The following is a 56,089-nucleotide window of genomic DNA, read 5'->3' as shown; positions in this document are numbered from 1 at the left end:
TCGACGCTCCGAGGAACGCCGCGAAGGTGAATAGGGGACCGGGGACTGCCTGTGCGGCACCGTAGCCGGCGAGGAACGTGTCGTGGTCGACCAGCCCGGTGGGCACGAGTTCGGCCTCGAGCAGGGGCAGGACGACATGACCTCCGCCGAAGACCAGGGCCCCTGCCCGATAGAAGATATCGATGAGGCGAATGGTCGCATCCCCGGTCGCCGCGGTGAGTGCGGGCAGTCCGAGGAGCAGAGCGGCGAAGGCGATGAGGGAGGCGATGCCCAGCCGTCTGGCGCCGCGGGAGCCGACCTTACTCCCGGGGGATTCCTTCTCTTTCCGACTTTTGTCGGGCCGTTTCAGCCACACGAGGCCGAGGACTCCACCGAGGACGATCGCAGCGATCTGGACGAGCGCCGTCGGCACCATCGAATTCGGGATGACGAGCATGAGGATGAGGGCGGCAGCGGCGATGCTCGCCCGGCGGGCATCCGGGGTCAGCGTTTTCGCCATCGACTGCACGGCACCGGCGACGACAGCCACCGCGGCGGCCTTGAGTCCGAGCAGCCACCCGGCATCGCCGAGGTCACCGAAGGCCGAGAGCCCCAACGCGAAGAGGGTGAGCAGAATCGCCGACGGCAGAGTGAAGCTCACCCACGCGGCCGCGAGCCCGGGCAGGCCCGCACGGCGCAGCCCGAGTCCCATGCCGACCTGGCTCGACGCAGGGCCGGGCAGCATCTGGCACAGGGCCACGAGGTCGGCGTATTCGCGGTCGTCGAGCCAGGAACGGCGGCCGACGAAGGTCTCGCGGAAATACCCGAGGTGGGCGACGGGGCCGCCGAACGACGTCAGGCCGAGGCGCAGGAACGATCCGGCCACCTCGGCGAGGGGTGCCGCACCAGGCTGATGTGTGGCCGCCGCATCACTGTTCATCGGTCCTCCGCTTCGCTTAAGTGAACACCTCAGTGAACACGGATCAGGTGACGCCGAGGTGAACGGGGCAGCTGCCGGCAGCGCGAACAGACCCGCCGCGCCGGGCGAACGGGCAGCGAAGGTGAACTCTCAGGGATGGTGGAGGAGGTAGGTGCCGCCCTTGAGGCAGGTGTCGACGACCCAGCCGTCGCCGACGAGGCCGGTCAGCGCCGTGCGCAGCGCCAGTCGCCAGCGGCTGGCGAGATCGGCATCCTGGCCGCGCAGATCCTCGATATCGGAGGGGAAATCCAGCGAGACGAACTCGGTCTCCTTCGGCACCTCGCTCAGCAGCGGTTCGCCGTCGTCATCGGCGCGCAGGCAGGGGAAGGCCGATCCGGGGTCGACGACCGAGGCCCGTGCCGGACGGTCGAGCGGCCAGGACACCATCATCCGGTCGCTGGCCTGGCCGGAGTTCACTCCGTCGCGCATCTGCCCGTAGAAATCCTCGAGGTATTCGACCATGCCGACACCCAGACGCTGGAAGTTGAAGTACGCATTGCGGGCGATGAGCGGGTCGAAAGTCCAGGTCATCTCGGTGATGCCGAGGTTGAGGCACCACAGACGCTGGTGCAGCTTCATCGCGGATCCGGCACCGCGGCCGATGATCTGATGGCGGACTCCGGCGATGTGCGAATGCATGACCGAACCCAAAGGCTGACCGAAGAAGCCGATGGTCACACCGATCATCTCGTCGGGTTCGTCGACGCTGTACGCAGCGGAGACATAGTTGCCGGCGTGGGCGAAGGCGATGATGAGACTGGGTTCGAACACGTTCGTGCCGGTCTCGTCGACGTTCCAGACTTCGTCGAGCAGCAGTGAGGCCTTGGCCGCCTCGTCGGCGGTGTGGATCTCGCGCACCTCGATGCGCGCGGTTTCCGCCGCGGCGGCGTATTCGTCCTCCGCCAGGGCGATGATCTCCGAGTCCACTGTTCTCAGTTCTGGGTTCGCGCTCATGGTGACATTGTGCCACCAGGTCGTGGCCCGGGCGGGAAGCGCACGGCAACGATTCGACTACGGTCAACGCGTCGATGCCGGCCGGCGCATGCTTGGGTGAATGCCCTGGCACATCCCAGTGAACTTCGCCGCCCGAGCAGGTGGGGCAGGTATAGCCTGGTCGCATGAGCTCAACAGTCGCCGTCATCGGCGCCGGAACCATCGGCCGATCGTTCGCCTTCCTCTTCGCCCGCAGCGGGTACACGGTGCGGGTCTTCGACCCGCGTCGCGACCTCGCCGAGGTGGTCGCGGGACTGCAGGCGGACGTCACCGCCGATGCCTCCGCCAGAGATGAGCTGGCCTCGCAGGTCGGCACCGTTGAACTCGCCGAATCCGTCGAGGCTGCGGTGGCAGGTGTCGTCTTCGTCCAGGAATCCGGTCCTGAGGACCCCGAATCGAAGCCGGTGCTGTTCTCTCAGATCGCCGAGGCGGCTCCGGCCGGAGCCGTGTTCGCCACGTCATCGTCGACGATCCCGGCCTCAATGATCGCGGCCGCACTGCCGGAGTCCGCGGCAGCTCGCGTCATCGTCGGCCACCCGTTCAATCCGCCGCACCTCATGCCGCTCGTCGAGGTCGTGCCGTCGCCGCAGACCTCCCAGGAGACCGTGGAGGCCGCGGTCGAGTTCTACCGCAGCTGCGGGCGCGAACCGGTGGTGCTCGGGCGTGAGATCCGCGGATTCGTCGGCAACCGGCTCCAGAACGCGCTGATGAAGGAGGCGATCTCGCTCGTGCAGAACGGAGTCGTCACCGCCGAGGGACTCGACACCGTGATGAAGAATTCGCTGGGTCTGCGCTGGTCGGCCATCGGTCAGTTCGAAGGCATGCACTTCGGCGGGGGAGAGGCCGGGATCCGCGGGTTCATGGACCATATCGGCCCGGCCTTCGCCGCCATCGAGGATCTGCCCGTCGACGTCGACCCCGCAGGCATGGAAGACGTCTTCGAGCAGGTCGAAGAAGCCTATGGCCCGACGCCGACTCCACAGGCCGCGGCCGTCCGCGATCGGATCCAGAAGGCGGTGCTCGACGCCCGCGGTCAGGGGCGCTGAGGCCGGGGCTCAGACCGCTGCTTGGTAGAAGTACGTGGTGCGTTCGGCGATGAGGCCCTCGGTGTCGAAGAGGAAGAAGTCCGCGAAGCCCACCGAGGTCTCAGAGCCGTCCTTGAGGCGGCCGCTGAAGACGCCGCGACTGGATGCGCGATCACCGTCGACGAGGATCTCCTGCAGCGAATGCGCACCGGATTCGATGACGCGTTCGCCGTGGTAGAAGTCGGTGATCTGCTGGCCGACCATCGTCGGATAGCCCGGCCGATCATAGCTGGCATCGGCGGCGAACAGCGCCGAGGTGGCGTCCGCGTCTCCGGCATCGACGGTGGTGTAGTAGCGCTTCACGAGTTCAGTCACACTGGCCATAGCACCACCGTAACAGTGACTCAAGCCATAGTCGGGACCGGCCGTCGGCCCCACACCGGCCCGTGAGTCTCCCTTCGTCACCGACGGCGACCTCATTTCGCATATCTGCCTCACATCGGGTTAGTATCGACCTACTAATGATAACGAGTCTCACTAACTAGAGAGTGCGAATGATGAAACGACACCACACGATGCTCGGATCTGCGGTGGTCGCCTCGGCGCTGCTGCTCACCGGCTGCCAAGCCGGCGACGACGCCACCGACTACGACGCGGGCAGTGCGGACAAGAAGACCGCAGGCACCGCAGACGACAAGGACGACACAGGGCACGCCCAGGAGCTCGCCGCCGCCCAGCCGCGGATCGTGACCACCTACGACGGAGGGATCCTCACCCTCGACGCGACGACGCTCGAGGTCATCGACGACACGAAGATTGAGGGCTTCAACCGCCTCAACCCCGTCGGCGACGGCCGCCACCTCATGGTCTCCGTCGCCGAAGGCTTCCGCCTCTTCGACGCCGGAGTCTGGACCCAGCCGCACGGCGACCACACCCACAGCTATGCGGCCGACCCGCAGCTCACCGACACCGTCTTCGACACCGAACTGCCCGGACACGTCGTCAACCACGGCGAGACCAACGTGCTCTTCGGCGACGGCGACGGCAAGATCCAGACCTTCGACACCGAAGACTTCTCCGACGGTGCCCCGAAGCCCCAGGTCGCCGAGGCCGATGAACCCCACCACGGTGTCGCCGTGAAACTCGCCGACGGGTCGATGCTGCACACCGTCGGAACCGAGGACGAACGCTCGGGTGCGAAGGTCGTCGACAGCTCCGGCAAAGAGATCGCGAGCAGCGACGAATGCCCCGGAGTCCACGGCGAAGCCGCTGCGAAGGACGAGGTCATCGCGCTCGGCTGCGAGGACGGAATCCTGCTGTACAAAGAAGGGAAGTTCGAGAAGATCGACGCTCCCGACTCCTTCGGTCGCATCGGCAACCAGTCCGGAAGCGACGAATCGCAGTACATCCTCGGCGATTACAAAGTCGACGACGATGCCGAACTCGAACGTCCCGAACGGGTGAGCGTCACGGATACGAAGACCGGCAGGCTCTCGCTCGTCGACCTCGGTGCCTCCTACAGCTTCCGGTCACTGGGCCGCGGACCCGACGGGGAGGGCGTCGTCCTGACCACGGACGGAAAGCTGAAGATCATCGACCCCGCGACCGCCTCGGTGACGGAGGAGTACCCGGTCATCGACGAATGGGAAGAGCCCGCCGAATGGCAGAAGGCCCGCCCGACGCTCTTCGTCCAGGGCGAGGTCGCCTATGTCAGCGATCCGGCGGAGAAGACGATCCACATCGTCGACCTCGAATCCGGTGAGGTGATGGCCGAGAAATCGCTGCCGCACGCACCGAACGAACTCACCGGCGTCACCGGCTGAGGGATCGGGACGAACCCGACCGGCGGACCAGGCCCGACCGGCGGAACGGCCTCGACGGACTCGGCCGGCGGCGTTGCTGAGCGCACCGCCGGTCGGGTCGGCCGCCTCGGTGATGGCTGGGAATCTGCTCAGGAGGTGAGACCACCGTTGCCGACGCCGGGGTTCCGCCATAGCGTGGGGGATGGACCTGCGATCACACCATCGGTGATCGCCTCAACCCCGTCGAAGTGAAAGAGGACAGCCATGACCACCATGTATCGCGTCACCGACCCGGCGACCGGCCAGGTCGCCGAAGAATTCCCCACCGCCACCGATGCCGAGATCCTCGCCGCCCTCGATCGTTCGGCGACGACATTCGACGAGTGGAGCCGGACCACGGTAGCCGAGCGCGCCGCACTGCTGACCCGCGTGTCCGAGATCTACGCCGAACGCGCCGAAGAGCTCGCCGAAGTCATCAAGCTCGAAATGGGCAAATCCGTGCCCGAAGGCAAGGGCGAAGTCCAGCTGTGCTCGATGATCTACAAGTACTTCGCTGACAACGCCGAAGCCTTCATGGCCGACGAACCACTGCGCGGACCCAAGGACGCCACCGCCATGATCCGCCGCAAGCCCGTCGGCTCGCTGCTGGGCATCATGCCGTGGAACTTCCCCTACTACCAGGTCGCCCGCTTCGCCGCCCCGAACCTGGCCCTGGGCAACACCATCCTGCTCAAGCACGCCCCGCAGTGCCCCCGCTCGGCACAGATCATGGAAGAGATCTTCATCGAGGCAGGCCTGCCCGAAGGCGCGTACATCAACATCTACGCCAGCAACGAGCAGGTCGCCGACATCATCCTGCCCGACCCGCGCAACCACGGAGTGTCCCTGACCGGTTCCGAACGCGCCGGTGCCGCCGTCGCTGCCGAGGCCGGAAAGAACCTCAAGAAGGTCGTACTCGAACTCGGCGGATCCGACCCCTATATTCTGCTCGACACGGACGACGTCCAGAAGTCCGCGAAGACGTTCTTCGACACCCGCATGGGCAACACCGGCCAGGCCTGCAACTCGCCCAAGCGGATGATCGTCATGGACGACATCTATGACGACTTCGTTTCCTCCATCACCGAGGCGGCCGCGAAGGTCACCCCGGTGACGCCGGGTGAGGAAGGCTCTCGCCTGTCCCCGCTGTCGTCGGTGGCCGCCGCCGACCGATTCGTCGAGCAGGTCCAGGACACCGTCAGCCAGGGTGCGACCCTGCTCGCCGGCGGCAAGAAATACGACGGCGGCGGCGCCTATGTCGAACCCGTCGTCCTCACCGATGTGCAGAAGGGCATGCGCGGATACTACGAAGAGCTCTTCGGCCCCGCCGTCATCGTCTACAAGGTCAGCAGCGAAGAGGAGGCCGTCGAACTCGCCAACGACACCCCGTTCGGACTGGGGGCCGCCGTGTTCTCGACCGATATCGCCCGTGCCGAACGCGTCGGAGACCAGATCGATTCCGGAATGGTCTTCCTCAACGCTCCCGAAGGAAGCCGCGAATACCTGCCCTTCGGCGGAGTCAAGCGCTCCGGCGTCGGCCGGGAACTCGGGCCGCTGGCGATGGACGAATTCGTCAACAAGCAGCTCGTGTACAAACAGGACTGACCGATACGATCGGAGCCTGAGGATTCGAACGCCGATCGTGACCGGGTTGTGATCGCGATCAGGGCGCTGTCTCTTACAGGGACAGCGCCCTGATTGTATGCTGAGACCACGCACAGCCAATTCTCATAATTCTCAGCGGGAGGTCTTCCCATGTCGGCACCGAAGCCGTCGACCCAGGTCAACGCCGCAGCCTCAAAAGGGATCATGCGGCCGGTCAACCGATTCCTCGAACAGTGGATTCCCTCGGCCCTGACCTTCGCTATCGTCCTCACCCTCATCGTCGCCGTCCTTGCGTTCATCTTCACCGACGCCGGACCGACGGACGTCGTCACCGGCTGGGGTGAGGGACTGGCCGGTCTGCTCGAGTTCATGACGCAGATGTGCCTGATCCTCCTGCTCGGGCACATCCTCGCCAACACCGGACCCGTGCGGAGGCTGCTGACCTGGCTCGCTCGCGTTCCCGGCAACGCCACCTTCGCCTATGTCTTCGTCTTCGTCGTCGCCGCGCTCGCCAGCCTCATCACCTGGGGCCTCGGTCTCGTCGTCGGCGCCCTGCTCGCCCGTGAGATCGCCGTGCAGTCACGCGAACGCGGCATCAAGGTCCACTTCCCGCTGCTCGTCGCCGCCGGCTACTCCGGATTCGTCGTCTGGCATATGGGCTATTCGGGATCGGGTCCGCTGACCGCGGCCACACCGGACTCCTTCCTCTCCGAATCGCTCGGCGGACAGACGATCCCGGTGTCGGAGACGATCTTCGCCGGCTGGAACCTGCTGGCGATCGCCGGAGTCATCATCGTCTGTGCTCTCCTCTTCTTCCTTGTCGCACCCAAGGCCGGCGCCACCGTCTACGAACTCCCCGCCTCGGTGAGCTCGGAGAAGCAGTCCGAGGTTGATGAAGAAGTCGTCACCCCCGCCGACCGCATCGACGCCTCACGAGTGCTCACCCTCATCGTCGGTCTCGCTCTTGTCGCCTACCTCATCATCCACTTCGCCCAGGGCGGGGGACTGACCCTCGACATCGTCAACTGGTCGTTCCTCGCGCTCATCCTCCTGCTTGTGCGCAACCCGTTCGAGCTCATCCACCTGACGAAGGAGGCGGCGTCGAACGTCGGCGAGATCCTCCTGCAGTTCCCGCTCTACGCCGGAATCCTCGGCATCATGTCGAGCACCGGACTCATCGCCGTGTTCTCCGATGCCTTCGTCTCGATCTCGAACACCACGACCTTCGGTGTCCTCGCCCTGCTCTCGGCCGGACTCGTCAACTTCTTCGTCCCTTCCGGCGGAGGCCAGTTCGCCGTGCAGGGGCCGATCATGCTCGACGCGGCCAATCAGCTCGGCGTCGATCCGTCGATCGCGATCATGGCCGTGTCCTACGGCGACCAGTGGACGAACATGCTCCAGCCCTTCTGGGCGCTGCCGGTGCTCGCGATCGCCGGACTGAAGATGCGCGACATCCTCGGCTACACCGTCATCACGTTCCTCGGCTCCGGGGTGGTGATGGCTGCCGCGCTGCTCTTCGTCTCCCTGTGAAACCCGGTGATCCTTCTCACTGAGGTGGGCGGAAAGGAATCGTCGATACGACGGCCGGGAGATACCCCCTCGGCGAGGGTGAGTCGCTGATCTGAAGATTCGCTTGGCATAACAGGATAAGTGACCCTAAGTGTCTATGTGGTAACCTCCGTTGTTGGCCGTCCCCGGGGAGCCGGGGATCGGCGAGGACGGAATCTCATTCAGCAACAGCCGTTGATCATGCTCGGTTGAGCACCCTGTTCGACCGGGTCCGATGCCACGACGCAGCAGCGTCCGGATAAGGAGCACAATCATGTCAGCATCAGTCGACACCCCGCCGGGTGAACCGAAGGGAGAAGCGAAGGCCGAGGTGAAGCCGTCGCTGCCACCCGTGAATAAGCGGGTGTTCATCGCGACGGCCCTGGTGGCAATCGCCATCACCGCATGGGCCCTCATCTCACCGACCAACGCCGAGGCGGTCCTCGGTGCCGTCGTCGGCTGGACCTCCGATTGGTTCGGTTGGTTCTACGTCCTCCTCGTCCTCGCCGTCCTCGTCTTCGTCATCTACCTGGCGGCTTCCCGCTACGGCAATACGAAGCTCGGCCCCGAACACTCGAAACCCGAATTCGGGCTCGTCGCCTGGGCGTCGATGCTCTTCGCCGCCGGCATCAGCACCGATCTCATGTTCTTCGCCGTGGCCGAACCGGTCACGATGTACCTCACCCCGCCGAGCACCGAGGCCGAAACGGTCGACGCCGCTCGCGAATCCACCGTGTGGGCGCTCTTCCACTACGGTTTGAGCGGCTGGGGACTCTACGCCCTGATGGGCATGGCCCTGGCCTACTTCGCCTACCGGATGAACATGCCGCTGGCGATCCGTTCGGCGCTGGCCCCGATCTTCGGCAAACGCGTCCACGGTGTTCTGGGCGAGACGGTCGACTTCGCCGCCCTGCTCGGCACGATCTTCGGTGTGGCCACCTCGTTGGGCATCGGCGTCGTCATGGTCAACGTCGGCCTCAACACGGTTCTCGGGATCCCGATCGGCACCGCCACTCAGGTCGGCATCGTCGTCGTCGGAGTCGGTGTCGCCACGCTCTCGGCAGTCTCCGGTGTCGACAAGGGAATCAAGTTCCTCTCCATCCTCAACGTCGTCCTCGCGATCGCTTTGAGCCTGTGGGTGCTCGTGGCCGGAAACACAAAGTTCCTGCTCAACGCCCTCGTCCTCAACGTCACCGACTTCGTTCGACTGTTCCCGAACATGGCCGGGCAGACCTTCGCCTTCGAAGACACCGGGACCTGGATGACCGACTGGACCCTGTTCTTCTGGGCCTGGTGGATCGCCTTCGCCTCGTTCGTCGGCCTCTTCCTCGCCCGCATCTCTCGCGGACGCACCATCCGCCAGTTCGTGCTGGGCACCCTGACGATCCCGTTCATCTACATCTTCATGTGGATCTCGATCTACGGAAACTCGGCGCTGGACATCATCCGCAGCGGTGACAAGAAGTTCGGTGAGGCGGTGATGGCCAGCCCCGAAGGCGGCTTCTACGACCTGCTCTCCCGCTACCCGGCGTTCGCCTTCATCGCCGGTCTGGCTACGCTCACCGCACTGCTGTTCTACGTCACCACCGCGGACTCCGCTGCCCTGGTCATGGCGAATCTGTCGTCGAACCTGCGCAACCCCTCCGAGGACGGCCGCGGCGGACTGCGCATCTTCTGGGCGCTGTTGACCGGCGCCCTGACGGTGGCGATGCTGCTCGTCGGGGGAATCGGCGCGCTGCAGAACGCGACGGTGATCATGGGCCTGCCCTTCGCCTTCGTCGTCATCCTCGTCATGATCGGTCTGTACAAGGCATTGCGAGTCGAGGCGAACCGCGTCGACAGCGTCGATACGACCCTGCCCGGCTCGCTGGCTCGTCGCTCTCGGGGCCCCGGTCACGAGACCTGGCAGCGGCAGCTCGGACGGGTGCTGTCCTTCCCGAACCAGGCACGCGCGAAGGAATTCGAGCAGAAGGTCCTCATCCCCACCCTCAACGAGGTGGCTGAAGAGATGGAAGGCCGCGGAATCTCGTCGCGGTGCGGTCGCGTTGATTCCGAAGGCGTGTTCGTCGACGACGGCGAACTCTTCCAGTTCGAGGTCGACGGAGACGGGGAGTATCCGTTCCGCTATCAGGTGTGGCCGCACAAGGTCAGCGTGCCGTCATTCGGTGGAATGGTCCCACGCGGAACCGGCGAGGACTACTACCGGATGGAGGTCTACCTCGACGGCGGCACCGGTCAGGGCTACGACATCATGGGCTTCTCGAAGGAGCAGATCATCGATGACGTGCTCGACCAGTACCAGCGCCACGTCGAATTCCTCCAACTGCAGGAGAACATCATCCACGGCGATGACTGAATCGCGATGTCCGGATGACTGAAACCGGCGGGTGAGAGCAGCGCCCGGGATCTCTGGCCTGACGGCCGGCGGTCCCGGGCGTCGTCGTTTCACTCACCGAGGATGCGTCGATCGCCGGCGCCGAGGCCGGCGGACGCTGCGTGGTGGGCTCGGGGGCGGCCAGGCGATCACCCCGCCATCACGGTGCGCAGGGTGCGGGCGACGGACAGGGCCGGGAGCCCGCTGGTGTCAGAGTTCTCCGGGCTCGGCGTCGATCGGATGTCGAAGGCGAATTCCCCTGCGGCCCCGGACGCCCGGATTCGGTGGGCGGACTGGGTCTGCCCGGCGATCGCCTGGAGCACGACCCGCACCCTCTCCAAAGAGTCACCGAGCAAGTCGGCATCGGTGCGTTCAGGCCCAGTGTCGGTCGACGCCGCTCTGACTCCTGAGTCTGAGGCCGATGGAACAGAACTCAGTCCGCGGGTGGCCCAAGCGAGGGCGACGGCGATGTTGACGTTGGCGGGGAACTTCTCGATCGCCTCGGCGGGATTGCCCTCAAACACCGTCAGAGGGCCGTCCTCGGGGCGGAGACCGCGCAGACGCTCGGCTTCGTTCTCGGACATCCACGGTCGGATGAGTCCGCTCGCCTCCTTCGCAGTGGTGATTTCGACGCTGTCGAGGCCATCGGACTGAGCCGCCGCCTCGAGCACATCGACTCCGCCGATCGCCCCATTGGTCACATGCAGGTGGCCGGGTCCGCCGAGCAGACCCGCGCGGGTGTCGGGACCGGCCATGGCTCCGACACTGGTGAGCACGAGAGGGCGACCGGCCGCGATGACGGCGGGGCCGAATCGGGCAGCAGCGGGAACCCCAGCGCATTCGACGATGACATCGAAGCGGTCGAACATCCTCGGCCACGGTGATTGCGTCGACGACGGAACAGGCAACGACGGGGCCGGTTCGTGAACCGGGGTGGTGAGCGTGGGGAGGTCGACCACCTCGGCGCCGTGATTCGGGCGACCTCTGTGCTTGGTCCGATCCGAGACCAGGGCGGTCAGGTTGAACGCCCCGGCTTCGAGCTCGGGAGAGAGCAGCCGAGCGACGTGGCGGCCGATGGCACCGAAGCCGAGGAGGAGCACTGAAGGCATGGCCGCACCCTATCGGAGACGGCTGACACTAGGCTCACAACGGTGAGATCACAGCTGCGGGTGGCCGGAGTGTTGGGGGTGCGCGGGCAATGTCAGTGCGACGCGATACGGTTGCAGGATGGACGACGAATCACAGCCGAGCGCATCAGGGGGAGCCGTCACCGGTGACGATGGACTTGCCCGCACCCCGTGGGCATACGGTGACCCGATGCTGCTGGACTACTACGACAGCGAGTGGGGTCTGCCCGTCCACGACGAGGCGGGGCTGTTCGAGCGGATGAGCCTCGAAGGGTTCCAGGCCGGACTGTCGTGGCTGACGATTCTGAAGAAGCGCGAGCGGTTCCGCGAGGTCTTCGCCGGATTCGATCCCGATGCCGTGGCCCGCTTCGGCGAAGGCGAGATCGAACAGCTGCTGACCGATTCCGGGATCATCCGCCATCGCGGCAAGATCGAAGCCTGCATCAACAATGCCGCGCGCGTGATCGAACTGCGTGAAGACGGCGGACTCGATGCGTTCCTGTGGTCGTTCCAGCCTGCGCAGACCCCGCGACCGCGTACCATTGCCGAGATCCCGACGACCGGACCGGAATCCGTGGCACTGTCGAAGGCGCTGAAGAAGAAGGGGTTCCGCTTCGTCGGGCCGACGACGATGTATGCGCTGATGGAGGCCATCGGCATGGTCGATACGCACCTGCTCGATTCCCACCGCCGAGGCGCGTCCGGAGTGTGGTCGGAATGAATGACATCCGCGTCTCCGCGCTCGTCCTTCTCCACCCGCAGCGCCGGGAACTGCTCATGGTGCGCAAGGCAGGGACCAGTTCCTTCATGCTGCCCGGCGGCAAACCCGAAGACGGGGAGACCGCTGAGGACACCATCGTCCGTGAGATCGCCGAGGAGCTCGGACTCGATCTGGACCGTCACCGACTGCACGCCTTGGGCACTTTCGCTGCCGCGGCGGCGAACGAAGCCGATCACCGTGTCATCGGTGACGTGTTCTGCTATGACGGTCTGCCGGAAGCACTCGATGTGGAGAACATCACGCATCTGGCCGAGATCGCCGAAGCCGGATGGTTTCCCATAGACCCGCTGCCCGCGGACACCGATATCCGCCAATTCGCGCCGCTGACCCGCAACGAGGTCATCCCGACACTGCAGGCCGCGGGGAGATCGGTCGGCTGATCGGGTGAAAGGCTGTCGTCCTACCCGGTGCGACGCTGCTTTCAGGCTGGACGGGGTGCACTTTGGCAATCCGGCGCTGGTTTCATGCGGTGCGACGCTGGAACCCGAGGTCGAGTGCGAACAGGTGCAGGGAGTGCACCAAGGTGATCGCGGCGATGAGGAAGCTCAGCGAGATGTCGATGATGCCGAAGATCGTCAGCGCCGGTGGACTGACGTAGCCGGGTGCCTGCAGGAGGGTGCAGCCGATGACGATCGCGCCGGTGAGGATCGCGATCAGGACGGCGATTGTCGTGCGGCCCACCGCTGCCAGGCACAGCAGCCCGGTGGTGAACAGCAGAGCGAAGAGCGCGAAGACATCGACGCCGCGACCGATGATGAGAACTTCCTGCCACAGGTTCCCGTACGTGACCGAACTGTCCGGTTCGGGGGAGTAGTAGGGGAAGAACGATGCGGCGATGACCAGCATGACCAGCGGCCCATAGAGGCGGGCATAGATGATGTTCGTACGGCGGATGCGCTTCGCGAGGTCCTCAGCGCGGCGGAGATGCCCGGTCGTCATCGAGCGTCCGTCGTCTGTTGCTGTCACTGCGGCCTGCCGTCGGAATCGAGTGTGATGGCACGAGGACTCGTTGCTGTGCCGAAGCACGGCAGAAGCATCTCATTTCTCCGATCAGAGGATTAGGGATTGTGGCTGACAACGGCCCGAATGGATTAGTCGCCATCAAGCGAGCCGATACCTGAAACGTATCCAGGAAAGTTACCGTCCGGTGTTCTCAGCCGACAAGGAATGGTCATGACTCACCTGTCATGCCCGCGAAATTTCACATATTCGCACAAAGGCTTTTATGCGGGGTTGTGACTTTATCCCTATTTCGCTGCTCGGCGAACCGCATTCTTCGCTCGGGAAGGTGCGCTGTCGGGTACCGCCTGGTCATCGGCCGCGCGGCCGAGTTGGACCGAGAGCCGGTGGAGGCACTCGCGGAGGTCGGGACTGTCGACGACGGTGAAGTCGGTGTCCAAACGCGCCAGCGCCAGGGCCATCGTGGTCAGGCTCTGGCCGCCGACAGTGACGAGACACCGGTCGCCCTCGAGCGCCTCGACCGTGCCTTCGGCGGACGCGAGCTTCTTCATCACCGAGGCCGCCGGGGCATCGACGACGACTTGGGCCGAATGCCGCCACCTGGGTTCCGTGGCGTGTCGTTCGACGAAGTCACCGATGTCCACGGCCGGCAGCGGACGTGGAGTGAAGCTGGGGCCGCTCGGGGTCTTCGGCACGATGCGTTCTGCGCTGAAGACTCGCCAGTCCCCGGCCCTGGGATCGAAGGCCAGCAGGTGCCAACGGTGCTGACGATTGACGAGTCGGTAGGCCTCGACTTCCAGGTGGACCTCGTGTGCCGAGGCGCTGCTCGGGTCGTCCCGCTGTGGGCAGTCACCTGTGTCTGGGTCCGCTGCGCCTGGGCTTGTGGCGCATGAGTCGCCTGTGTTGCCGGGCGAGTGGTCGGACGGTTCACCGAGATACGCGAAGCGCAGGCGTTCGCGCCGGCGACAGTGATCGATGAGAGTGACGATGAGGTTGGGGTCGACAATCGGCATCGGCTGATTGCCGACGACCGGAACAGTGAAGTGCGCGAGACTCTGCACCCGTGCTCGGACTGCGGCGGGGAGAATCGTCTCGAGCTTCGCCAGCGCCAGTGCCGAGGTCTCTTCCATTCCGCCGATGATGCAGCTCAGCCCCGAGTGGAGGCCGACGGCGACCGCCACCGCTTCATCTGCGTCGAACATGAGCGGCGGGATGCCCACGCCGTTCGAGGTGAGACGGTATCCGCCTTCGGTTCCGCGTGTGCCGTCGATCGAATAGCCGATATCGCGGAGCGTGCCGATATCGTTCCGGACGGTCCGCGGACTCACTTCCAGACGATCTGCCAATTCGGTTCCCGACCAGGTTCGGGGCACCATCAACAGTGACAATAACCCGAGCAGTCGTGCTGCAGTCTGTGACATCTCTGCGTCTTCTGTCGTTTAGGAAGACCTCCTGCCTGAACTCAGAATAGCATTATGCAAATCGTTCCGGGGCAGAGCGAAAACAAAGAAGTGGCTTCCCCGAAATCGGAGGAACTAACAAAATTGATGCACGATCAGAAGAATATTCAGAGCATTCCTTCCCCAGAGACAACTGAAACAGAATTCGATGTCGATGACTATCTCGAGTTGTATTCGTCGGCACGGAAGAAGGACAAAGGGTGGATCCTCGACGAGGTCATGATCCTCACCGGTTGGTCACGTGACCATGCGCGGCGCCGCCTGGCGGCCTTCCGCGTCGGAGAAGACGATGCCTACGATGATCCGCCCGCCGACCAACCGTTGTCGAGGTGCTGCAAATACTCACCCGAATCGCGTGCACTCCTCGTCCGGATCTGGGAATGGTCCGGGTTCCAGAGCGGTAAGTACCTGGCCGCAGTGATGCCGCAGCTGCTCGATGCGGCCGAACGCCATGGCGCTCTGGTGCCCGACCGCGACGGCTACAGCCTCGAGGTCCGGGCCGAGCTGCTCGCCGTCAGTCCGGCATCGATCGACCGGTACCTGCGCACCGCGCGAGCCGAGGACTTCCGCGACCGTCGGGTGTCGACGAAACGGTTCACCAGTCCCAGCGAAGACTTCCTCGACTTCGCTTCGGGACCGAACGAGTACGAACCCGGATTCTTCCTCGTCGACACCATCGCCCACGCAGGACCGACCCGAGCCTCGAACTGCGTCTTCACGATCAGCGCCTCCTGCCTGCACACCGGTTGGGTCTTCACCCGCAGTCTTGCCGACAATGGTCCGGACACTATGGTGGACGTGCTGCAATGGTCACTCGATGAGGTGCAGGGGATTCCCTTCTGGGTCAATGCCATCGAGCTGAGCAATGCCGATGACACCGTCCACGAGGCGACCGACAAGTGGGCGCGGGGACTGGACATCCACTTCAGTCCGGTGCTCAAAGATCTCCGCCGCGATCGACTTCCGGAAGCGTCGCGGCATCAGCATCTCGTCCATGAGTACGCAAATATCCGCCGCTATGACACCGACGAGGCCCGGTCTGCACTCAACGGACTCTGGCGCGCGGTCGATGACCGGCTCAATTACTTTACTCCCACGCGCAAACCGGCTGGCTGGTCCGATGGCGGTCATGGCGAGCAGCGGCGAATCTACGACGAACCGCGCACACCGTTCGAACGTCTGCGGGCAGCGGGAGTCATGTCACCGACGCAGGAGGACGAGCTCACCCAGTACGCGGATGGTCTCGACCCGGCCCGACTGACCGAGGAGATCGTGTTCTGGCAGAGGCGTCTGCAGGAGCTTGCCGCCTGAGTGCGGTCCGTTCCCACGCTGTCGGCAGAGCCGCACGGTCGTCGGCTGACGGCTGAACCAGACGTTCCCTGACCGTCGGCAGAGCCGAGCCCGGGAACTGCAGCCTCAGTCCCGTTCCCGTCGCGAATAGGCGATGAGAGCCCGATACAGGTCGATCGGCGCGCAGTTGGCGCCCTTGGCCAGGGACTTCATGAGTTTGCGGTAGGTCTGATAGTCCATCTGCGCCGGATTGTCCGTGGACACGAGATTGAAATCGTGCAGAACGGTCAGCGCCCGGGAATCCATGATGGAGAACTTCTTGAGATTGGCGACGGTGAGCAGCGTGCTGGCCATCGGGATTCCCACTCCGGGCAGCATCTGCAGCAACGGCAGACGGAAGCGGTTGGGTGTGTCGTCGTCGAGGGCAACGCCGGTGACGAAATCGATGTCATCGGACGAGATCTCTTCGAGGCTCGGCAGAACTCCTAGGGCCTTCCACTCGGCGACCTTGAGGAAATGCTTGCGTTTGAACGATTCGCGGACCTTCGTCTTCGGACCGATGTCATTGAAGATCTCTGACTCGAGATCAGTGAGGACATAGAGCGGTTCGAACTTGAGGACGAAGGCGGTGTCGATGGTGCCGCTGGGAGCGTCGCGCTTGAGGTCCGAGCTGAGTTCCGATGAGTTCATGAACCGATGATAGGCGACGTTTCTGACGCGCAGGTGAACACTTCTCCGCTGCAGGAGAGGCAGACGATTCTGATACGGCAGATGCAGTGCCGATGTCGTAACCTCGGACTATGAACCCCGAACAGCCGTCTCAGGCGACGTACACCCCGGCCCTGCTGGGCTTGGTGTGGACGGCGATGTTCGGGTTCTCCGCCTTCTTCTTCAGCTATTCGACGATGGTGACGATTGCGTCGACGGACGGACTGTCGACCGTCACCGGCGGGACCGTGCTGACGACGATGATGATCGGCGTCATCGTCGCTCAGCCCTTCGCTCCGTGGGCCGGTCGGGTCTTCGGTTTCAAGGCTTCGCTCATGCTGGCTCTCCTGTTGCAATTCATCGGCCAACTCCTCGGCCTCTTCGTCACCCCGCCCCTGTTGGCTCTCGTCCTCGCCGGACTCTGCGGAGGCGTCGGGTTCGGCCTCTTCGTCGTCCTCGCCAACGCAGCGGTCCCGGGGACGACCTCGCCGGGGCGGATCGGCAAGGCGCTGGGCTGCTTCGGTGGGATCACCTCCCTGGCAGCGGCAGTCGGAGCTCCGCTGGGACTGTGGCTGGTCGAGTCGATCCCGATCTGGATCTTCCGCGTCATCGTCTGCGCCTGTCTCCTCTTGGCCATCCCCACTGTGCTCAAATACGTACCCGGTCGGCGGCCTCGGCGAGGAAAAGGCGATCCGGGAGAACCGGTCAACGGCAGCTATACTGTCGGGGTTCGGCCCGGTCGCAATGAGAGCCGGAGCCTGCGGAAGGTGGGACGCCGGGCGGGGGAGGCCCTCGGGCTCGTTCTCATGCTCTCTCCGTTCCTCGTCGGCATGATCGTCTTCGGGATCATCGTCGGCTTCGGTCCGGGCGAGGACGTCGCCGTGGCGGCACTGTTCATCGCCGGGATGCAGATATCGGCGGTCATCGGACGCTTCGTCGTCGGGGCCGTTTCGGACAGCTTCCCGCCGTTCGCCCTCAACATCTTGGGACTCGTCCTGACGTCGATCGGGTTGGTCTGCGCCGTCGTCTCCTACGGTGGGACACTGTTCGTCTCGATGCTCATCATCGGACTGGGTCTGGGTGCCATGCAGTCGGCAAGTCTCGTCATGGCCTTCGCCTCGGTCAGTTCGCCGAGCCGGGCCAGCGTCGCCTGGAATATGAACTTCGACATCGGTCTGGCTGTCGCCGGTGTGGTCGGCGGACTCGGTTTCACCTATCTCGGTTCGTCGTCGACCTTCCTGGTGTGTGCTCTGCTTCTGCTGTTCACCGGTGCCCTGTCGTGGATCGCGCGGACTCTGCAGATGCGGAACAACGGGCACGGCTGAGCTGTCAGTGTGGGCGCTGCTGACCCGGAGACTGCGGGGTGCGACTGAGCCTGTGGTTGAAGGGTAGGGCTGAATCGTCAGCGCTGGGAATCCTCATCGAGCTGCGCGAGCAGTCCGACGGCCGCACGTGTGTACTCACCGATCCAGCGATCGTGGATCCGTTTGATCGGGAGCGGTGCCAGAGCCAGCAGTCGTGTGCGTCCGTCCTTGCGCCCCGTGACCAGATCGGCGCCTTCGAGCACCCGAATATGCTGCAGCACCGTCGTGCGATCGAGGTCGGGAAACGCTTCGCAGACATCGCCCGTCGTGCGCGGACGAGCCTTCAGCAGATCGAGGACACGTCGGCGGGTGGAGTTGGCCAGTGCTTTGAACACTGCGTCATCGGATTCGTCCGAACCTGTTCCCTCCAACTGCGACATGTGGTAAAAATATCACATGACCGATGAGCAGAGCACCCAGAACACACCCGCCGAGCAGACTGAACAGTCCCGCCCGCTGGAGGAGCTGTCCTTCACCGTCACCGGGTATATCTCGAAGACTCCGCACGAAACCTACGAGGCGGTTGCCGATCCCGAACAGCTCTCGCACTACTTCACGACCGGCGGCGCCCGCGGCCGTCTGGAAGCCGGAGCCGAAGTCACGTGGGATTTCGCCGACTTCCCGGGCAGATTCCCCGTCGAGGTCGTCGAGAACATTCAGGACGAGAAGATCGTCATCCGCTGGGAGGGGTCCGACGACTCTGTGGATACGGACACGACGACGACCTTCGAGTTCACTCCCGTCGATGACGGGGCGCGGACTCTCGTGACGATCACGGAGAAGTCCTGGAAGCTCACCGAGGGAGGAGCCCAGGGCGCCTTCGGCAACTGCATGGGCTGGACCGGAATGCTCTCGGCGCTGAAGGTCTGGATCGAGCACGGAATCAACCTCCGCGAGGGCTACTACAAGTGAGCTGATCCGAACTCTTGCCAAGTTCCTTAACGCAATCAGGTCGAAGCCGAGGCTGAACCTCCAAGGCGCATTCTTGGATTCTTCGAACTTATACCTTAGTTGGAGTGAGAAGGCGAAGTTCGGCATTGCGAAGGTGGGGAAGCGAGCGATGCTGTGACGGGTCGAGTCCCTTCAGCCAGGCTTCCATGATTTGCAGTACGTCGCCATGAGCCACGAGGACGATTTCAGAAGCTTCATCTTCGGGATCGTCAATGAGTGACTCGATAAGTGCACGAGTCCGCGCGGCGACATGTCGCGGAGTCTCAACGCCGTCGGGCCAGCCTCGATTTTCGGAATCTGCTGCCCACACCTCGTCATATCGAGCTGCCGGGCCATCTTCGAGGGAACCGAAATCCCTCTCTCGTAAGCGCGTATCGATCCTTACGGGACGGGTTCCCCAGGCCGTGGCTGCTATCTGAGCGGTTTCGTGGGCGCGCGCAAAATCACTGGTGATCAGAAGCGAGCCCGAGGGCATTCGATTGTTTCGGGCGGTCTCTTCTGCTTGTTGCCTTCCCCGGTCGGTCAGCGAGGCCCACTCGAAGGCAAGTCGGCCTGGGCGGCTGACAACAATCTGCTCGACGTTTGCTCGGCTCTCTCCGTGCCGCAGTCCCCACAGTCGATTGCAGCGGTTGTTGAGGATGTCGTCCACAGCAGCCTCCGGTCCTTCCATGACTTGAACGTGAACATTATGTGTCCTCATCTGACCCCAGAATGAAGGGCAGGAGTCGATTGGATTTCAGGCAAAAGTTCTATTGTGCATCGCGCAACAGCCAGTGTAGCGTTTAAATCGATTTAGACCCCGAGATTACGAGACTTCAGACGAACACCTATTTGGTGGTTTTCCATCCCCGAGAGAGGGCGGATCATGAACTTTGACGGCTTCGAGAGTCCACAGACGAAACGGTTTCAACGGAAGGTGACTGTCCTATCTGCAGGCGGCACATTCCTTGACGGCTTCGATTTGACGGTCATCGCTGTGGCTCTGCCGATGATTGCAAATGAATGGGATGTCAGTGCGGGCGAGAAGTCCCTCATCACCAGTTCGGCGATCATAGGCTCTTTCATCGGCGCCGCCGTACTCGGCAATCTCACTGATCGTTTCGGCCGCAAGGCGATGTATGTCATCGATCTGCTCGCCTTCGTCGTGTTTGCGGCCCTGACAGCATTCTCACAAGATGTCTGGCAGCTCATCATCTTCCGATTCCTGCTCGGCATCGGAATCGGTGCCGACTACCCCATCTCGGCGACCATTGTCTCTGAATTCGCCTCTAAGAAGGGGCGAGGGAAGCTCTCCACGTCGCTCGGTGCGATGTGGTTCGTCGGAGCGGTCGCCGCATATCTGGTCGGGTTGGTTGTGCTGCCGCTGGGAGATTACGCCTGGCGCGCGCTCTTGCTGGTGGGAGCAGTCTTCGCGCTCATCGTCTTCATCTTCCGCGTGCAGCTCCCCGAATCGCCTCGCTGGCTCCTCGCCCACGGCCGAACAGAGGACGCGAAGAATGTCGTCGAAAAGGTCACCGGTGTACGACCGACCGATGCCGAGCTCACTGAAAGCGACCAGCCGAAGCCGGGCGAGTCGGCAAAGCTCTTCGTCGGTGTCCAGTGTCGACGGACCTTGTTCGTCTGCGGATTCTGGTTTTGCTACGCCACTGCCTATTACGGCATCTCGATGTACACGCCGACCATCCTGGAACCGTTCACCAACGGCTCTCACGTCAGTGTGATTATCGGGTCCGGAGTTGTTGCCCTCCTCGGACTGGCCGGTTCCATCATCGGCATGAATCTCGTCGACAACTGGGGACGACGTCCACTCATCATCACCTCTTTTGCCGGCCTCACCGTGGCACTCATCGTCTTGGCCTCTGTCATCGGACCGAGCTTCGGATTCCTCGTTGTCCTCTTCAGCATCGCCGTACTCTTCGCCAACTCCGGTGGCGGCATCCTCAACTTCGTCTACCCCACAGAACTGTTCCCGACATCACTGCGTGCAACGGGCTCGGGACTGGCGACCTCGGTAAGCCGCATCGGATCGATCCTGGGCGTGCTGGCTTTCCCCAACCTCGTGGCGGCATGGGGGAACAATGCGGCACTCTGGGTGTTTGCCGCCGTCGGTGCCGCGGGCTTGCTGATCTGCCTGTTTATGGCACCGGAGACGAAGAACCGCAGCCTGGAAGAGATCAACTTCGAGGAGCCTGCTCATGCCTGAGCGCGATGACATTAAGGTGATCACCACCGTCGAAACGACTCTGGTTCCCGACCAGGCCGAGCCGTATCGTCGGCTCCACCTCCACTCCGGTGAACAGCATACTGTGCGCAATGACCTGGTGCCTGCGACGCCAGACGGAGAGCCTGCCCGCGATGAAGTCCGGCTTGCCGGGCTGGTTCACTTCACTGACTTTCAGATCGCAGACCTTGCCTCGCCGAGTCGAGTGGAGTTCCTCCAACGACGCGAAGGGCAACCAGACTGGGCGCGCATGCTTCCCGCCTACCGGCCACAAGAGTTTCTTCTGGCGCACGCGATTGAAATGACGGTGCGCACCATCAACGGACTAGTCGCCAGGGAACCGGGACGATGGGACATCGCTCTGACAACCGGGGATAACACAGACTCGGCGCAGTCGAATGAGCTCGATGCGTTCCTCACATACCTCGCGGGCGGCACAATCGAGCCAGCAGCTGGCACACGCGGTTTCAGCGATGCGCCAGTGGGCCTGGACGACGAGAATTACTACAACCCCGAGCCTTCGTCGCACGACCAGTGGAAGAAGACGAAAGGGCTGCCGACGCATGCGGGAGCCTTGACGGCATCTGCCAAACCGTTTGACGGCGAGGGCCTGAAGCTTCCCTGGCTGAGCTGCTTCGGCAATCATGACTGCCTGGTACAGGGGCGTTCCGCCGAGCCGCGCGGATACGACGACTTTCTCACTGGCCGAGCCAAGCCCATTGGAGTAGCGGAGGATGCCGGTCCCCGCGGAGATAAGCTGTCCGCATACGTCGAGGACCCGACGTGGGTCTCTCAAGGGGCGAGCCATCCTATCGAAAGCGACTCGGGGCGGCGGATGGTGACGAAGGCTGAGTATGTCAATAGACATCTCTGCGCCCTCGGCTCTCCGCAGGGGCACGGATTCACCGAGGACAACAGAGCATCCGGTCGCGCGTATTACGTCTACGACGAACTTCCCGGAGTGAGAATGATCGTTCTGGACACCACCAACATCGCCGGGCACGTCGATGGGTGCGTGGACCAGCGACAGTTCGAATGGCTGGAGGAGAAACTCGTCGAGGTCCATACCTCGTATCTCTCCGAGAGCGGGGAGGCCGTTAGCGGAGGCGGGGACGACCGGTTGGTCGTCATCGCGTCGCACCATGGTCTCTCTACGATGACCAACGGCTTCGGGGCAGGCTCTGGGGCAGGAGAGGACCGACGTGGGAAGCTGTATCTTGCTGACGAGGTCGAAAAGCTTCTGCACCGCTTTGCGAATGTGGCACTGTGGCTGTCGGGGCATACCCATGTCAACAAAATCACCCCTCGACCTGGCGAAGGCGGCGGTTTCTGGGAGGCTTCGACTGGCTCCATCGCCGAATGGCCCGTGCAATTCCGTGGCATAGAGATCTCTGCAGGCCCGTCGATGGTCAGGCTGCGGACGACGATGGTTGATTCCCAGGCACCGGCGACACCGGACGGAACCCTGAGCCTTGAGGATCTCGCGTCTCTTCACCGGGAGATCGCGGCCAACGACGAAGGTTCTGTCGGTGGACTATACGCTGAAGGGGCCGTTGCCGATCGTAATCAGGACCTTCTGGTTTCAGTCTCGAATGAGCTTCTTACAGCATTGGGGGTCTCTTGAAGCTGGCTGCCGAAGCCGGCCACTGGAGTGCACGTGTAGAAAGCGGTGCCGAGTCTAAGTGATCAGACTGAGTTCGTATCTGTCTGCCGACCGAGAAGTCGGCAGGCAGATTTCCGGGATAATGGAGCTCGGTGAAAGTCACCGATCCGAATTTGAGCCGCCGGCGAACCGCGACGGACCGACAGATTGAGCGAGGCAGACGACGGATGGTTCCGAACAATGAGCGAGGAACGTCAAACCGTCGACCCACGGTTCGGACAGTAGCTGAAGCGGCAGGCGTATCTCCCTCCCTTGTCAGCTTCGTCTTCAACGAACGTCCTGGAGTCTCTGAGCCGACTCGACAACACGTCCGCAATGTTGCTGCTGAGCTCGGCTACCAGCCAGACCCGCGTGCTCGCGAGCTGCGGACTGGAAAAGCAACGATTATGGGCCTCGTTGTCAGAAACGTCGCCAATCCGTTCTTCAACGAAATCCTCATGGGGATGCAGGAGAGAGCGGAAGGCGATGGCGTATCGGTTCTCGCGATGGACAGTCAATTTGATGCCGCGCGCGAAGAGGCGCACGTTCGTTCGCTGGCTTCCCGCCGTACGGCTGGACTGGCCATCGTGCCCGTCGGCGATGCGTCCACCGTCCGGTTATGGCAACAGCTGCAGCCGACGGCGCCGCTTGCCATCGTCAATGCGCGACTCACAGCGGCACCTGAGATCCCTCATGTGACGCCGGACGATGAGACAGCAGTGGATCTCGCCTTCCACCATCTTTACGAAATGGGGCACAGAAAAATTGCACTCTTGTCTGCTCCGCCCCAGCTCATGCCCGATGGAGACCGGACGGCACGGTATCTGCAGCTGTGTTCAGAGCATCATGTTCTGCCTAGTCCCATCTACGCTTCGCTGAGAGGCGACGGCCTTACAGAGCATTTGTCCGAAGTGTTCGGAATGCCGACTGCAGAACGTCCGACGGCAATTATTACGAACTCGGATCACACAGCTGCCTATGTCTATCATGCGATTCGTCACCAGGGTCTCATTGTCGGTCGAGATATCTCCGTAATCGGTCATGACGATCTCGCCACCTCGTCGCTGCTGTCACCTGGACTGACTACGGTCCGACTGGACCTTCGCGAAATGGGACGCCAGGCATATCGGCGACTCACCGAACCCGGACTCGGGAACCATCGGGAACCCGTTGAGCTCATCGTTCGCGGCTCGACCGGCCCACTTCGGGAAGCGTGAGTGCGGCCCTTGCCCGCCGACTTCGAACAGCTCTCGCGCTACTTCACCCCGTCGACGACGGGGCCAGGACTCTCGTGACGATCACGGAGAAGTCCTGGAAGCTCACCGAGGGTGGAGCCCAGGGGGCCTTCGGCAACTGCATGGGCTGGACCGGAATGCTCTCGGCGCTCAAGGTCTGGATCGAGCACGGAATCAACCTCCGCGAGGGCTACTACAAATAGGCCCGGAGCGTCAGAGTGCGGACGGCTTCAACGTCGCGCCCGGCGCGTACTGCCTTTGCGTTCCCCGTTGTGCCCGGATCTCCGGAATGAGAACTGCGAGGACCGCGGCAAGGAAGACGGCCTGCATTGCTGTGCGCGGCACCAGCTGGTCGTCCCACGGCAGATTCTCGCCGGTCAGCGCCAGGTGCACATTCGCCGGGAACATGAGGATGAGCATCAGCCCCAGCCCGCCGGCCGCCCATGGGCGAGTCGGGCTTAGCAGCAGGCCGATGGCTCCGAACAGTTCGAGCACCCCGGTCACGGTGACGAGCGCGGCTGCTGCCGGAAGCCATGGCGGCACCATGTCGATGAGAGCCTCGCGCATGCCGACGAAATGGGAGATGCCGGTGACGATGAACATCACGGCCAGTCCGAACCTGAGCGCCACCGGCCACGTGCCGAGGCCATGTTCGGCCGCTGCCGAGTTGAAGTGCCCGACGGCGTTGACGACGAGAGTTGTGATGAGGAGAAAGAGCAAGGGTGCCATGAGAGGCTCCTTCGATGAGCGAAGCCTTGCGGCCCCAGCGAATCTTTACACTGAAAAGATAGACCGCTGACGAGTATCTTGTCAATGAAAAGTTTGCTCCGGTACGATCGAAGTGTGACTTATCATCATGGGGATCTGCGTCGGACTCTGTTGGCGGAGACCGCCTCGGCGATTGCCGAGGACGGCGTGGCCAAACTGAGCATGCGTGCGCTGGCGAAGCGGGCCGGAGTCTCCAACGCCGCTCCGACGTATCATTTCGGCGATAAATCCGGTCTGCTCACGGCGCTCGCGGCCGAAGGGTACGACCGTCTCGCAGAGGCGCTGGTCGGAGTCGACGACGGCGGACTCATCGACCGCGGAGTCGCCTATGTCGAATTCGCGCTCGCCTGCCCATCCCACTTCACGGTGATGTTCCAGCCCCGGCTGCTCGACGATGACGACTCCGAACTGACTGCGGCACGTCAGCGGGCGTGGGCTGCGCTCTCGGTCGGAGTGGCGAAGACCAGATCAGGGCCGGACTCCGATTTCGGGGTGGCGGCATGGTCACTCGTCCACGGATACGCCACGCTGGTGCTCAGCGGAGCAGTGGAGCCCGAAGACGCACTCGAACAGGCGCGCATTGTGGCGGGCCACCTCGTTGAGGGTGCTGACAAGAGCGGCTGAGGGGCCGGTCCGGATCCGCTGAGAGGTCGAGGCTGATCCGCCTGTATGGCGGTCGGGCGTCTGCGGCGCCCCGGAATCACTTGCCGGCGACCTTCTTCTGCCCCGGTTCGAGTCCGTGGGAGTTCTTGATGAAGAACGCGCCGATGACGCCGAGGATGCCGACGCAGGCGGCGACGAAGAACGCGACGTTCGCGCCGTGCACCAGGCCCGCCATGCCGTAGGTCTCCGGGTTCCGCGCGGCCGAGACCATGATCGTCACGAGCGCCGCGGTGCCGACGGACGCGGCGATCTGGCGCAGCGTGTTGTTCAGGGCAGTGCCGTGGGGGATGAGGTGCGAGGGCAGCTGGTTGAGCGCGGCCGTGGTCACCGGCATCATCACCATGGCGACACCGAACATGCGGATCGTGTTGACCACGGCGAGGTAGACGAACGACGTGTCCGGTTCCAGCCGAGCGAAGAGGAACGTGGTTCCGGTGAGCAGGACGAAGCCGGCGATCGCGAGCCATTTGGCGCCCACGGCATCGAACACGCGACCGGTCACCGGCGACATCAGTCCCATCACCGCGGCGCCGGGAAGCAGGACCAGACCCGACTCCATGGCCGAGAAGTCATTCATGTTCTGCATGTACAGCGGCAGGACCATCATGCCGCCGACCATGACGATGAACACGCACATGCCCAGCAGGGTGTTGAGCGTGAACATGCGGTAGCGGAGGATGCGGAACTCGAGGATCGGCTGTTCGAGCTTGAACTGGCGGGTGATGAAGAACGTCAGAGTGATCGCGCCGATGACCAGCGGGATGAGCACCTCGGCGCTGAGCCAGCCGGCGTCACCGGCGGTGCCGAAGCCGAACAGCAGTCCGCCGAAGCCGAAGGTGGAGAGGATGATCGAGAGGACGTCGAGGCGGGGGAAGGTGCGTTCGGTGACGTTCGTGAGCAGGAAATAGGCGACGATGAGGTCGATGATCGCGATCGGCAGCATCATGTCGAACAGCGTCTGCCACGGCAGGTGGTCGACGATCCAGCCAGAGAGGCTGGGGCCGATAGCCGGGGCGAAGGCGATGACGAGTCCGAAGGTCCCCATGGCCGAACCGCGTTTCTCGACGGGGAAGATCGCGAAGAGGATCGTCTGCATGAGCGGCATGATGATGCCGCCGGCCGAGGCCTGGATGACGCGGCCGATGAGCATCACCGGATAGACCGGGGCGATCGCGCAAATGAGAGTGCCGAGGATGAATAGGCCCATGGCGGTGAAGAACAGGCCTCGCGTCGTGAATTTCTCGATGAGGAAGGCGGTCACCGGAATCATGATGCCGTTGACGAGCATGAAGCTGGTCGTCACCCACTGTGCGGCGCCGGAGGTGATGTCGAAGTAGTGCATGAACGCCGGTAGGGCGGTGTTGAGCAGCGTCTGGTTGAGGATGATGACGAACGCGCCTGAGACGAGAACCGCAAGCACGAGGTTTCGGTTGACCGGGGTGCCTTCTGACGGGTCCTTCTGAATATCGTCTCCGTTCGCCAATGGCATCCCCTCACCTGTTCGTCGTCTGCGTCTCTTCTCGTCTTCCAGCGACAGCCCGCCCGAGGCGGTGTGCTGAATGGGCCCCTCTTCGCGCCCGGAATTAAATTCCTTGGTTATATAACCGTTTTATGCAGTTTAACGCACGACCCTCGCCGAGACGGCCCCGGGTCGGTGTGAGATTCGTCGAGTTCATCTCCCGGTTGGGTGACAGACACCCGTCGCCGGTGCGGACGATCCTGATCGTGGCCCGATACGGGGCCGCGGTCGGAATCGCAACGGTCGGCCGCCTCGGTGAGGGGCCGGTCGGACGGTCGGCCGCCTCGGTGAGGGATCAGGTCAGGCGGGTGGCCGGCGACTGGGTCTTGTTGGGGTCGGTCTCCGGCAGGTCGCCGAGGATGTCGTCGATGCGCGTGAGGACGTCCGCGTCGAGGGTGACCCCGGCGGCCTCGGCGTTCGAGGCGATCTGCTCGGGGCGGGAGGCGCCGACGAGGGCGGTGGCGACGTTGTCGTTGGCCAGCACCCAGGCGATCGCGAGCTGCGCCATAGGGATTCCGAGCTCGTCGGCGATCGGTTCGAGCTTCGCCACTGCCGTCAGTTTGTCGTCGTGAAGATAGCGGCTCCTGATCGATTCAGCGCCGCCGCCGTCCTCGTCGGTTGCCCGGGATCCGGCGGGGACCGGCTGGCCGGGTTTGTACTTGCCGGTCAGCGCGCCCTGCGCGATCGGGGACCAGACGATCTGCGAGATGCCGAGTTCCTTCGACGTCGGGACGACCCGTTCCTCGATGACGCGCCAGAGCATGTTGTACTGCGGTTGGTTCGACACGAGCTGGATGCCGAGGTCGCGGGCCAGGTGGTGGGCGGCGCGCAGCTGGTCGGCGTTCCATTCGCTCACGCCGATGTAGAGAGCTTTGCCGGAGCGGACGATGTCGGCGAAGGCCTGCATCGTCTCTTCCAGTGGGGTTTCGTAGTCGTAGCGGTGGGCTTGGTAGAGGTCGACGTAGTCGGTGCCGAGTCGGCGCAGCGAGCCGTTGATCGACTCCATCATGTGCTTGCGCGACAGCCCGGTGTCATTGTGTCCCTTGGGTCCGGTGGGGAAGTAGACCTTCGTGAAGATCTCGAGCGATTCGCGTCGTTGGCCCTTGAGCGCATCGCCGAGGACCTGTTCGGCGACGGTGTTCGCGTAGACGTCGGCGGTGTCGAAGGTGGAGATGCCCGCGTCGAGGGCGGCGTGCACGCACTTCGTGGCGGTGTCGTTCTCCACCTGCGAACCGTGCGTGAGCCAGTTGCCGTAGGTGATCTCGGAGATCTTGAGTCCGCTGTTTCCCAGATATCTGTGCTCCATGACCTCAGCCTACGACCGGGTGGGGGAGTGCGGAACCCCTCGCCGAAGCTGGGGGTCAGAATCCCGCGGGCCCTGTCACTTGGTCAGGGTCGGGAAAATGGAATCAGGCTGGGCTAGGTCCACGATGACATGTCCAATGGCGCTGGACTCGACCTTGGCAGCCACGATCTCCCCGTTGTCGGGATTGACGACGACCGTGGCAGGAACAGCTGATTCTTCTATCTCTTTGATCTTAACTGGATCGGTTGTCGCCCCTGGGACGAGGTCGAGAGGGTGGGCCTCCGCGCCGTCTTCGAGCAGCGAATCGATGCGGTCTTTCTCGCTGGCCGGGGAAGCGGCTACGTGTGCAGCACCCTCATCGGCCATAGCCATCGCGGGGTGGGCAGAGACCACGGTGCCGGCGGCCACAGCCAATCCGCTGACAGACAGCGCAAGCTTCTTCATGATCATCCGATCTGTAGGGGGAAGTCCGGAACCAGGCCATCGTACCCAGCTCCACGCTCGGCTCACCTGACCGACACGAGAGCCGGACGATCGCCTGGTTCCGGCTGTCAGTCCTTATGCGGGCGCAGCCGCCCGGCTTTGACCGCGTCTGTACAGAGCTGAGACGAGAGCACCCACCAGCGCTCCAGCCGTGATTCCGGTCCAACCGATGATCACCGTCGCCGAATTGAATTGCGCTCGGCCGAGTGGAATCAGCAGATACTGGACGACTTCGACCGCGAGTGAACTCAATAGGGCCAGCGAACCGAAAAGCATGACATTCCGTCGCCTGGAGTACAAGCCGCTCGCGAAGCCTGCCGGTGCAAAGAGCAGCAGGTTCATCGACTGCCAATTCACATGGGTCAGCGCACCCGGGGATGGCAGAGACCAGATCCACACCCGTGTGGTTCGAAGCCCCTCGTGAGCCTCGAACGCTTGGCTTGAAGGAGTGAGAGTCGCGGCAAGGATCAGCGACAGACTTGCTAACCACAGGAAGACGACGGCGGGATGTTCGTGGATCTGTCTCCCAAGGCGTTTCGAGAAGATTCCGGCGATAGTGGCACCGAGGGTGAACGCAGGCAGCGCGAATGGCAGAGCAGCCAGATACCTGAGCATTCACATCCTCGCGCAGTTCGAATTGCCGGTCGGCATAGTCGTCCTGAATCGTATCGCCAATCTGTCCGACTGTTAGCCAGCGCTTCCGTGTTGACCCCTTCGCCGAGGCGGAGTTCAGTCCACGGGCGAGACGCGGATGAGATTCCCGTCGGGATCGGCGACGACGAAGGTGCGCCCGAAGACTGCGTCGTAGGGCTCGGAAACGACAACAACTTCCTTTGCGGTCCAGTCGGCGAAAACAGCATCGACTGCTTCTGCGGTTCCGGGCACCATGAGTCCGACTTCTGACGTGCGCACTGATGTTTTTGTGACTGACTCACTTGCGCCGCTCCAGAGGGAGAACAGAACTCCCGGTGCGATTTCGAATGAGACGTAGTGGGGTGTGACCATCTCGGGTTCCATCTCGAAGAGGTTGCTGTAGAAGGCCGTCGAGGCGGCGGTGTCGGTGACGTAGATGAGGAACAGGTTCGGTGCAGGCATGAGGTGCTCCTTCTGTTTGCTGGTTTTCGATGATTTCGACGTTCGGTGACCTTCAGTTCGGTCGCCGTGGTTCTACACTGACAGCAATAGATGACAGCCCATGTCATGTTTGGAAACGAGCTCGGAAAAATTCTCTGCAGGGGGGGGGGAGGAGGAACGAAGTGAAACGTCCGCAGCGATTGCTGTCGATCATCGTGGCGCTCCAGTCCGCTGCTCAGACGACGGCTGCTCGTCTGTCCGAACAGTTCGGTGTTTCGGTGCGAACGATCCTGCGTGACATCGACGCATTGATCGAAGCGGATGTGCCGGTCGTTGCAGCGCCCGGCCGCTACGGCGGGATCTCCCTGCAGACGAGAACGCAGATCGACGTGAACCGGCTATCCGCAACCGAAGCGGAGGCGCTGGCGCTGGTCGGTTTGGATTTCAGAAGTGCGCGCCATCTCGGCCTCGAAGAGGGAATGCTGCGGGCCTTCCAACGCTTAGACGCGCGGCGGCCAAAGCCGTTCGAGCGGACAGATCAGCAACCTATTCCTCTCCGTGAAGTGGTCGAGATCGATAGCTCGGCATGGTTCGCCGACGAAGCGGCATTCGACTTCGCTGACCTCGTCGATTGCCTCCGGTCGGCCCGGCGATTGCAGATCGAATATCGGTCAAGCGGGAAAGCTGAAACGCGAATCTATCAGGTCGACCCGTATGGTCTCTATCTGCGAGGCGGGCGGTGGTACCTCATTGCCGATGTCGATGGGAATCCGCGCATGTTCGCCATGACCCGAATGCGGAAGTGGACTGTTCTTGAATCTGTACGGACGCTCCGGCCGGAGACGACGCTGCAGGGTGTTGCGCAATTTTTGGTCGAGCGTCTGGAGAGCCGAGAGGACGTATTTGTGACGGCTCTTCTCGAGGTCGGAGGAGAGGATATTGCGCGCAGGATCCTCGGCAGTCGACTGCGTTCCGTCGAACAAGTGCCGACTGATGATGCGAAAGTACGGATCATCGTCGCTTACGACCAACTCGACGGAGTCAGGCAGCTCATGCAATTCACCGACCACATCGAAGTCATCGATCCACCGGCGGCGCGGGAGCTGGTCAGGAAGCTGGCCGCCGACATGGCGGCACGACATTGAGGTATCGCTGGTGCGACGTGCGGCGACCATAGCCAGGACGAATCAGGCGATCTGGATTCGAGTTTCTCCGAAGACGAAGTCGAGTGTCAGGTTTCCGCCAACTGCTTCCAGGCAGCGCCGAGCAGTGCCGATCCTGGTGTTCTCAAGGTCTCCGTGCTCAATCTTGGAGACTTGGCGTTGTGAAACGCCGATTCTGTCGGCGAGTTCCTGCTGAGTGAGCCCGGCGGTTGATCGGAGTTCCTTCAGACGGTGGGCGCGGACTTCCGCGAGCATTCGCTGCTTGTGGCGTTCAACGTTCTCACGGTCCACTGGATGGTGGTCGAGGAAATCGCTCAGAGTCTCAGCCATTCTTCTCACTTCCCTCTCAATCGCACTAGGTGTTGAGTGTCCTGAGGCCAGATGAACGTCCACCTCCCACCTCTTCCAATATAGAACCTCTAGGTTCTGAACTCATTAATGTGAAGATCGCGATTTCCGAGGAGCATGCCGGGACGTCCGGAATCACGCCATAGGCGCTCGCCGCCGCATATCCGCGAGGGCGAGGTCGTATCGGAGCGGATGCACCGCGGTACTTGCCAGTTCGGTACACCTTCCTCTGGATTGCCCACTGAAGAAAGTGATCAATTCAGAGCGGGGCGTACCGAACTCTTGTTGCCAGCAAGGACAGCGTCCGTGCCTCAGCGCGCCGGACCGGCGTTCTCCGCAATATGTCCCCGCAGGGTCGCCGCGAACGCCGCGGAATCGCCGGAGCGCAGATGTGCGACGAGCGCCTCGTGTTCGGCGATGAGGTCGTCCGACCGATCGAGCAGGTGTCGGCTGTTCATGAATAGGGTGAATCTGTGCCGGTCCGAGAGCAGCGAATACATCTCGAGCATGACCCGGTTGTCCCCTGCCTCGACGAAGCCGCGGTGGAACTCCAGGGTGAGTTCGATGAAACGCGCGACATCCCCCTCGGCGAAAGCGGCTCGATGCTGCGTGATGAGATCACCGAGCTTCTCCGCCAATCGCTGCCGCATGGGTTCGGTGGCCCGCTCGACAGCGGTCGTCTCGAGCACAAAGCGGGCATCGGCGAGCTCGGCGACAGTGCGTTCGTCGATGCCTTGGACGATCGCCCCGCGCTTGGGATAGATGTGGATCCATCCCTCGTCCTGCAGCCTGGCCAGAGCCACGCGCACTGGCGTGCGGCTGACGCCGATCTCGGTGGCCAGCGCCGCCTCGCCGAGCATCGTGCCGGGCGTGTGAGAGCCGTTGAGGATCTGCCCGCGGATGACCGAATAGGCGCGCTCGGCCGCGCTCATTGATTCGGTCGCCGTTCTCGAGGATCCTGTCTTCTTACTCATTTCCCCACCCCGTCCTGTCTCGCGGCGGCAGCGGGCCGGTCGGCCGCCTCGGCGAGGGCGGGTGCGCGGCGTCCGGGCCAGCTCATCAGCGGGATCGCGCGGATCGAGAATCCAACGGCGACGAGCAGGACGAACGTGGCCATGAGGTTGATCCACAGGAATCCGCCGGCGCCGAGCACGGACCCGGCCATCGCCGCCATGAGCGCCCCGCCGAGGTTCATCGCCGAATCCGAAGCGCCCTGCAGCGGCACCTTCGCATGCGCCGGCACCGAGGCGGTGAGCAGGGACGAGCCGCCGATGAGGAACATCGACCACCCGATTCCGAGCAGCGACAGCGCAGTCGACAGCAGCACCATCGACGACTCCGGGGCCACCGCATCGATGACCCCGAGGACGATAGTGAGAACGAAGATACCGGCCCCACCTGCGATGACGACGCCCGAACCCCACCGGTCGGCCATCCAGCCGAATACAGGGGACAGGGCGTACATGCCGGCGATGTGGATGCTCACGACGATGCCGATCGCGCCGAGGCTGAACTCCTGGTGATCCATGTGCACCGGGGTCATGACCATGACGTTGGTCATCATCATCTGCCCCGCGATGATCGTGATCATCGCGAACAGCGGCACCGGGCGGGCCAGGGCGAAGCGCAGCGCTTCGCCGAGTTTCATCGGGGGAGGGGCGGTCGCCTCGGTGGTGGTGGACTTGTCGGTCGGGGCGGATTCCTTCGCCGAGGCGGCGCTGCCGTTGACCTCGGCCGTGCCCTCACCGTCGTGGCCGGGATCGTCGACCCTGGGTTCGCCGGGGTGGGCGGTGCCGGCGGCCACCGACTTCGTCAGCGTCGAGGCCGACAGCGTCGCCAGGGCGAACGCGACCATCGAGATGAGGTAGGGCCCGGCCAATCCGTTCATGCCCAGCGTTTCGCCGAGGTGGGCACCCGGGGCGGTGAAGCTGGGGCCGAGGACGGAGCCGACGGTCGTCGCCCACACCACCAGGGACATCGCGCGACCAGCGGCGGCCGGGTCGGCGAGGTCGACGGCGGCGTAACGGGCCTGCAAGCCCGAGGCGGTCGAGGACCCGCACATCATCATCCCGAGCATGAACAAGGGCAGGAACTGGAGAGCCACACCGATGAGGACGACCACCGCGCCGAGCGTGCCGATGCCGAAGCCCAAGGTCAACGCCTTGCGACGACCGGAGCGACCGGCGAGCACGGCGAGGGGATAGGCGATGAGACCGGCGCCGAGGATGACGCTCATCTGCGCGAATCCGGCCATCGAGGTCTGCCCGGTGATCTCTTCGGCGAGCAGTCCGCCGACGGCATACCCGGAGGCGATGCCGGCTCCCGAGAGGAGCTGGGCAGTGATGAGTTTGGCCTGTTCGCGGATGTGGCTGGTCATGGTGGTCTCACGTCGTTGTAGTGGTCAAGACCCACTCACATTAACTTGCATCCATCTTGGATACAAGAGTGAGGCTGGCCGCAGGTGGGACAGACAGGGACGACCGAGGTGGTGGCCGGCCGATGCCCTTGGCCTGACCGCGCGAACCTCAGACTCTTGCGACGGTGAAGTGCCGGTCGCCCTCTGGTGATTCGAGTTCGTCGATGACGGCAGCGGCGAGGTCCTCGGCGCTGATGCGAGCCTGGCCGTCCGCCCCGATGAGCAGGACTGTCGTTCCGCGCTGGTACTCGCCGAGGCGGTTGCCGGGTTCGAGCACCGCCGGCGGGCTGAGATAGGTCCAGTGGTCTCCGCCCTGGTTGCGGCAGACGTCGAGCTGGGCGACGCTGGCGGCAGCGAGCTCCTTCCACTCGGCGGCGACGAACTCCGGGTCGTCGACTACGAGGATGTCGGCCCGGTTCGGGGAGCGCAGCGGCCCGGCACCGCCGACGATGAGCAGCGGCACCCTCGCGTGAGCGGTCGCTTGCAGCACTTCCTCCGTGATGGAGAGGAACTGCTGTGTCTGACCGGGTGTCGCGCGCACAGTGAGAACGGCTGCGTCGGCAACGCGCAGGGCACGGTCGAGGTCCTGCGAACGACTGGCGTCAATCGCCAGCGGATGCACCTCGGGGCGAGGTGTGTGTTCGGGGTGGCGGGAGGCGGCGATGATGTCATGGCCGCGGTCGGCGGCCTCGGCGACGATGCGGGACCCGACCATGCCGGTAGCTCCGATGACGGTGATCTTCATGCTGTGGGCTCCTTCTCTGTGCGATCCAGGGTGCGTGCACGGGTGAAAACGGTCGGGGAGAGCTGACCGCAGGCCAGCGCGGCCAGAGCGAGGACGAAGCCGGAGACCTGTGCGAGATTGAGGCTCTCACCGGCGAAGACGATGCCGAGTCCGGCGGCCACGAGCGGGGAGAGCAGCCCGAGCAGGGCGGTGGCAGTGACCGGCAGGCGTCCGAGGCCGCGGAACCACAGGGTGTACGCGAGCAGTCCGCCGATCCCGCCCAGCCACAGATAGCCGGCGATGCCGGGGGCGTCGACCTGTGCGGGGACGCCTTCGACGAGCAGGGTGGGCAGGAGGAGGACGAGTCCGCCGGCGCTCAGCTGCCAGCTCGCGAAGCCGACCGGTCCGATGCCGGGCGGCAGTCCCCACTTCTTGACGAGGATGACGCCGGTCCCCATCGAGGCGGCGCCGAGGATGCCCGCTGCGATGCCGATTGGATCGAAACCGGCGCCGGGGCCGAGCACGACGAGACCGACTCCGGCAACGCCGACGAACCCCCAGCCCAATCGCCACACCGACAGGCGCTCACCGAGGACGATGACTGCGAGGACGGTGACGAGGATCGGCTGCGCGGCACCCAGAGTCGCAGCGACCCCGCCGGGCAGGCGAGCGGCTGCGACGAACAGGAGCGGAAAGAAGATCCCGATGTTGAGCGTCCCGAGCACCAGTGCTTTCCACCACCAGGACCCGGTGGGCAGGCGGCGGGCGATGAGGAGGCCGATGAGGCCGGCCGGCAGGGCGCGCATGAGGGCGGCGAAGAGCGGATGGCCCGCGGGCAGGAATTCCGTGGTCACGAGGTAGGTCGTGCCCCAAACTGCAGGGGCGAGCGCGGTGAGGACGGTGGCTCCGACTCGTGAGTGCGTCGGTGACGGGGCGGATGGGGTGGGCGTGGTCGTCGTTGTCATGACACCAGCGTCAGCCCGCGCACTGCCATGAGTCCAACACATTGTTTTCATCCGATCAATGAACTGAGATCATTGATGGATGGAGTTGCAGCAGCTGCGCTATGTCCTCGCCGTCGCCGAGGAGCGGAATTTCACCCGAGCGGCGACGAAGACTCATGTCGTCCAGTCGGCGTTGAGCCATCAGATCAAGGCCCTCGAACGCGAGCTCGGCGTCCGACTCTTCGCCCGGACCAGCCGAAGAGTCGAACTGACCGAAGCCGGGCACGCCTTCGTAGCCGGTGCCCGAGCCACCCTCGACGCTGCGGATCGGACCGTCACTGAGGCGGTCGCGGCGACCGGACAGATGCGCGGAAGTCTGAGCGTCGGAGCGATCCCGACGGTGACCCGACTCGACCTCACTGCGGTCCTCGGCCGGTTCCACCGCACGTATCCGCAGGTGAGTATCGGCATGAGCGTGGGAGGCAGTCTCGACTTCATCGAACGGATCCGGACGGGAAGCCTCGATGCGGCGGTCCTCGGACTGCCGGAGGACGTCGAGCCGAAGGGCGTGGCGAGCACCGTCATCGCACAGGAGAGGCTCGTGGCCGTGCTCGGCCCGGGCCATCGGTTCGCCGAACGCCGACGGCTGCGGCTGGCCGATCTCGCCGATGAGGCATTCGTCGACTTCCCCTCCGACAGTCCCGGTCGTTCACAGTCCGATCGGGCCTTCGCCGAGGCGGGACTGACCCGAACGGTTGCGTTCGAATCGATGCTCGTGGACATGATGCTCGACCTCGTCGGGCAGGGGCTTTGTATTGCGCTGCTCGCCCCGGCGGTTGTGCCGGACGGGCGAGAGCTGGCCACTGTGCCCGTGACCGACGGACCTAAGCGCGCGGAATACCTCGCCTGGAGCGAATTCAATCCGAGCCCGGCGGCGTCGGCCTTTGTTGAGTCGGCGTTGGCGAGCCTTGGGGCGGAATAAGGTTGAGGAAGCGACACACTCACAGGCAGGAGCCCGCATGATCAGGCAAGACCGCACCGACGACATTCTCACCGTCACCATCGACAATCCGGGGCAGGCGAATGCGCTCACCGAGGACATGCTCGGACAGCTCAGCGACGCCTTCACCGAGGCGGTTGCTGACGAGAGCTTGCGCGCGGTCCTGCTTACCTCGGCCGGCGGACGCGGATTCTCAGCCGGAATGGACACCGCACAGTTCGCGCACACGAGTGCCTCGCAGGCACACGAGACGATCAGCCGCCTCGGCGAGGTCTGCGAAGCCATCAAGAACTGCGCCCTTCCGATCGCAGTGGCGATCGACGGCTACTGCATCGGCGGGGCCGCCGAGATCGCCGCGGCCGCAGATTTCCGCATCGGCAGCAGCGAGTCCTGGTACTCGATGCCCGAAGTGCGCATCGGCATCCCATCGGTGCTCGAATCGGTCAATCTCCACCGCCTCATGGGCTGGACCAAAGCGACCGAATTCGTCCTCACCGGCAACCGATTCACTGCGGAGGACATGCTGCGGTGCGGATTCCTCAACGACATCGTCGCCGAGGAGGCTACCCCGGCAGGTGGGGGAACCGCGGTTGCCGCCTCGGGGAGTGGAAGGACCGCACTCGAAGAGCGCGCGCTCGCCCTCCTGCGCGACACCACGCAGGCCAGCCGGGCCGTCATCGCGCAGCAGAAGCGACTGCTGCGGTCGTGGAAGAACACCTTCGAGGCGCAGGCGATTGCCGACAGCAAGAAGGAATTCGCGCTCGCCTTCGCCGCGAAAGCCGAGAGACAGTAGCCTGAGAACTTAACGAACGATTGAGGAGGATGCGTGACAGACAACGAGGTCACACCACTGCCCGAGGCTTTCTACCTCCCTCGCGGTGAGAACGAATTCGACTCGACCCGGGCCACGACGAGCCCCTGGGACGAACGGATGCAGCACGGCGGGCCGCCCGCAGCACTGCTCGCCCGGGCCGTCGAACGCGTCCGCGAGGACGAGGCGATGAGCATCGGGCGGCTGACGATCGACATGCTCGGCCCCATCCCGCAGGGCCGCATCCGCACCGAGGCGACGATCGTGAGACCAGGAAGGCGCATCGAACTCGTCGAAGCCAAACTCTGGGCCGAGGACCGTCTCGCCGTCACCGCAACCGCGTGGAGGATGCGATCGACACCGGACTCCAGCGCCGAGGTGGCCTCGACCTTCGACACCTCGGCGGTGCCGGAACCGCAGGAGCAGAAGTACTTCCCCGGCATCAGCCCCGACTGGGGCTACGGACGTGCTATCGAGTGGCGCTTCGTCTCCGGCGGTCTCCAGGAACTTGGGGCGGCCGACGTCTGGGTACGCCCGCGCATCCCGCTCGTCGCGGGTGAACAAACCAGCCCGATTCAGCGCTTCGTCATCGTGGCGGACTCGGCGAACGGTGTCTCGGCGGCTGTGCCGTACGGGGAGTGGACGTTCATCCCTCCGTCGCTGTCGCTGACGTTCGCACGGGAACCGAAGTCCGAATGGCTGAATATGAATGTCCGCACCCATGTCGGCCCCGACGGTCGCGGCGTCGCCGACGGCAACCTGGCTGATGAGATCGGCTACGTCGGAGCTGTGACCCAACCGCTGCTCATTGCCCGACTCTGAGATCCTGAGAGCATGGAGTTCCTCGGGCTCGTCCTCATCGGCTGCCTCGTCGGCCTGACCACCGTGCTCTTCGGGTTCGGCGGCGGCTTCGTCACGGTCCCGATCATCACCCTGGTCGATTCGGATCTCGGACATGACACGGCACGGGTGGCGGCGGCCACCTCGGCGCTGGTGATGCTCGTCAATGCGATCGTCGCGACGGTGTCGACGAAGCGATCCACGCTCGCCCACCTCAAAGGGCGGTGGTGGCTGCTCGGACTGCTCGCGCTGGGCGGGGGATTGGGCGCGTTCGCGGGGCGGTTCGCTCCGGACGCGCTGCTGCAGTGGGGGTTCGTCGCGTACATCGCGGCCACGGCCATCGATCTGCTCGCCCGGCCGGGATTCTTCCGGCGCAAGCCCGCGGTCGTCGACAACGTTGGCGAAGTCAGCGAGGGAGGCCGTGGAATCGCCGCGGTCTGGGGAGTGCCGATCGGTGGGCTGGCGTCGTTCCTCGGCGTCGGCGGGTCGGTGATGACGGTGCCGATGATGCGCCGGTCCGGGGCGACGATGACCGTGGCCACGACCCTGGCCAACCCGCTGACCTTGGTGATCATGAGTCCGGCTGTGCTCGTGACGATACTGACCCCGGCGGCGATCGATGCCCCGGGCATCGTGGGATCACTCGACCTGGTGGCGGCCGCGGCGCTGCTCATCGGTGGACTGCCGATCATCGTGTTCCTGCGCCGCCGGGTGCCGAAGATCCCCGAGATCCTCCACGCCTGGGGCTATTTCGTGCTGCTCGTGGCGGCCGGGGTAGTCGTCGCGGTGGCGTGAGGAGGCCGGTGCCCTCAGGCGTCGACTGACGCCCTGCGATACCGGCTGGGGCGGATCCCGTACTCGCGATAGAAGGCAGTGCTCAGTGAGTATCCGCTGGAGTAGCCGACTTCGCGTGCCACAGATTCGACTGTCGAGTCGCTCTGCTCAAGGAGGTCGGCGGCCAAGCACAGACGCCAGCTCGTCAGGTATGTCAGAGGGGGCTCTCCCAACAGTTCGGTGAAGCGTCTCGCCAGCGTCGCTCGCGAGACGTTCGACTGTTCGGCCAGCGTCGCGATGGTCCATGGGTGCTCCGGGAAGGCATGGATGGCGCTGAGCGCGGCGCCCACGGTAGGGTCGGAGCTCGCGCGGTACCAGCCTGGGGCCTGAACTTCGGGCATTGCGAACCAGTCCCGCAGCGCCGCAGCCAGCACGACGTCGAGCAGCCGATCGAGGATGACCTGCTGCCCGGGCTCTTCGCGCATGATCTCCGCCTCAAGAAGACCCAGCGTCTTCGTGCGCTGTGACTCGTGCGGCACGACGAATACCCGGGGGAGTGTCGTCAGCAGGCGGTCGGCTACGCGACCGTTCACAGTGAATGATCCGGTCAGCATAGTGTCATCGGCATCCAACTGTGTGCCGCAGGTTCGGGTCCCCAGCGCAATGCTGTCAGCCACACCTCCGTCTGCGGCGAGGCAGACTCCCGCCTCCGTCTGGACATACATGGGATCAGGTGACATCCCGGGGTCACTGGTGACCTCGAAACGGGCCGGTCCGACGACGACGGCGATGTCATGGGGCCTGAGTCGGTGAGACTGTCCACCTTCGACGATCCACGCATCACCCCGGATCATGGCGACGAGAGTAAGAGAGGACTTCTCCGCGAACACTGCAGACCATGGCGGGTTCGCCAAAGTCCTACCCAGCAGCGCGCCGGACGACCGGATATGCGTGAGCACATTTGTCAGAGCATCCACGTTGTCATTTTAGATGATGGAGCATCTTTCTGATCGTATCGCCTATTCTCCGTCTCGTGCGCCTCGTATGTAATTGAGTCATGAACACATTTCATGAACCGATCTCCGGTCGCGCCCACTGGGTCTACACACATCCGCAGGCAGAGTCGCTCAACAGGCACCTGCTCCAGGTCGGCCGAGCCGCCCTGGCCGAAGAATACGAGCTCACAGTGTCGGACCTCTACGCCGAACGCTTCAACCCGACGCTCGGTGAACATGATCTCGGAAGTCTGTCCGGTGCCGGTGGGAACCTGGCGGAACTGACTGGCGAAGCCTATGCCCGGGGTGAGGTCGAGCCTGAGGTGAGACGCGAACAGGAGCGGCTGGCGGCGTCCGAACTCCTGGTTCTCCAGTTTCCGCTGTGGTGGTACGGGCCTCCCGCGATGCTCAAAGGATGGATCGACCGCGTGCTGCAGACCGGTTTCGCGCAAGGCGACGTCGATGACTCAACCGGTCTGCCGAGACGATACGGCGACGGCCGGCTCATGGGCAGGAAAGCACTGATCATCGTCACAGCAGGAGACGACAGTCGAACACTGGGCCCGCGTGGAATCAGCGGCGACCTCGAATCACTGCTCTTTCCGCTGACGCACGGTGCACTGTGGTACGTCGGGATCGAAACCCTCGACCTCCACGTCGTCTATGACGCGGACGGGCTCGGTGCCGACGGCAGAGAACAGGAAGCAGCGCGACTGACCTCTCGGATCGCGGGACTGCGCGAGGAATGTGCGCGTCCCTACCGCCGAATGCTGGGAGGAGACTACGACCGGTCCACTCGGGCACTGATCGACAGTGTCCATCCCGGACGCACGGATCTGACGATCCACCGGGTCAGTTGACCGAGGCTGCTCGACCGCTCGCCTCAGCCACGATCCTGCCCACCGACCGCTCGCATGAGCGCCGAGCGCTCGCCGCACAGTTTGTGCGCTCGAGGCTGAATCGAGCGGTCGACGAGGATGGGCTAGAGAATATGCTCAGCCATCCCAGCGGCGCTGGCGCAAGATGGGCGGTAGGCCGAAATAGATCGGCGGGCGGGCCGGGGCGGTCGGCAGTGAAGTCTCCGAAGTGCCAGAGCCTGCGTCCGTCCCGTTCGCCCCCAGCGCCCAGGCGCTTTCCCAGCTGATGAGCTCACCGGCGTGGCAGACGGGGTCGCCTCCGCTTGACGGTGGTTCGGCCCACATCCACAGGTTGATCCCGTACTCCATGAGGACGAGCTTGTCGGGCGCCTCCCGTGACGAGTTCTCCTTCACGAGATCCCGGCGCATCCTCGCCGAGGCGTCCTCGAGGTCCGTCCACCCGTCCTGCCGATGCGGCAGAAACACCCACGTCCCCGCGGGGACGTGATTGGGAACAAGCTCGTCGACGGCGGCGATTTCAACCGAGTCCCCGAACGCATCGAGCATTTCTCCAAAGCACGCACGGGCCACCTCGGGGGAGGGCGTGACGATGAGGAGGTGGGCCGCCTCGGCGCGCACCTCATCCAATGACAGATGCGTGAACGGATTCGCCCGCATCGACCCGAGCACCTGCGTCCAGTGCCCCGGAACCGTACCGTCGGACAGGAACCCGCTGGTACGCGGGCGCTCCTCATCGTGTCGCATCGAAAATCCTCCTCGCCGAGGCTGCCCACCCTTCCCTCCCATCATGCACCCACCCGCCGGTGCAGTCAGATGGGACGATGAGCGGGAGGTCCGCTGGCAAGTTTTCCGCGTATCTAACGAATGGGATACGTTCCGGCCGACCGAGTGCCACCGACGCTCTGCCCGTCCTACACTGATCGGAGTGGATCGAGCAGCGGCATTCGTGCCGGCTCGGTCCACGACCACGTCTGAACCATCTCGCCCTACCGGCGAGCCTGCACGCCCGAAAGCCCATGCCCTTGCTCTCTTCCTCACGCCGCACACTCGCGGCACTTGCAGCTGTCCTGTCCCTCGGCCTTCTTTCCGGATGCGCCGAGGATGCCCAGCCGACCGTCGACACCGCCGCCTCCAGCACCGCCGACCCCACGCCGACTCGTGAGGCCCCGGAGCCGAGCTCCGGTCCTGCGGCATCGGCGACGAGCGATGACACCGACGGGGCCGGGGAAGAGGATGAAGGCCGTGCGGGCAGCGCGGCGACGGGGACCGCCTCGGCGATGTTGGACGAACTCACGGTCAAAGGCCGGGCACCGAAGACCGGCTACGACGGCGACCTGTTCAAATGGCGTTCGGACACCGACCACAACGGCTGCGACACCCGCAACGACGTGCTCCGCCGCGACCTCACGACCATCACCCTCAAGGCCGGAAACCAAGGATGCATCGTGCTGGCCGGAACGCTTGACGACCCCTATGCCGGCGAGACCTCCGACTTCGACCGGAGCGCGAACGCCGTCGATATCGACCACGTCGTCGCCCGGTCGAACGCCTGGCAGACCGGGGCCTTCAAGTTCGACGAGGAGACGTTGAAGGAGTTCGGCAACGACCCGCTCAACCTGCTCGCCGTCAGCTCGAGCCTCAACCGGCAGAAGGGCGACGGCGACGCCGCGACTTGGCTTCCGCCGAACAAGAGCTTTCGCTGCGAATACGTCGCCCGACAGATTGCCGTGAAACACAAATACGAGTTGTGGGTGGTCCCCGCCGAGAAGGCCGCCATGGAACGCGTGCTGGCGAAGTGCGACGATCAGCCCGCCTTCGCCGATGATGTCGACTGGCCGGGTCCAGGCGAGGGCGACAACGTCACCACGAAAGAAGAGACCCGCCCGGCTGGTCAGAAGTCTTCGAGTTCGTCCAGCTCCGGATCGACAGGGTCGGGCTCGTCGTCGAGCGGAACAACGAGCGGATCGTCCAGCAGCTCGTCGGGCTCGTCGACGTTCTTCGAGAACTGCACGGCCGCTCGCGAAGCCGGTGCCGCACCCGTTCGCAGCGGTGACCCCGGATACGGGTCCCACCTCGACCGCGACGGCGATGGAATCGCCTGCGAATAGCCGAAAAGCCGCACCATACAGGGGCGTGGAACCGCAACCGAAAGGGAGCGGTCGCACTGACGTTCGGCCACCTCGGCGAGGGGCGGTGTGCACGCGATCACACTCGCTCGGTAATCTGAAGTCGAACACCGTCGCAGCTGCGCCTGCCGACGGTCGCCACGATCATCGACGATGAGGAGATTCCCATGTCCGGACTCGATACTGCCCTGACTCCGCTGCGCTTCCTCGAGCGCTCGCTCGAGGCTCACCCGGATCGGGAGGCGATCGTCGACGGGCCCCGCCGCTTCACCTACCGGCAGATGGCCGAGACCGTCCAGAACCTCGCCGAAGGACTCGTCCGCCGTGGACTGCAGCCCGGGGACACGGTCGCCGTGCTCGCCCCCAACAGCGCCGAGGCGCTCATCGCCCACTACGCGGTCCCGCTGGCAGGCGGCGTGCTCGTCATGCTCAACACCCGACTGGCTCCGCCCGAGGTCGAGTACATCCTCGGCCACAGCGAGGCGAAATTCCTCTTCGGCGATGCCGGACTCCTCCAGCCGGTCATCGATGCCGGGGCTGCGAACGCCGTCGACACGATCGTCGTCCACCCCGACGAAGACGGCACCCCAGGTGAGGTGGCCGCCGCGGATCTGCGCGTGGAAGCGTATGCCGACTGGACCGCCTCGGCGCCGGAATCACCCCGCGCTTATGAAGTCGAAGACGAGACCGCGACGATCACCGTCAACTACACCTCGGGCACGACGGGTCGGCCGAAAGGCGTCATGTACACCCATCGCGGGGCGTACCTGAACTCCCTCGGCGAGGTCGTCACGCAGGGCTTCGCGCCACTGACGAAATACTTGTGGACGCTCCCGATGTTCCACTGCAACGGCTGGTGCACGACCTGGGCGCTGACCGCGGTTTCGGGCACGCACGTGTGCATCCGAGCCGTGCGCGGGCCCGAGGCCTGGCGGCTCATCGACGAAGAGAAGGTCACGCGGATGGCCGGTGCTCCCGTCGTGCTCAACACGATCGCCGGGGCCGAGGAAGCCCACGACCTGGGTGGATCGCTGTCGATCACCACGGCCGGCGCCCCGCCGTCACCGACGACGATCGCCCTCCTTGAAGGCCTCGGCATCGAGGTCATCCACGTCTACGGACTCACCGAATCCTACGGCCCGTACTCCTCATGCGAACCGCAGCCCGAATGGACCGGTCTGCCGGTCGAGGAGCGCGCGAAGCTGAAGTCCCGACAGGGGATCGGCATGATCAGCGCCGAGCGCATGCGCGTGGTCGAGCTGCGCGACGACGATGTCCTCACCGACGTGCCCCGCGACGGGGTGACGATGGGAGAGATCGTCATGCGCGGCAACAACGTCATGAAGGGCTACCTGAACGCGCCTGAGGCCACCGCCGAGGCGTTCCGCGGCGGCTGGTTCCACACCGGTGACCTCGCCGTCATGCACGAGGACGGATACGTCCAGATCCTCGACCGCGCCAAGGACATCGTCATCTCCGGCGGAGAGAACATCTCCACGATCGAGGTCGAGCAGGCCCTCGTCGCCCATGAATCCGTCGCCGAGGCGGCCGTGGTCGGAATGCCCGACGAGAAGTGGGGACAGCGACCGTTGGCCTACGTCGTCCTTGCGCCCGGCACCGAGGTGGCCGAAGCCGATCTCATCGCATTCGTCAAGACCCGAATCGCCTCCTACAAGGCCCCGGCCGGGGTCGAATTCGTCGACGAGCTGCCGACGACGTCGACCGGCAAGATCCGCAAGAACGCCCTGCGGGAGATGGCGGGGAGCTGAGTGTCCTGGGCGAGGCTGGGGAGGGTCATTGATCAGATCCCTTGCAAAGGCGCACTCCAAGAGTGACTAACTTGTTCCATGGTGAGGCGCAACCAGCAAAAGAAGCGTGATGAGGCGCGAGCGAAGAAGAAGGCCGAAGAGCAGGTCGTCGAAGCGGCCGGAAACTATGTGCCGCTATCACGGGACGAGTGCCAAGAGCGGTCGTATACGGCTGAGCTGGGAAGCGGAGGGTTGCTTTGACTGAACTCACGTGCAGCCACCGCCGTGTGTGCTGTGCCTGTTAATGACAACGACAGGGGAGAGTCGGACGCGTGTCGGCAATCGTCTATTCGACCGGTTTGTTGGCGTGCGGCGACCATCTTTTCCACAACCGAGACGTCTGAATACGGCTAAGCAAAACTCTCGCCATCGGCAATCCGGCAGAGCCAGCACGCGGATTTTCCGGTCGGCGTGCCTTAGCTTTCTTCAACTGCCGAGGAAGTCTACAGAAGCGCGTGCCGAGCGCCCGCCAACGTCATCAGATTTCTGTGAAATCTACTCCATTTGGGGGATGTCAAATGGGGTGCCGGAAGCATACGATCCTCGAGGCCATCTAATGAAACACGAAAATAAGGCAACTGAATACATGGTAGAAACGAGAGCAGGGCGATTGAACTTCGCTATTGCGACAGTGATTGGACTTCTGACGTTGGCATCTGGCCTTCTCGGCCCAGCACAGAGCAGCACTGCTGCCGAGAAGCCCTCAGAGGGGCAAGCACCAGCCCAGGAGCGAATTGTCATCGATCGGGACTGCTGAAGGCTTGCCCGTCACGGCTCAAGCGACCGTCCGGCTACTCATGCGATGAATACCCGTTCGCCTCGAAGAGAGGCGCCGTCGCTCTTTCAATCGGTTTGAGATCTGTCTTCCCACGGCCCCGGCGTTGCCGCAGGCTGGCGGTGACGACGGTCGCAGATCCATACGCTTAATCTGTTGTCGTTCACCAAGGCACGTCCACTTCTTCCGGCAGCTCGTACCGACAGGCATCTCGCACCTCGCGGAGGAACTGCGTGGCAGTCTCGACGGTGCCCCAGCCATGTGTGTGGGGGGGGGGGGGGCTTTGTTTGGTCCAGTGCGCACCTACTTCGCGTCGGTCGGCAGCGGCACGTTCTGCAGGCGCAGCTGACCACGGGCGAGTACCTTCTCTGCCGCGGAATCGGCGATGACGACATCCCGCAGCTGCTGGCTGCGGACCTGGTGGAGCGCCTCGGCGGTGACCGTGACCCGGGCCGCCGAGGTCGGGCGAAGGAAGTCCGTGGCGTTGTGGACTCCGACAGCGAACTCACCGCGCTCTGCCACGGCATGGCTCGCTCCGATGCTGCCGGCGCTTTCGACGATGGAGGTGTAGACGCCGCCGTGGACGACGCCCCACGGAGTGTGGTGGTGCTCGTCGAGGTCGGCGTGACCGCGCACCGAGGTGGTGCTGACCTCTTCGACGATAAGTCCGGTCGCCGCGACAAACCGGCTCGAGCCCTCCAGGGAGACATCGGGCAGTGCCGACTTCTGCAGCGTGGATTCCTGCTGTGCGGACGGGGCCCGGTCGGTCATCGTATCTCCTGAGGTCGGTGATGTGTTGTCCTCGCCAGACTACATTTCCCGAACCGCAGTCGGGTGTCCGCCCTCCGGGCAGCTCAAACCTTGACGCAGATCGCGTCCGCTCGGTCAGTCCGCTCTTACGCGAAGAGCGCGAGACCGAACACGACGAAGATGATGAGATGAGCGGCCCCCTGGACAGCCGTGACCTTCTTGGCGGAAAAACCGATGACAGAGACCAGCAGGGTGATCGCCAGCAGCGCCAGGTTGATCGGTGACTCGGCGAGCACGATCGGCTGATCGGTGAGCATGCCGATGACCAGCACCGTCGGAATCGTCAGCCCCACCGTGGAGACCTGTGCTCCATGGCAGAGGTTGCTCACGCGCTGGATCTCCCCGTTCCACGCCGCGCGCAGAGACGTGAGCGTCTCCGGCAGGAACACGATCATCGCAATGACCACCCCTGACAAAGCAACAGGAGCGCCGAGGCGGCCCAGGCCGTCATCGAGCAACGAGGCCATGTCATGGGAGAGCAGCACGATCGGCAGCACCGTGGCGACGAGGAGGACCAGCCGAACGACGATCTCCACTCGGTGGGTTGAGAGGATCTCGACGATTCCCTGAGGTGCGTCGTCGGCCTGGTCGGCTGCCTCGGTGGAGGCGGACTGCGTCGTTTCGGCAGTCGATGAGGCGCCCGCCGAAGCAGCCCCGACGGGGACCGCCTCGGTGAACTCGTGGGCCTGCGGTCCCATCTGTCGGTAGAGGAAGAAGGCGTAGGCACCGACGGTGACCACGATGATCGGGATCTCCTGCCAGATCTCGTAGGCGCCATCGGGGGTGCCGATGAGGGCGGGCACGGCGAAAGCGAGGGCGGCGAACACGACGATCATGACGAGGTAGTTCGAGACGCCCGTGCGATTGTGGGTGAGCGCCCCATTCCGCAGCCCGCCGACGAGCAGACACAGGCCGACGACCGCGCCGAGGATGATCATCGACACCGCCATCACCGAATCACGGGCGATCGTCGCGTGATCGCCCGGGCCCAGCAGCACCGCGGCGATGAGGATGACCTCGATGAGGCAGATCGAGATCGTCAGCACGAGCGAACCGTAGGGATCGCCGAGGCGGTTTGCTAAGTGCTCGGCCTCGGTGACGACGCCGAAGGCGCAGATGAGGATGACCGCGATGATGACGATGAGCGCGGTCACGAGAAGCGGCAGGGGGACCGGCGGGGCAAGCAGAGAGCCCATGAACTGCAGGGCGATGAAGACGCCCCAGCCGAGGACGAGTCGCAGGATTGCGGTCGGCGTGATGATTGAACGGAGGGCGGCGGTCATGAAAGGTCTTCCTGTCTCTGAGGCCGTCCTTATTGTGAATCTCACTCAGCCGGGTCGTCCCGGCCGGTTCCTTCCACTTTCAGGTTATCCAGGCTCGCCTGGCCCGGCAAATCGGGTGATCTGGGGCGCCGGATTTGCCGGGCGCTGGTGTGGCTCGAGCGCGTCGTCGGCCAAATTGGGGTGCGCGTTGGTGGGCGCGAGCCTTTCGTCGGAGCGCACGTTCTGGTTCTGTATAGGTTCCTCTGAAATGACCACCTTCCTCGCTGTGCAATTCAGAGCAGGGTGTACCGATTTGCTGGATCGAGCAGCCGCTACGGCACTAGTGAAGTTGAGCGGCCCATGTTTGAAACCGTGCTGCTCGTCCTCAATCGTGCCACTAGCTCCCACGTTGCCGTTCACTTCTGTCGAACGCGGTGGACGAGGCCGCTCAGTGCTGACGCGTCGGAGCCGTTCCGCATCGCGTCGCGATTGCTGAAGGGAATGCCCGACTGCAGGCCCCGCCCGCCGCAGGTGATCGCTTCGCCGAGCAGGCTCAATCCGATGCTCAGTGTCATGGGGCGAACGGCTTCTTCGGCGCCGATGAGCTGAGCTCCGAAATGAAGGCCCAGCCCCGCGAGCAGGCTGCATGCCCAGATGATCATCGTCTTCACCGTGTATTTCTGGTGGAGAGTCCCGTCTCGTTCGAAGAGGACCGTAGAAGCTCCGCGCAGCATTCCGAAGCTGACGCCGACCACCACCGAGGCGGTCAGGAAGGTGACGTTCGCCGGTGTCCAATGGCTGAATCCCCACAGTTCCTTGATGGCCAGTCCCAGCAGGATCAACGGTGGAACTGCGAGATCTTTGGCGTCGACGGGCTCTCCGCGGAAGCGTCGAACGATGACGACGACGATGACGGCTATGACTCCGAGGGCGATGAGGAGGGGTGGCATCGGCGATCTCCTTTGATGTATTAGCAGGTGCGTGCTAAAACGATAGCACGTTGTGACATGGATGTGCTATAAAAGATCTATGCCGAAATTCGTCGACCCTGTTCAGCGCCGAGAGCTCATCGCCGATGCGCTCTTCTCCATTGTCCTCAGGCAGGGACTCTCCAAGGTCTCGCTGCGGACGATTGCCGATGAAACCGGCTTGGCCATCGGCTCCATCAGGCACTACTTCTCCGGCGCCGACGGGATAGTACGTTTCGCGCTCGATACTCTCGTCGAGCGTGTCGGGGCTCGGCTGGAAACACGATTGGCTGACATGCTTCCCAAACTTGATTCCGGGAGCATCGATCACGATCAGGCCAAAGAGCTGACGGTTGACTTCCTCTCCGAACTGCTGCCGCTCGACGAGACTCGGCGTCGGGAGTCAGCGGTGTGGCTGGCCTTCGAAGAGGAGGCTCGAACGACACCAGAGCTTGCCGACGTCTTCGAAACTGCAGTGCGCGGCACTCGTGATCTCATGGCCCAAGTAATTGAGAGCATGAGTAGCCGCGGAGTCCTGCGCGCGGGTCTCGATGCCCAAACCGAGGCCGAGACCCTTGCCGCTCTTATCGACGGACTGACCCTGCGCTCGGCGCGTCACCCCGAGGTTCTTGCCTCCGAGCGTGCTCGCGCGCTGCTGGCTGCGCACCTCGAGCGTCTGCGCGCCTGACCTTGGTCACGGGGCGCTTCACGCAGAGGTCGCATATTCAGGCGGTGGGCGGACAACGCTCTTGAACGATCAGAACCCGTAGGCGGCGTCCCGCTCCTCCCGAATCGAGGCAAAAGTGCGGGTGAGGACGATCGTGTCCTCCACGAGGCGGTCGAGGCGCTGCAGGACATCGTGGCTGACGATCTCGCCACGGTGCAGATCGCTCTCACCGACGAATACATACGGCTGAACGACCTGCGCCTTCATATAGCTGAGGATCGGCAGCAGGTGCTGGGCCGGAATGAGATAGTGCTTCGACGAACCGGCCGTGGCGATGACGCCGACGACCTTGTCGAGGAAAGCACTCGTCGGCAGCAGATCGAAGACGTTCTTCAGCGCTGCCGGGATCGAGGCCTGGAAGATCGGAGTACCGATGATGATCGCATCCGCGCCCATGAGCTCCCTGGCCACCCGACCGGTATCACCGGTGTACTCGGTGAAGTTCCGACCGTCGGCGAACTTCATGTCCGCCTCGGCGAGATCGATGACGCTCAGCTCGATGGTCGGGTCGTAGGAGGCGACCGCCTCGGCGAGGCGATCGATCACGGTCCGGGTCTTCGTCCCGACGTTCGAGCCGGACAGCAGGACCATCTTCATGCCAGCGCCTCCTCGGCGGAATCGAATGCGGAGCCAGCAGAGCCGGACGTAGAACCGGCAGGACCGGACGCAGAGCCGGCGGATTCGGTCTGCGAATCCGCGGGCGCAGTGGCGGTGTACTTCTTGACGGCGGGCAGGATCTCGGTGCCAATGATCTCGATCTGCTTCATCACGTCGGCATAGGCCATCCCGCCGAAGTCGACCTGTGCGAGGTAGCGCTGATGGCCGAAGACCTCATGCTGGTGGAGGATCTTCTCGATGATCTGCTGCGGGCTGCCGATGTTCGCGATGGACGCCGGATGGACGCTCTGCGCGAAGTGCTGCTTGGGCATGCCCTGTCCGTTCGTGCGCTTCATCCCCTCGTTGATGTGCGGATACATCGCCCTCAGCGCCTCCTGCGAGGTCTCTGCGGCATGGAAGAATCCCGCCGTGGCGATCGGCAGGGTCGCCGGATCGAATTTGGCATGCGCGGCCGCGCGACGGTAGGCGTCGACGGTGCCCTTGAACACCGAGGTGGTCCCGCCGAGGTGGGCCATGACCATGGGAACCCCGGCCAGTCCCGCCTTCACCGCGCTCGCCGGCGCTCCGCCGACGGCACGCCAGATGCGCAGCGCCTGTCCGGTGGGGCGGGGGAGGACCTCGGCGTCGTTGAGCGGTGCCCGGAACTGACCGGACCAGGTCACCTGCTTCTCGCGGTTGATCTTGAGCAGCAGATCGAGCTTCTCCTCATACAGCTCTTCGTAGTCGCGCAGATCGTAACCGAGGAGTTCGAACAGGCCGACCCGGGAGGCGCGACCGGCGACGAGTTCGGCGCGGCCGCCGGAGATGAGGTCGATGGTCGCGAAGTTCTCGAACACGCGGACCGGATCCGAGGTCGACAGGATCGTCGAGGAGCTGCCGATGCGGATCGTGTCCGTGGCCTGGGCGATCGCGCCGAGGATGACGGCATGGGCCTGCGAGGCGAAGAACTCCTGATGGCTCTCGCCGAGGCTGAAGAAGTCGAGTCCTGCTGCCTCGGCGGCTTGGGCATAGCCGATGAATTCGTGGATGCGCTGTCCTGCGTCGACGCGTGATCCGTCGTGCGGGTCAGGCAGATGATCGCCGAGGCTGTAGATCCCGAACTGCAGTCCCTGGCCTATGTCGAGGCCGAATTCGTGCATGTAGTTCGGCTGCTGCGACGGCTGGGATTCAGTCGTTTCGGAGTGCTGCTGAGGGGTGGTGTGCAGCTGCGCGGACTCGCTCAAGGTCTCTCCTCGTGACGGCGACGAAAGTGTCATTTGCCATGTCAACTGATACGGCCGCGGGATTATTCCCGCGAGTTCTCGCCGCGCTCCCTGCTGGTGTCGTAGAGCTTCTTCATCAGTGCGTGCAGCTGCACTTTCTCGTCCTCGCTCAAGGAATCGTCGAACAGAGACGCCTGCTGTCTCTGCTGCGAGGGAAACGCGCGTTCGAGGAGTTCGCGGCCCTTGGGCGTCAGCGAGATGTGTTTGGTCTTCCAGTCCTGTTCGCGGGAGATCAGGCCCTCGGACTCGAGTCGAGCGAGCATGCGGGAGATCCCGCCGCTGCTGACGGTCAGGCCCTCGGCGAGAGCGGACTGCGTGATCGGTTCGAAATTGCGGATATGGGCAAGGGCTTCGAACTGGGCGACGGTGAGCCCGAATTGGCGCAGGTGCTCATTGGAGAGTTGGTTGCTGTTCTGGACGAAGCGGGCCATGCGCAGCCAGATGAGCGTGCTCAGGCTCAGATCTTCCACGGCTTCTCCTTCTCCTGACTGCGTAGTGGCCGCTGACGTTGTGGGCGACGTGTTTCGCCCTCACATTACCTGGGCTGCACGGGGTGAGATGTGGGCAGTCTTGAAGGTGAATGTCTGTAGTGGTTGAACAAGTGGCACCAGATGGGTGAAACGGACGTCGTCTCGGAAAGCCGCCCGGGGTCGTGCCGTCTCTGGCCATCCCCGACCGGAGTGGGACAATGGAAGCAGTAACCGTGCCTCGTGGGCGAGCGCAGGGATGGTGAGCAAGCGCACGTACCAGCTGTGCTGTCCACGAGCGCGATTGAAACTGAATGCGGAAGAGGGCAGATAGGTGAGCGAAGAGAACAGCGAGCTCCTCGGAGCGGGACGCAAGGCTGCGGTCATCATCGCCTCCACCTCGGCGGCCAGGGGAGAAGCCGCGGACACGACGGGTCCGATCCTCGTCGATTGGCTGCGCGGCCGCGGTTATGAGACCCCCGACGCCATCGTCGTCCGGGACGGCGAACCTGTCGGCGACGCGCTCAAGCAACTCCTCGTCGACACTCCGGAAGCCGGACGTCCTCGCATCATCGTCACCAGCGGCGGCACCGGGCTCGCTCCCGATGATCGCACTCCGGAGTTCACTGCCGAACTCCTCGAACGCCAGTCCCCGGGCCTCATCTATGCGATGTGGCGCAAGGGTCTCGAGTCGACATCCTCGGCGGTGATGAGCCGCGGGGTCGCGGGAGTGCGCGGACGCAGCTTCGTCATCAACTTCCCCGGTTCGAAGGGAGGGGTCAAGGACGGAATCACCGTCATCGATGACCTCCTCGAGCACATTCAGACCTCCGTCGAGGACACCACCGACCACGGCCCCCGGGCCTGAGAGAGGAACGAGACCATGCAGATGCGCAAGGCCGTGCGAGCCCGGGTCTATAAGTTCGACGCCACCGGTGAGATCTCGGCCGGTCCGGATTCCCTGGCAGGCGAGGAGCCGCTGGAGATACAGCTCAACGGTGAGCAGTACACCGTGACCATGCGCACCGCCGGACACGACGTCGAACTCATCGCCGGATACCTGCTCTCCGAGGCTGTCGTGACCTCGATGGACGATATCGACGAGGTCAACTTCTCTGCCGGACTCGCCCCCGATGGCAGCCGGAACTACAACGTCGCCCAAGTGCGCCTGGCCCCCGGGATCTGGAATCCCGAGACGGCACCGGCCCGCAACGTCTACACCTCATCGTCGTGTGGAATCTGCGGAACCGCGGCCGCCGATGCGGTGACGAAGACCTCCGCATTCCCCCTCATTCCAGCCGCTTTTCATGTTGAGGATCAGAGGGAGTACGAGTTTCCGCAGCTGCTCTCTGCCGCCCGGATCGGTGAGCTGCCCGATCGACTGCGGCAGACGCAGGAGATCTTCGACAAGACCGGCGGGGTCCACGCCGCGGCACTCTTCGCCGTCGGAGACGACCCGAACGCAGAACCCGAACTGCTCGTCGGTCGCGAGGACGTCGGCCGGCACAATGCCGTCGACAAGGTCATCGGCTGGGCCATGGCCAACCGTGGCCTGCCGCTGCGATCGACCGTCCTGCAGGTGTCCGCGCGGGCATCGTTCGAACTCGTCCAGAAGTGCGCGATGGCCGGCATCCCGATGATGTCCGCCGTCAGCGCCCCCTCGGCGATGGCCGTCGACTACGGCAAGGACGTCGGCGTGAGCGTCATCGGCTTCAACCGCAAGGGCAAGTTCAACGCGTACTCGTACCCCGAACGCGTGGCGTGACTTCGACGCTGCAGCCGCGCCTGAGACATCTCCACACTTGCCGTCGGCCTCCGGCTAGCATGCTGAGTTGAAGCATGCCCTCGACAGGAGGTGAGTGATGGCCGACCACGGCCGGAAACTGGACCAGAAGCCCCCTGGCATCGGTCTGCTCACCGTTCTCCTCGGTGCCGTCGCCGCCGGGCCCATCCTGCTCTACGGGCTCAGTGCCACGAGCGATTCGATCATCGCCGAGCTCGGCATCTCCGAAGCCCACTTCGGACTGCTGGCCACCACCTGCTTCGGTGCCGCAGCGGTCGGCAGCGCCACCCTGGGCAGGCTCGCCGACAGGCACTCCGACCTCTCGCTCATGGCGTTCATCTTCGTTCTCTCCGCGCTCGCACTGCTTCTGGTGGCCGTGCCGGACGGGTTCGGGACGCTGCTGCTCGCCGCCGGCCTGTCCGGCATCGCCCAGTCCTTCCCCAACGGGGTGACCAACCGGATCCTGCTCGAACGCGTCCCCGACATCAAACGCATCGGCTGGGTCGGCATCAAGCAGTCCGGGGTCCAGGTCAGCCAGCTCGTCGCCAGCCTCTCCTTCCCCGTCCTCGCGCTCGGCATCGGCTGGCGCGGCGCAGCCCTGACCGTCGCGATCATCCCGCTCATCCTGCTTGCGATGACCTGGTATTCCCTGCGCACCACCCCGCTGCTGATCGCTCCGAAAACCTCAAGCGATACCCCCGCCGAGGCGGCCGACCTCAACCCTGACATCGCCGAGACCGACACTCCCGTCGAGGCGGCCCGACCTGACCCAGGACCGTCACCCACCCGGCCGGCCAGGCACCCCGGCATGGTGTGGGCCCTGGCGCTGTTCGGGCTGATCAACGGCATCGGCGTGCAGGCGACGAACGTGTACATGCCCCTCTTCGCCGTGCGCGAGATGAGCTTCAGCCTCGTCCTCGGCGGTGCCACGGCGGCACTGGCCGGCGTCATCGGCGTCATCGCCCGCGTCACCTGGGCCAGACGCATGGCCAAAGGCGCCTCGGGGCCGCACCTGCTGCTGGTCCTCGCCCTCATCGCCCTGGCTGGAGCGGTGCTGTTCCTCATCGCCGACACGGCCGGGTGGGGACTGCTCGTCTGGGTCGCCGTGGCCTTCCACGGGATCTCGGCTCTCGGCGTCTCGGTGGTGCTCATGGCCGCACTCATGCGGGCTATTCCCGCTGCTTCGATGGCCTCGGCCAGCGGGGTGGTGACGGCCGGAATGTTCTTCGGCTTCGCGCTCGGGCCGCTGCTCATCGGTGTCATCGTCGGCTCGCCCGGCGGGTTCGAACTCGGCTGGAGCGCCGTAGGTGCCACCTATCTGCTCTGCGTGATCCTCGCGCTCATCCTCATCCGCTCAAGCTCCCGCCGCAGCTGAGACGCAGTCGACCACAGTCGACCCACCGTTCAGCCAGAGCGAGGGGTCTCGTCCCGAGCGCCTTCCCGGCGCCGAGGCGGCCCGTATGAGATCGGGGCCGAAGATCGGGGCGACGTGTGCCTATAATAGAACACATGTCTGAATATGATCCTCCGGCGTGGATGATCCGCTACCGGAACTTCAAAACGCTGTGCTCCTACGTCTGCGGTGAGTTCATCCGCTTCTATCTCACCACCGGCTGCGATCAGATCAGGTATACGCATTCGCAGATCACCGAGGGACTGCCGAACTATTCATGCCGACTGGACTCCGATGACGGTTCAGTTCTGCTGCTGCCACTCGATGACTGGGTCGATCGTCTGGACGAGGTCATGCCGCTAGTGCGGACGTGGCTGGGCGAGCATTCGGATCTCAAAGGGTGCAAGCCGGAGAAGTCGCACTACCAGGGCGACCGTTATTGGTTCACCCGCTGGCAGGAGGCCAACCCGTGGTGACGGGCGACTCTGTGATGACGGTGGCCCGCAGCCTGGCGCCTTGGACATCCGGCGGGTGGGTCGCAGTAGAATCCGGAACATGCGCAAACGTGTGATCGTTATCGTCATCGCGGCCTTGGCGGTACTGGGGCTGATCGCCACCATGCTGGGCGGCGTGCCTGCCTGAGTCGCATTTCGGCCTGACATCACCCGCCGTGCCGAAGACAGCTCTGCACGTCGGACAGGTCATGAACGATGCGCTGCTGCCGTCCGACTGCTATCGCAACGTCCTCTCCGACAATGATCAGATCCAGATGATCACCGCGGACGAGAGAGTTCGCCGCGCCTCGCTGACCGGTTCCGAAGGCGTTGGAGCGGCAGTGGCCGCCGGACACAGTCTGAAGGAGTCCGTCCTCGAACTCGGCGGAAGCGACCCGTTCATCGTCCTCGACTCCGCGGATCCGGACGCGACCGTCACCGCCGCCGTGGAGGGGCGGATGGCGAACTCCGGCCAGAGCTGCATCGCCTCCAGGCGCCTCATCGTGGTCGAAGATCTCTACGACGAGTTCGTGGATCTGATGACGGCGAAGATGTCGCAGTTCGTCGCAGGAGACCCTGTAGACTCCGTCACCACGATGGCACCTCTGTCCTCCGAACAGGCCGCCCGTGACCTCATGGAGCAGGTCGAGGACGCTGTCGCCCACGGCGCGAAGGTCCACACCGGAGAGCACCGAGCCGACCGGCCGGGTGCCGTCGTCGACCCCACGGTGCTGACCGGGGTGACCGAACAGATGCGTGCCTGCTCGGAGGAGCTGTTCGGGCCTGTCGTGGTCGTCTACTCGGTCG

At 64.1% G+C, this 56,089-nt stretch carries 56 protein-coding genes (2 of these 56 only partly in view); 29 read left to right on the top strand and 27 right to left on the bottom strand.

Annotation, left to right across the window (positions count from 1 at the left end):
• Both chrA and ACSBQT_RS07430 read right to left on the bottom strand, forming a co-directional pair.
• On the bottom strand, positions 1–919 hold the 5' portion of the coding sequence (chrA, locus tag ACSBQT_RS07435; protein ID WP_435001316.1) for a chromate efflux transporter. 326 nt of this gene lie to the left of the window's left edge; only the first 919 of its 1,245 coding nucleotides appear in the window; it begins with the start codon at positions 917–919; its stop codon lies beyond the left edge, outside the window.
• A 129-nt stretch (positions 920–1,048) separates the two neighbouring features.
• Positions 1,049–1,912, bottom strand: a complete 864-nt coding sequence (locus tag ACSBQT_RS07430) for a hypothetical protein (RefSeq protein WP_139468195.1) — start codon at positions 1,910–1,912, stop codon at positions 1,049–1,051.
• Between the two features lie 164 nt (positions 1,913–2,076).
• Between ACSBQT_RS07430 and ACSBQT_RS07425 the strand changes: the two genes are divergently transcribed.
• Entirely contained in the window at positions 2,077–2,997 is a 921-nt protein-coding gene (locus ACSBQT_RS07425; protein ID WP_435001314.1) for a 3-hydroxyacyl-CoA dehydrogenase NAD-binding domain-containing protein, read from the top strand.
• 9 nt (positions 2,998–3,006) lie between these two features.
• Here the strand turns inward: ACSBQT_RS07425 and ACSBQT_RS07420 are convergent, their stop codons facing one another.
• The gene (locus ACSBQT_RS07420; RefSeq protein ID WP_262778191.1) at positions 3,007–3,360 is read right to left on the bottom strand and encodes a nuclear transport factor 2 family protein; all 354 of its coding nucleotides are present in this window, start codon (positions 3,358–3,360) and stop codon (positions 3,007–3,009) included.
• 170 nt (positions 3,361–3,530) lie between these two features.
• Here ACSBQT_RS07420 and aztD point away from each other — a divergent pair, with 170 nt between their 5' ends.
• The 4 genes from aztD to betT all read left to right on the top strand — a co-directional run bounded on the left by aztD (position 3,531) and on the right by betT (position 10,326).
• Complete coding sequence (gene aztD, locus ACSBQT_RS07415) at positions 3,531–4,799, top strand: zinc metallochaperone AztD (protein WP_435001312.1); 1,269 nt, start codon at positions 3,531–3,533, stop codon at positions 4,797–4,799.
• A gap of 243 nt (positions 4,800–5,042) precedes the next feature.
• Positions 5,043–6,422: an NAD-dependent succinate-semialdehyde dehydrogenase gene (locus ACSBQT_RS07410; protein WP_435001309.1), complete on the top strand. Its 1,380-nt coding sequence runs from the start codon at positions 5,043–5,045 to the stop codon at positions 6,420–6,422.
• A 150-nt stretch (positions 6,423–6,572) separates the two neighbouring features.
• A complete protein-coding gene (locus ACSBQT_RS07405; protein ID WP_435001308.1) occupies positions 6,573–7,952 on the top strand; it encodes a short-chain fatty acid transporter in 1,380 nt (459 codons plus the stop codon).
• Between the two features lie 292 nt (positions 7,953–8,244).
• On the top strand, positions 8,245–10,326 hold the full coding sequence (gene betT / locus ACSBQT_RS07400; protein ID WP_435001307.1) for a choline BCCT transporter BetT: 2,082 nt from the start codon (positions 8,245–8,247) through the stop codon (positions 10,324–10,326).
• A 167-nt stretch (positions 10,327–10,493) separates the two neighbouring features.
• Here the strand turns inward: betT and ACSBQT_RS07395 are convergent, their stop codons facing one another.
• Complete coding sequence (locus ACSBQT_RS07395; protein ID WP_410708674.1) at positions 10,494–11,453, bottom strand: aspartate dehydrogenase domain-containing protein; 960 nt, start codon at positions 11,451–11,453, stop codon at positions 10,494–10,496.
• 118 nt (positions 11,454–11,571) lie between these two features.
• Here ACSBQT_RS07395 and ACSBQT_RS07390 point away from each other — a divergent pair, with 118 nt between their 5' ends.
• Together ACSBQT_RS07390 and ACSBQT_RS07385 are read left to right on the top strand one after the other, a co-directional pair.
• Entirely contained in the window at positions 11,572–12,192 is a 621-nt protein-coding gene (locus tag ACSBQT_RS07390; RefSeq protein WP_410708672.1) for a DNA-3-methyladenine glycosylase I, read from the top strand.
• Positions 12,189–12,632 carry an NUDIX hydrolase gene (locus tag ACSBQT_RS07385; protein WP_410708670.1) on the top strand — a complete coding sequence of 148 codons (444 nt, stop codon included), beginning with the start codon at positions 12,189–12,191 and terminating at the stop codon, positions 12,630–12,632. The genes ACSBQT_RS07390 and ACSBQT_RS07385 overlap by 4 nt, the downstream gene beginning before the upstream one ends.
• A gap of 82 nt (positions 12,633–12,714) precedes the next feature.
• On the opposite strand, the gene ACSBQT_RS07380 is transcribed toward ACSBQT_RS07385, so the two are convergent.
• Both ACSBQT_RS07380 and ACSBQT_RS07375 read right to left on the bottom strand, forming a co-directional pair.
• Positions 12,715–13,218, bottom strand: coding sequence for a hypothetical protein (locus tag ACSBQT_RS07380; RefSeq protein ID WP_410708668.1), 504 nt, complete (start codon positions 13,216–13,218; stop codon positions 12,715–12,717).
• Positions 13,219–13,499: 281 nt separating this feature from the next.
• Positions 13,500–14,633 carry a helix-turn-helix transcriptional regulator gene (locus ACSBQT_RS07375; protein WP_410708666.1) on the bottom strand — a complete coding sequence of 378 codons (1,134 nt, stop codon included), beginning with the start codon at positions 14,631–14,633 and terminating at the stop codon, positions 13,500–13,502.
• 126 nt (positions 14,634–14,759) lie between these two features.
• Here ACSBQT_RS07375 and ACSBQT_RS07370 point away from each other — a divergent pair, with 126 nt between their 5' ends.
• Positions 14,760–15,983 (top strand): hypothetical protein, encoded by a 1,224-nt coding sequence (locus tag ACSBQT_RS07370; protein ID WP_410708665.1) that lies wholly within the window; start codon positions 14,760–14,762, stop codon positions 15,981–15,983.
• A 105-nt stretch (positions 15,984–16,088) separates the two neighbouring features.
• Here the strand turns inward: ACSBQT_RS07370 and ACSBQT_RS07365 are convergent, their stop codons facing one another.
• Complete coding sequence (locus tag ACSBQT_RS07365; protein WP_410708663.1) at positions 16,089–16,652, bottom strand: hypothetical protein; 564 nt, start codon at positions 16,650–16,652, stop codon at positions 16,089–16,091.
• Between the two features lie 110 nt (positions 16,653–16,762).
• Between ACSBQT_RS07365 and ACSBQT_RS07360 the strand changes: the two genes are divergently transcribed.
• Positions 16,763–17,995 (top strand): MFS transporter, encoded by a 1,233-nt coding sequence (locus ACSBQT_RS07360; protein WP_435001305.1) that lies wholly within the window; start codon positions 16,763–16,765, stop codon positions 17,993–17,995.
• Between the two features lie 77 nt (positions 17,996–18,072).
• On the opposite strand, the gene ACSBQT_RS07355 is transcribed toward ACSBQT_RS07360, so the two are convergent.
• Complete coding sequence (locus tag ACSBQT_RS07355) at positions 18,073–18,414, bottom strand: ArsR/SmtB family transcription factor (RefSeq protein WP_435001304.1); 342 nt, start codon at positions 18,412–18,414, stop codon at positions 18,073–18,075.
• 16 nt (positions 18,415–18,430) lie between these two features.
• On the opposite strand from ACSBQT_RS07355, the gene ACSBQT_RS07350 reads away from it, so the two are divergent.
• Entirely contained in the window at positions 18,431–18,946 is a 516-nt protein-coding gene (locus ACSBQT_RS07350) for an SRPBCC domain-containing protein (protein ID WP_435001302.1), read from the top strand.
• 88 nt (positions 18,947–19,034) lie between these two features.
• Here ACSBQT_RS07350 and ACSBQT_RS07345 read toward each other — a convergent pair whose 3' ends face one another.
• Positions 19,035–19,634 carry a histidine phosphatase family protein gene (locus ACSBQT_RS07345; protein WP_435001301.1) on the bottom strand — a complete coding sequence of 200 codons (600 nt, stop codon included), beginning with the start codon at positions 19,632–19,634 and terminating at the stop codon, positions 19,035–19,037.
• A 216-nt stretch (positions 19,635–19,850) separates the two neighbouring features.
• On the opposite strand from ACSBQT_RS07345, the gene ACSBQT_RS07340 reads away from it, so the two are divergent.
• From ACSBQT_RS07340 to ACSBQT_RS07325, 4 genes are all read left to right on the top strand, one after another.
• Positions 19,851–21,188 (top strand): MFS transporter, encoded by a 1,338-nt coding sequence (locus ACSBQT_RS07340; RefSeq protein WP_435001300.1) that lies wholly within the window; start codon positions 19,851–19,853, stop codon positions 21,186–21,188.
• Complete coding sequence (locus ACSBQT_RS07335; protein ID WP_435001299.1) at positions 21,181–22,830, top strand: hypothetical protein; 1,650 nt, start codon at positions 21,181–21,183, stop codon at positions 22,828–22,830. The genes ACSBQT_RS07340 and ACSBQT_RS07335 overlap by 8 nt, the downstream gene beginning before the upstream one ends.
• Positions 22,831–22,961: 131 nt before the next feature.
• Complete coding sequence (locus ACSBQT_RS07330) at positions 22,962–24,065, top strand: LacI family DNA-binding transcriptional regulator (RefSeq protein ID WP_435001297.1); 1,104 nt, start codon at positions 22,962–22,964, stop codon at positions 24,063–24,065.
• A 74-nt stretch (positions 24,066–24,139) separates the two neighbouring features.
• Positions 24,140–24,286 carry a hypothetical protein gene (locus ACSBQT_RS07325; RefSeq protein ID WP_435001295.1) on the top strand — a complete coding sequence of 49 codons (147 nt, stop codon included), beginning with the start codon at positions 24,140–24,142 and terminating at the stop codon, positions 24,284–24,286.
• A gap of 10 nt (positions 24,287–24,296) precedes the next feature.
• On the opposite strand, the gene ACSBQT_RS07320 is transcribed toward ACSBQT_RS07325, so the two are convergent.
• Positions 24,297–24,812: a DoxX family protein gene (locus ACSBQT_RS07320; RefSeq protein WP_435001294.1), complete on the bottom strand. Its 516-nt coding sequence runs from the start codon at positions 24,810–24,812 to the stop codon at positions 24,297–24,299.
• Positions 24,813–24,926: 114 nt separating this feature from the next.
• Here ACSBQT_RS07320 and ACSBQT_RS07315 point away from each other — a divergent pair, with 114 nt between their 5' ends.
• Positions 24,927–25,475 (top strand): TetR/AcrR family transcriptional regulator, encoded by a 549-nt coding sequence (locus tag ACSBQT_RS07315; RefSeq protein WP_435001293.1) that lies wholly within the window; start codon positions 24,927–24,929, stop codon positions 25,473–25,475.
• Between the two features lie 76 nt (positions 25,476–25,551).
• Here the strand turns inward: ACSBQT_RS07315 and ACSBQT_RS07310 are convergent, their stop codons facing one another.
• From ACSBQT_RS07310 to ACSBQT_RS07295, 4 genes are all read right to left on the bottom strand, one after another.
• Entirely contained in the window at positions 25,552–27,003 is a 1,452-nt protein-coding gene (locus ACSBQT_RS07310) for an MDR family MFS transporter (protein ID WP_435001292.1), read from the bottom strand.
• Between the two features lie 325 nt (positions 27,004–27,328).
• Positions 27,329–28,339 carry an aldo/keto reductase family protein gene (locus ACSBQT_RS07305; RefSeq protein WP_435001291.1) on the bottom strand — a complete coding sequence of 337 codons (1,011 nt, stop codon included), beginning with the start codon at positions 28,337–28,339 and terminating at the stop codon, positions 27,329–27,331.
• A gap of 75 nt (positions 28,340–28,414) precedes the next feature.
• A complete protein-coding gene (locus ACSBQT_RS07300; protein WP_435001290.1) occupies positions 28,415–28,789 on the bottom strand; it encodes a hypothetical protein in 375 nt (124 codons plus the stop codon).
• 762 nt (positions 28,790–29,551) lie between these two features.
• Entirely contained in the window at positions 29,552–29,917 is a 366-nt protein-coding gene (locus tag ACSBQT_RS07295; protein WP_172170430.1) for a VOC family protein, read from the bottom strand.
• A gap of 161 nt (positions 29,918–30,078) precedes the next feature.
• Here ACSBQT_RS07295 and ACSBQT_RS07290 point away from each other — a divergent pair, with 161 nt between their 5' ends.
• A complete protein-coding gene (locus tag ACSBQT_RS07290) occupies positions 30,079–31,041 on the top strand; it encodes a helix-turn-helix transcriptional regulator (protein WP_435001288.1) in 963 nt (320 codons plus the stop codon).
• A 42-nt stretch (positions 31,042–31,083) separates the two neighbouring features.
• Here the strand turns inward: ACSBQT_RS07290 and ACSBQT_RS07285 are convergent, their stop codons facing one another.
• The 5 genes from ACSBQT_RS07285 to ACSBQT_RS07265 all read right to left on the bottom strand — a co-directional run bounded on the left by ACSBQT_RS07285 (position 31,084) and on the right by ACSBQT_RS07265 (position 35,512).
• Positions 31,084–31,452, bottom strand: a complete 369-nt coding sequence (locus tag ACSBQT_RS07285; protein ID WP_435001287.1) for a helix-turn-helix transcriptional regulator — start codon at positions 31,450–31,452, stop codon at positions 31,084–31,086.
• Positions 31,453–31,718: 266 nt separating this feature from the next.
• Complete coding sequence (locus ACSBQT_RS07280; RefSeq protein ID WP_410708645.1) at positions 31,719–32,381, bottom strand: GntR family transcriptional regulator; 663 nt, start codon at positions 32,379–32,381, stop codon at positions 31,719–31,721.
• Positions 32,378–33,784: an MFS transporter gene (locus ACSBQT_RS07275; RefSeq protein WP_435001286.1), complete on the bottom strand. Its 1,407-nt coding sequence runs from the start codon at positions 33,782–33,784 to the stop codon at positions 32,378–32,380. The genes ACSBQT_RS07280 and ACSBQT_RS07275 overlap by 4 nt, the downstream gene beginning before the upstream one ends.
• A 148-nt stretch (positions 33,785–33,932) precedes the next feature.
• Positions 33,933–34,568, bottom strand: coding sequence for an NAD(P)-dependent oxidoreductase (locus ACSBQT_RS07270; RefSeq protein WP_435001285.1), 636 nt, complete (start codon positions 34,566–34,568; stop codon positions 33,933–33,935).
• Positions 34,565–35,512, bottom strand: a complete 948-nt coding sequence (locus tag ACSBQT_RS07265; protein ID WP_435001284.1) for an EamA family transporter — start codon at positions 35,510–35,512, stop codon at positions 34,565–34,567. The genes ACSBQT_RS07270 and ACSBQT_RS07265 overlap by 4 nt, the downstream gene beginning before the upstream one ends.
• Positions 35,513–35,591: 79 nt before the next feature.
• On the opposite strand from ACSBQT_RS07265, the gene ACSBQT_RS07260 reads away from it, so the two are divergent.
• Genes ACSBQT_RS07260 through ACSBQT_RS07245 form a run of 4 tightly spaced genes read left to right on the top strand, consistent with a single transcriptional unit; the run spans position 35,592 to position 38,937 of the window.
• Positions 35,592–36,473 (top strand): LysR substrate-binding domain-containing protein, encoded by an 882-nt coding sequence (locus tag ACSBQT_RS07260; protein ID WP_435001283.1) that lies wholly within the window; start codon positions 35,592–35,594, stop codon positions 36,471–36,473.
• Positions 36,474–36,510: 37 nt separating this feature from the next.
• Positions 36,511–37,284: an enoyl-CoA hydratase/isomerase family protein gene (locus ACSBQT_RS07255; protein ID WP_435001282.1), complete on the top strand. Its 774-nt coding sequence runs from the start codon at positions 36,511–36,513 to the stop codon at positions 37,282–37,284.
• 33 nt (positions 37,285–37,317) lie between these two features.
• Positions 37,318–38,124: a thioesterase family protein gene (locus ACSBQT_RS07250; protein WP_435001281.1), complete on the top strand. Its 807-nt coding sequence runs from the start codon at positions 37,318–37,320 to the stop codon at positions 38,122–38,124.
• Positions 38,125–38,136: 12 nt separating this feature from the next.
• Positions 38,137–38,937 (top strand): sulfite exporter TauE/SafE family protein, encoded by an 801-nt coding sequence (locus ACSBQT_RS07245; protein ID WP_435001280.1) that lies wholly within the window; start codon positions 38,137–38,139, stop codon positions 38,935–38,937.
• 14 nt (positions 38,938–38,951) lie between these two features.
• Here ACSBQT_RS07245 and ACSBQT_RS07240 read toward each other — a convergent pair whose 3' ends face one another.
• Complete coding sequence (locus ACSBQT_RS07240) at positions 38,952–39,893, bottom strand: cupin domain-containing protein (RefSeq protein WP_435001279.1); 942 nt, start codon at positions 39,891–39,893, stop codon at positions 38,952–38,954.
• Positions 39,894–39,973: 80 nt separating this feature from the next.
• Here ACSBQT_RS07240 and ACSBQT_RS07235 point away from each other — a divergent pair, with 80 nt between their 5' ends.
• Positions 39,974–40,771, top strand: a complete 798-nt coding sequence (locus ACSBQT_RS07235; RefSeq protein WP_435001278.1) for an NAD(P)H-dependent oxidoreductase — start codon at positions 39,974–39,976, stop codon at positions 40,769–40,771.
• 135 nt (positions 40,772–40,906) lie between these two features.
• On the opposite strand, the gene ACSBQT_RS07230 is transcribed toward ACSBQT_RS07235, so the two are convergent.
• A complete protein-coding gene (locus tag ACSBQT_RS07230) occupies positions 40,907–41,533 on the bottom strand; it encodes a hypothetical protein (protein ID WP_435001277.1) in 627 nt (208 codons plus the stop codon).
• 272 nt (positions 41,534–41,805) lie between these two features.
• Between ACSBQT_RS07230 and ACSBQT_RS07225 the strand changes: the two genes are divergently transcribed.
• Positions 41,806–42,897 (top strand): GmrSD restriction endonuclease domain-containing protein, encoded by a 1,092-nt coding sequence (locus ACSBQT_RS07225; RefSeq protein WP_435001276.1) that lies wholly within the window; start codon positions 41,806–41,808, stop codon positions 42,895–42,897.
• A gap of 185 nt (positions 42,898–43,082) precedes the next feature.
• Complete coding sequence (locus tag ACSBQT_RS07220; protein ID WP_410708633.1) at positions 43,083–44,684, top strand: AMP-binding protein; 1,602 nt, start codon at positions 43,083–43,085, stop codon at positions 44,682–44,684.
• Between the two features lie 1,117 nt (positions 44,685–45,801).
• Here ACSBQT_RS07220 and ACSBQT_RS07215 read toward each other — a convergent pair.
• From ACSBQT_RS07215 to ACSBQT_RS07205, 3 genes are all read right to left on the bottom strand, one after another.
• Complete coding sequence (locus ACSBQT_RS07215) at positions 45,802–46,269, bottom strand: PaaI family thioesterase (RefSeq protein ID WP_410708632.1); 468 nt, start codon at positions 46,267–46,269, stop codon at positions 45,802–45,804.
• Positions 46,270–46,394: 125 nt separating this feature from the next.
• Positions 46,395–47,591 (bottom strand): calcium:proton antiporter, encoded by a 1,197-nt coding sequence (locus ACSBQT_RS07210; RefSeq protein WP_435001275.1) that lies wholly within the window; start codon positions 47,589–47,591, stop codon positions 46,395–46,397.
• A gap of 395 nt (positions 47,592–47,986) precedes the next feature.
• A complete protein-coding gene (locus tag ACSBQT_RS07205; RefSeq protein WP_435001273.1) occupies positions 47,987–48,520 on the bottom strand; it encodes a hypothetical protein in 534 nt (177 codons plus the stop codon).
• Positions 48,521–48,599: 79 nt separating this feature from the next.
• Between ACSBQT_RS07205 and ACSBQT_RS07200 the strand changes: the two genes are divergently transcribed.
• Positions 48,600–49,226: a TetR/AcrR family transcriptional regulator gene (locus ACSBQT_RS07200; protein ID WP_435001271.1), complete on the top strand. Its 627-nt coding sequence runs from the start codon at positions 48,600–48,602 to the stop codon at positions 49,224–49,226.
• Positions 49,227–49,295: 69 nt separating this feature from the next.
• Here the strand turns inward: ACSBQT_RS07200 and ACSBQT_RS07195 are convergent, their stop codons facing one another.
• The 3 genes from ACSBQT_RS07195 to ACSBQT_RS07185 all read right to left on the bottom strand — a co-directional run bounded on the left by ACSBQT_RS07195 (position 49,296) and on the right by ACSBQT_RS07185 (position 51,615).
• Positions 49,296–49,862 (bottom strand): NADPH-dependent FMN reductase, encoded by a 567-nt coding sequence (locus tag ACSBQT_RS07195; RefSeq protein ID WP_423058799.1) that lies wholly within the window; start codon positions 49,860–49,862, stop codon positions 49,296–49,298.
• Positions 49,859–51,106, bottom strand: coding sequence for an LLM class flavin-dependent oxidoreductase (locus ACSBQT_RS07190; protein ID WP_435001270.1), 1,248 nt, complete (start codon positions 51,104–51,106; stop codon positions 49,859–49,861). The genes ACSBQT_RS07195 and ACSBQT_RS07190 overlap by 4 nt, the downstream gene beginning before the upstream one ends.
• Before the next feature lie 62 nt (positions 51,107–51,168).
• Complete coding sequence (locus ACSBQT_RS07185; RefSeq protein WP_410708626.1) at positions 51,169–51,615, bottom strand: MarR family winged helix-turn-helix transcriptional regulator; 447 nt, start codon at positions 51,613–51,615, stop codon at positions 51,169–51,171.
• 331 nt (positions 51,616–51,946) lie between these two features.
• Here ACSBQT_RS07185 and ACSBQT_RS07180 point away from each other — a divergent pair, with 331 nt between their 5' ends.
• The 5 genes from ACSBQT_RS07180 to ACSBQT_RS07160 all read left to right on the top strand — a co-directional run.
• A complete protein-coding gene (locus tag ACSBQT_RS07180; RefSeq protein ID WP_435001268.1) occupies positions 51,947–52,480 on the top strand; it encodes a MogA/MoaB family molybdenum cofactor biosynthesis protein in 534 nt (177 codons plus the stop codon).
• A 15-nt stretch (positions 52,481–52,495) separates the two neighbouring features.
• Positions 52,496–53,377: a formate dehydrogenase accessory sulfurtransferase FdhD gene (gene fdhD, locus ACSBQT_RS07175; protein ID WP_410708624.1), complete on the top strand. Its 882-nt coding sequence runs from the start codon at positions 52,496–52,498 to the stop codon at positions 53,375–53,377.
• Positions 53,378–53,474: 97 nt separating this feature from the next.
• Positions 53,475–54,770: an MFS transporter gene (locus tag ACSBQT_RS07170; protein WP_410708623.1), complete on the top strand. Its 1,296-nt coding sequence runs from the start codon at positions 53,475–53,477 to the stop codon at positions 54,768–54,770.
• Between the two features lie 134 nt (positions 54,771–54,904).
• A complete protein-coding gene (locus tag ACSBQT_RS07165) occupies positions 54,905–55,264 on the top strand; it encodes a hypothetical protein (protein ID WP_181270670.1) in 360 nt (119 codons plus the stop codon).
• Positions 55,265–55,458: 194 nt separating this feature from the next.
• Positions 55,459–56,089, top strand: partial view of an aldehyde dehydrogenase family protein gene (locus tag ACSBQT_RS07160; RefSeq protein ID WP_410708622.1) — the 5' portion only. Its footprint extends 140 nt past the window's final position; 631 of the gene's 771 nt are visible here — the first part of the coding sequence; its start codon is at positions 55,459–55,461; its stop codon lies beyond the right edge, outside the window.

This window comes from Brevibacterium sp. H602 (assembly GCF_051172395.1).
Classification (GTDB): Bacteria; Actinomycetota; Actinomycetes; order Actinomycetales; family Brevibacteriaceae; genus Brevibacterium.
This window is presented reverse-complemented; position numbering and strand designations above follow the sequence as displayed.

Excerpts from the sequence above, each read along its gene's own strand:
- ACSBQT_RS07375 (WP_410708666.1), bottom strand. The coding sequence starts at position 14,633 with ATGTCACAGACTGCAGCACGACTGCTCGGGTTATTGTCACTGTTGATG.
- ACSBQT_RS07165 (WP_181270670.1), top strand. The coding sequence starts at position 54,905 with ATGTCTGAATATGATCCTCCGGCGTGGATGATCCGCTACCGGAACTTC.
- ACSBQT_RS07390 (WP_410708672.1), top strand. The coding sequence starts at position 11,572 with ATGGACGACGAATCACAGCCGAGCGCATCAGGGGGAGCCGTCACCGGT.
- ACSBQT_RS07355 (WP_435001304.1), bottom strand. The coding sequence starts at position 18,414 with ATGTCGCAGTTGGAGGGAACAGGTTCGGACGAATCCGATGACGCAGTG.
- ACSBQT_RS07305 (WP_435001291.1), bottom strand. The coding sequence starts at position 28,339 with ATGGAGCACAGATATCTGGGAAACAGCGGACTCAAGATCTCCGAGATC.
- ACSBQT_RS07405 (WP_435001308.1), top strand. The coding sequence starts at position 6,573 with ATGTCGGCACCGAAGCCGTCGACCCAGGTCAACGCCGCAGCCTCAAAA.
- ACSBQT_RS07300 (WP_435001290.1), bottom strand. The coding sequence starts at position 28,789 with ATGATCATGAAGAAGCTTGCGCTGTCTGTCAGCGGATTGGCTGTGGCC.
- ACSBQT_RS07220 (WP_410708633.1), top strand. The coding sequence starts at position 43,083 with ATGTCCGGACTCGATACTGCCCTGACTCCGCTGCGCTTCCTCGAGCGC.
- fdhD (WP_410708624.1), top strand. The coding sequence starts at position 52,496 with ATGCAGATGCGCAAGGCCGTGCGAGCCCGGGTCTATAAGTTCGACGCC.
- ACSBQT_RS07310 (WP_435001292.1), bottom strand. The coding sequence starts at position 27,003 with ATGCCATTGGCGAACGGAGACGATATTCAGAAGGACCCGTCAGAAGGC.
- ACSBQT_RS07280 (WP_410708645.1), bottom strand. The coding sequence starts at position 32,381 with ATGAGTAAGAAGACAGGATCCTCGAGAACGGCGACCGAATCAATGAGC.
- ACSBQT_RS07215 (WP_410708632.1), bottom strand. The coding sequence starts at position 46,269 with ATGACCGACCGGGCCCCGTCCGCACAGCAGGAATCCACGCTGCAGAAG.
- ACSBQT_RS07395 (WP_410708674.1), bottom strand. The coding sequence starts at position 11,453 with ATGCCTTCAGTGCTCCTCCTCGGCTTCGGTGCCATCGGCCGCCACGTC.
- ACSBQT_RS07295 (WP_172170430.1), bottom strand. The coding sequence starts at position 29,917 with ATGCCTGCACCGAACCTGTTCCTCATCTACGTCACCGACACCGCCGCC.
- ACSBQT_RS07255 (WP_435001282.1), top strand. The coding sequence starts at position 36,511 with ATGATCAGGCAAGACCGCACCGACGACATTCTCACCGTCACCATCGAC.
- ACSBQT_RS07265 (WP_435001284.1), bottom strand. The coding sequence starts at position 35,512 with ATGACAACGACGACCACGCCCACCCCATCCGCCCCGTCACCGACGCAC.
- ACSBQT_RS07370 (WP_410708665.1), top strand. The coding sequence starts at position 14,760 with ATGCACGATCAGAAGAATATTCAGAGCATTCCTTCCCCAGAGACAACT.
- ACSBQT_RS07320 (WP_435001294.1), bottom strand. The coding sequence starts at position 24,812 with ATGGCACCCTTGCTCTTTCTCCTCATCACAACTCTCGTCGTCAACGCC.
- ACSBQT_RS07205 (WP_435001273.1), bottom strand. The coding sequence starts at position 48,520 with ATGCCACCCCTCCTCATCGCCCTCGGAGTCATAGCCGTCATCGTCGTC.
- ACSBQT_RS07245 (WP_435001280.1), top strand. The coding sequence starts at position 38,137 with ATGGAGTTCCTCGGGCTCGTCCTCATCGGCTGCCTCGTCGGCCTGACC.
- ACSBQT_RS07360 (WP_435001305.1), top strand. The coding sequence starts at position 16,763 with ATGAACCCCGAACAGCCGTCTCAGGCGACGTACACCCCGGCCCTGCTG.
- ACSBQT_RS07275 (WP_435001286.1), bottom strand. The coding sequence starts at position 33,784 with ATGACCAGCCACATCCGCGAACAGGCCAAACTCATCACTGCCCAGCTC.
- betT (WP_435001307.1), top strand. The coding sequence starts at position 8,245 with ATGTCAGCATCAGTCGACACCCCGCCGGGTGAACCGAAGGGAGAAGCG.
- ACSBQT_RS07260 (WP_435001283.1), top strand. The coding sequence starts at position 35,592 with ATGGAGTTGCAGCAGCTGCGCTATGTCCTCGCCGTCGCCGAGGAGCGG.
- ACSBQT_RS07270 (WP_435001285.1), bottom strand. The coding sequence starts at position 34,568 with ATGAAGATCACCGTCATCGGAGCTACCGGCATGGTCGGGTCCCGCATC.
- ACSBQT_RS07210 (WP_435001275.1), bottom strand. The coding sequence starts at position 47,591 with ATGACCGCCGCCCTCCGTTCAATCATCACGCCGACCGCAATCCTGCGA.
- ACSBQT_RS07425 (WP_435001314.1), top strand. The coding sequence starts at position 2,077 with ATGAGCTCAACAGTCGCCGTCATCGGCGCCGGAACCATCGGCCGATCG.
- aztD (WP_435001312.1), top strand. The coding sequence starts at position 3,531 with ATGATGAAACGACACCACACGATGCTCGGATCTGCGGTGGTCGCCTCG.
- ACSBQT_RS07235 (WP_435001278.1), top strand. The coding sequence starts at position 39,974 with ATGAACACATTTCATGAACCGATCTCCGGTCGCGCCCACTGGGTCTAC.
- ACSBQT_RS07225 (WP_435001276.1), top strand. The coding sequence starts at position 41,806 with ATGCCCTTGCTCTCTTCCTCACGCCGCACACTCGCGGCACTTGCAGCT.
- ACSBQT_RS07430 (WP_139468195.1), bottom strand. The coding sequence starts at position 1,912 with ATGAGCGCGAACCCAGAACTGAGAACAGTGGACTCGGAGATCATCGCC.
- ACSBQT_RS07170 (WP_410708623.1), top strand. The coding sequence starts at position 53,475 with ATGGCCGACCACGGCCGGAAACTGGACCAGAAGCCCCCTGGCATCGGT.
- ACSBQT_RS07365 (WP_410708663.1), bottom strand. The coding sequence starts at position 16,652 with ATGAACTCATCGGAACTCAGCTCGGACCTCAAGCGCGACGCTCCCAGC.
- ACSBQT_RS07335 (WP_435001299.1), top strand. The coding sequence starts at position 21,181 with ATGCCTGAGCGCGATGACATTAAGGTGATCACCACCGTCGAAACGACT.
- ACSBQT_RS07200 (WP_435001271.1), top strand. The coding sequence starts at position 48,600 with ATGCCGAAATTCGTCGACCCTGTTCAGCGCCGAGAGCTCATCGCCGAT.
- ACSBQT_RS07410 (WP_435001309.1), top strand. The coding sequence starts at position 5,043 with ATGACCACCATGTATCGCGTCACCGACCCGGCGACCGGCCAGGTCGCC.
- ACSBQT_RS07195 (WP_423058799.1), bottom strand. The coding sequence starts at position 49,862 with ATGAAGATGGTCCTGCTGTCCGGCTCGAACGTCGGGACGAAGACCCGG.
- ACSBQT_RS07230 (WP_435001277.1), bottom strand. The coding sequence starts at position 41,533 with ATGCGACACGATGAGGAGCGCCCGCGTACCAGCGGGTTCCTGTCCGAC.
- ACSBQT_RS07340 (WP_435001300.1), top strand. The coding sequence starts at position 19,851 with ATGAACTTTGACGGCTTCGAGAGTCCACAGACGAAACGGTTTCAACGG.
- ACSBQT_RS07350 (WP_435001302.1), top strand. The coding sequence starts at position 18,431 with ATGACCGATGAGCAGAGCACCCAGAACACACCCGCCGAGCAGACTGAA.
- ACSBQT_RS07385 (WP_410708670.1), top strand. The coding sequence starts at position 12,189 with ATGAATGACATCCGCGTCTCCGCGCTCGTCCTTCTCCACCCGCAGCGC.
- ACSBQT_RS07420 (WP_262778191.1), bottom strand. The coding sequence starts at position 3,360 with ATGGCCAGTGTGACTGAACTCGTGAAGCGCTACTACACCACCGTCGAT.